This is a genomic window from Streptomyces sp. NPDC051907, from assembly GCF_040681075.1.
Lineage (GTDB): Bacteria > Actinomycetota > Actinomycetes > Streptomycetales > Streptomycetaceae > Streptomyces.
On the sequence record NZ_JBFAYB010000013.1, the window covers coordinates 1 to 57,671 of the forward strand.

Here is a 57,671-nt window from a genome sequence, read left to right on the forward strand (position 1 = left end):
CTCGACCGGCGGATGGGGATCGGCGCCGAGTGGGAGAGACAGCTCAAACAGGCCCTGGCGACCTGCCAGGTCTTCGTGCCCGTCTACACCAAGCGAGCCTTACCTAAGTTCGAAGTCATCGAGCACGGCTTTCACCTGTTTGTCAGTCACCGGTCCGGAGGGATGCGTGAGCAAGGCGGACCCGCCCGGTCGGAGGGTGCTCTGGCGCGCCGTGCGCGGACAGCGCCGTGACGTCGTCCTCGGCGCGGTACTGGGCATGGGCCATCAGACGGGCGAGGCCCTCGTGCCGGTCCTCATCGGCCTGGCCATCGACGAGGGCGTCGTGGACGGCGACGTCCCCGGGCTGCTGCTGTGGCTCGGCGTCCTCGCGGCCCTCTACGTAGGCCTCTCCTTCAGCTTCCGCGCCAGCGCGCGGGCCGGCGAACGCGCCTCCCTGACCGCGGCGCACCGCCTGCGAACCGAGGTGGTCGGCCGTGTGCTGGCCCCCGAAGGCGGGGCGGAGGACGGCCGGTTGCCCGGCGAGCTGGCCAACATCGCGACGGAGGACGCCAAACGCGTCGGCGCCGTCACCATGGCCCTCGTCGTCGGCATCGCCGCCGCGACCGGACTGGTCGTCGGCGCCGTCGTGCTGCTGCGCGTCTCGCTGCCCCTCGGCCTCCTCGTCCTGCTGGGCGCCCCGCTGCTGCTGTGGCTCGTCCACCTGCTCAGCAAGCCCCTGGAGCGGCGCAGCGAAGCCGAGCAGGAACAGGCGGCGCGGGCCTCGGGCGTGGCGGCGGACCTCGTGGCGGGACTGCGCGTGCTCAAGGGCATCGGCGCCGAGCCCGCAGCCGTCTCCCGCTACCGGAGCATCAGCCGCCAGTCGTTGACGGCCACCCTGCGCGCGGCTCGGGCCGAGGCCTGGCAGAGCGCGGTGGTGACCGTCTTGACCGGCACGTTCCTGGCGCTGGTCGCCTTCGTGGGCGGTCGGCTCGCGACGAGCGGCGACATCGGCATCGGCGAGCTCGTCTCGTCCGTCGCGCTCGCGCTCTTCCTCATCGGCCCGCTCTCCGAGTTCTCCTGGGTCAACGCCGAGCTGGCCCAGGGCCGCGCCTCCGCCGCCCGTATCGCCGGCGTGCTCGACGCCGCCCGTGCCGTGTCCGCCGGAGCGTCGTCCCCACGGGCCGTGCCGCTGCGGGCGGACGGCCGGCCAGGGCTGTCGCTGCGGCTGCGCGGCCTGTCGTACGGGACCCTGCGCGGCTTCGATCTCGACGTCGCCGCCGGCGAGACGGTGGGCGTCGTCGCCACCGACCCCGCCGACGCGCAGGCGCTGCTGCGCTGCCTCGGCCGCCGCTGCGACCCCGAGGCCGGGGCCGTCGAGCTGGAGGGGGTCGAGCTCGCCGCGCTGGACGTGGCGGCGCTGCGGGCCGCGCTCCTCGTCGCCGAGCACGACGCGGACCTGTTCGAGGGCACCCTCCTGGAGAACGTCACCGCCGCGGCGCCCGCCAAGGCCGGGGCCGGGCAGGCCGAGCACTCCGCGCGCGTCGCCGCCGTCCTCACCGCCTCCGCGACGGACGAGGTGGTGCGCACCCTGCCCGACGGCGCCGACACGGCCGTCACCGCGCGCGGCTACTCGCTCTCCGGCGGCCAGCGCCAGCGGGTCGCCCTGGCGAGGGCGCTCGCCGCCGACGCGCCGGTCCTCGTCCTCCAGGAGCCGACCACGGCGGTCGACGCCGTCACGGAGGTCCGTATCGCCGCCGGGATCAAGGGCGTTCGCGAGGGCCGCACCACACTCCTGCTGACCACCAGCCCCGCGCTCCTCGCCGTCACCGACCGGGTCGTCCTCCTCGACGGCGGCCGGCTCGCCGCGACCGGCGGCCACGAGCAGCTCGTCCACGAATGCGCCGCCTACCGGACGGCGGTCCTGTCATGACCGAGGCCCAGGCCACTCCCCCGGACGACTCCGACGCCGGGTCCCAGAAGCAGTCCCCGAGCGTGCCACCGGCCGGGTCGCCCGAGCCGTCCGCGACCGAGCCACCCGCCGGGACCCAGAAGCCGTCCCCGGCCGAGCCACCCGCCGGGGCCCAGAAGCCGTCTCCCGCCGGGTCCCAGACGCCGTCCCCGGCCGAGCCACCCGCCGGGGCCCAGAAGCCGTCTCCCGCCGGGTCCCAGACGCCGTCCCCGGCCGGCGCCGACACCAGGGGCGCGCCCACGCTGCTGCCCGTCGCCACCCCCGCCAGAACCCGTGCCGCCGTCGCCGAACTGCTGCGCCCGCAGCGGCGGCTGGCCCTGGTCGCGTTCGCCGTCATGGTCGGATCCACCGCCGTCGGGCTGCTGGTGCAGCCGCTGCTCGGCCGGATCGTCGACCTGGCCGCCGACCGCGGGTCCGCCGACGCCGTCGGCGTCACGGCCGCGCTGCTGGCGGCCGTCGCCGTCGTGCAGGGCCTCACCTCCGGGATCGGCCTGTCGCTGATATCCCGGCTCGGCGAGACGACGCTGGCCCGGCTGCGCGAGAAGTTCGTCGAGCGGGCGCTCGGCCTGCCCCTGGAGCGGGTCGAGAAGGCCGGCGCCGGGGACCTCACCGCCCGCGTCACCGCCGACGTGTCCCTCATCGCGGACGCCGTGCGCAGCGCCCTGCCCGAACTGGCCCGGTCGCTGCTGACGATAGTCCTCACCCTGGGCGCGCTGGCCCTGCTCGACTGGCGGTTCCTGCTGGCCGCGCTCCTCGCGGCGCCCGTGCAGGTCCTGACCGCTCGCTGGTACGTCGCCCATGCCGTGCCGCTCTACGCCCTGCAGCGGGTGGCGGGCAGCGCCCAGCAGCAGCAGCTGCTCGACACCGTCGGGGGCAGCTCGACCGTACGGGCGTTCCGGCTGGAGCACGAGCACACCGAGCGGGTCGCCGAGCGGTCCCAGTCCCTGGTGGCGCTGATGATGCGGGGCGTCCGGCTGGTGCTGGGCTTCTACAGCCGGCTGCACGTCGCCGAGTACATCGGGCTCGCGGCCGTCCTGGGCGCCGGCTGCTGGCTGGTGAGCCGGGACGCGGCGTCCGTCGGCACGGCGACCGCGGCGGCCCTGTACTTCCACAGCCTGTTCGGACCGGTCAACTCGGCTCTGGTCCTGCTGGACGACGCCCAGTCGGCCACGGCGGGCCTGGCGCGGCTCGTCGGCGTCACCGACCAGCCGCCGCCCGCGCAGCCGGCCCGCCCGGCCGCGACCGGCGACGTGGAGGTCGTCGTCCGCGGGCTCGGCCACTCCTACTGGCCCGGCCACCCCGTGCTGCGGGACGTGGACCTGACGATCCGGCACGGGGAGCGGGTGGCGCTGGTGGGCGCCAGCGGGGCCGGGAAGACCACCCTGGCCCGGCTCGTCGCGGGCATCCATCAGCCCACGGAGGGCTCCGTCCTGGTCGGCGGGGCGCCCCCGGCCGAGCTCGGAGGGGCCGCCGCGGGCCGGACGATCGCCCTGCTCACCCAGGAGACCCATGTCTTCGCGGGCCCTCTGGCGGACGACCTGCGGCTCGCCCGGCCCGACGCTGCCGAGGGCGAGCTGCGCGCGGCCCTCGCCCGGGTGGACGCGCTCGACTGGGCCGAGGCGCTGCCCGACGGCCTGGACACCGTGGTCGGCGACGGCGGCCACCGGCTCAGCGGCGCCCAGGCGCAGGCGCTCGCGCTGGCCAGGCTGGTCCTGGCCGATCCGCCCCTGGTGATCCTCGACGAGGCGACCGCCGAGGCGGGCAGCGTGGGCGCCCGCGAGCTGGAGAAGGCCGTCGCCCGTGCCGTGGACGGCCGGACCGCGCTGATCGTCGCCCACCGGCTCAGCCAGGCCGCGACGGCCGACCGGATCGTCGTCATGGACTGCGGCCGCGTCGTGGAGACCGGCACGCACGACGAGCTGCGGGCCGCCCAAGGGCCGTACGCGGCCCTGTGGGAGGCGTGGTCCGACACCCGCGACACCGGCTCCTAGTCCCCGCCCCGCGACACCGGCTCCCAGTCCCCACCCCCCACCACCGCAAGGCTCCACAGGAAACCCGAACCGAAGGACCGCCGATGCCCCGCTTCCGCAGAACGTCCCGGACGGCTGCCGCCCTCGCCTCCGCCCTCGTCGTCCTCGCCACCGCCTCGGCCTGCGGCGGTAACGACAAGGACGCCGGCTCCTCGAACGCCGGCTCGAAGTCGAACTCCTCCGGGAAGTCCGCCTTCCCGGTCACGATCGACCACAAGTACGGCGCCACGACGATCAAGTCCGAGCCGAAGCGGATCGTCACCGTCGGCCTCACCGACCAGGACTCGGTCCTCGCCCTCGGCGAGGTGCCGGTGGGCACGACCGAGTGGGTGGGCGGCTACAAGGGCGCCGTCGGCCCCTGGGCGGCCGACAAGCTGGGCGGCGGGAAGGCGCCGACCGTCCTCAAGGACACCGGCACCGGACCCCAGGTGGAGAAGATCGCCGCGCTCCAGCCGGACCTGATCCTCGCGGTGTACGGCGGGCTCACCAAGGAGCAGTACGCGTCGCTGTCCAAGTTCGCTCCCGTGGTCGCCCAGCCCAAGGCGTACAACGACTTCGGCGTGCCGTGGAAGGAGCAGACGACGACGATCGGCAAGGCCCTCGGCAAGCCGGAGGAGGCGGCCGCGGCCGTCAAGGCGACCGAGGGGAAGATCGCGGCGGCCGTCGAGAAGCACCCCGAGTTCAAGGGGAAGACCAGTGTGATGGCCACGCCGTACGAGGGCATGTTCGTGTTCGGCAGCCAGGACTCCCGCTCGCGGCTCCTGACCGACCTCGGGTTCGGCCTGCCCAAGGACCTGGACAAGGCGATCGGGGACCAGTTCGGCGCGAACATCAGCAAGGAGCGCACCGACCTGCTCGACCAGGGCGCGATCGTGTGGATCGTCGGCGACGTCGCCAAGGACGCCGACAAGCTCCACAAGGACGCGTCGTACAAGGACCTGAAGGTGGTCTCCGAGGGGCGCGAGGTCTATCTGAACGAGACCAGCGACTACGGCCACGCCACGTCCTTCGGCACGGTCCTGAGCCTGCCGTACGTGGTGGAGCGGCTGGCGCCGCAGCTGGCGGCGGCCGTGGACGGCAAGCCCGCCACGAAGGTGGAGCAGCCCGCGTCCTGACCCGAGCGCGGGCAGCGAGAAGGGGGCCGACGGCGTCGGCCCCCTTCTTCGTGTCCCGGTCTGTCTCGCTGTGTCTGTCTCCCTCTGCGCGTCGTCGCGGTCAGCCGTCCATCGACTCGGCCAGGCTGCGGGGCCGCATGTCGCTCCAGTGCGTCTCGACGTGGTCCAGGCACGACTGGCGGGACTCGGGCCCGTGGACGACCCGCCAGCCGGCCGGCACGTCCACGAAGTCCGGCCACAGGCTGTGCTGGTTCTCGTCGTTGACGAGCACCAGGTAGACGCCCTCGGGGTCCTCGAACGGGTTGCTCATACCATTCCTCTCCTCGCGGCCTCGGCCGCTGCCGCGGCCCTCACCGCTCTCGCTTCCTCTCCGCACACGCGACGAGGCCCTCCAGTGCCCGGAACCACGTCTCTGCGAGGTCCTGGACCGTCTCCTTGGGCAACAGCCCTTCCAGATAGGACCAGTGGGCGGCCAGCACCGGCCCGTCCGCCCGGTCCTCGGTCACCACGTTGACGCTCAGCGCGTGGCCCTCCCGCATCGCCGCCTCCGGGCCGATGTCGGCCGCGTCCTCCTCGGGGGCGTACGACCAGTCGGTCTCCTCCGGGATCCCGAACCGGCCCAGGTAGTTGAACTCCACATGGGCCTGTTCGCGGCTCGCCAGGGCCTCGCGGGTACGGGGGTTCAGATGCCGCAGCAGGCCGTAGCCGACGCCGTTCGCGGGCAGCGACGCCAGATGCTCCCGGACCCTGCGGACGCTCTCCTCGGCGGCCGGGCCGCCCGAGAACGCCTCGGCCGGGTCGACGGGTCCGGTGTCCAGGCGGACGGGGAAGACGCTGGTGAACCAGCCGACCGTCCGGGACAGGTCCACGCCGTCGCCGCCCAAATCCTCCTCGCGGCCATGGCCTTCGAGGTCGACGAGGACCGAGGTGTCCGAACCGCCGGACCGGCGCCGCCAGTCGGCGAAGGCCAGCGCGAGCCCGGCCAGCAGCACGTCGTTGACGCCCGCGCCGAACGCGGCGGGCACCGCCGACAGCAGCGGTCCGGTGCGCTCGGCGGGCAGCCGCAGCACGACCTCGCGCTGGGTGGCGGTGGTGTCGCGGTCCGGGTCCCGTTCCCGGGCGAGCGGGAGCGGTTCCGTGCCGCCGTCGAGGACGTCGGTCCACACGGAGAGCTCGGCCTCCCGCTCCGGCGCCTGCGCGAGCTCGGTGAGCAGCCGCGACCAGCGGGCGAAGGAGGTCTCGACGGGGACGAGGCCGACCGGCCGGCCGGCGCGGACGTCCTGCCAGGCCGCCGCGAGGTCCGGCAGCACCACCCGCCAGGACACGCCGTCCACGACGAGGTGGTGGGCCATCAGCATCAGCCGGCCCGGGGCGTCGCCCGCGTCGAACCACACCGCCCTGACCATCGCGCCGGCGTCCGGGTCGAGCAGCGCCCGCGCCGCGTGCGTGTGCTCCCGTACGGACTCGGCCAGGTGCGCGGCGTCCAGTCCGGCGACGTCGACCCGTTCGATCCACCCCGCCGCGTCGACCGCGCCGACGGGCGGCACGTGCAGCGACCAGTCCTCGACGTCCTCGCGGGAGGGCCGTACCAGGGTGGCGCGGAGCAGGTCGTGCCGGTCGGCGAGGGCCTGGAGCACGGCGGTCAGGCCGGGCAGGTCCAGCTCCGCGGGGGTGCGGACGAGGGCCGCCTGGTGGTAGGTCGCGAACGGGCCGCCCAGTTCGCGCAGCCAGTGCATCACCGGGGTGAGGGGCACGGCGCCGGTGCCGTCGTCCTCGCGGCGCGGCGCGGCGGCGTCGGCCGCCTCGGCGACCGTGGCCAGCGCGGCCGCCGTGCGGTGGCGGAACACCAGCCGCGGGGTGATCCGCAGGCCCGCCGCGCGGGCCCGGCCCACGAGCTGCATGGCGACGATGCTGTCCCCGCCGAGGGCGAAGAAGTCGTCGTCCACGCCGACCCGTTCGAGCCCCAGCACGTCGGCGAAGACCGTGCAGAGGAGCTCCTCCACGGGGGTGGCGGGCGCCCGTCCGCAGGACAGGGCGGAGAAGTCGGGCGCGGGCAGGGCCGCGCGGTCCAGCTTGCCGTTGGCCAGCTGCGGGAACCGCTCCAGGGCGACGACGGCCGCCGGGACCATGTGGTCCGGGAGCCGGGCGGCGACATGAGCGCGCAGCAGGGCGGGATCGAGCGCCGACTTCGCGGCCGGATCGTCGGGTGCGGTCCGGTCGGGTGCGCTCTCCTGGGCCGGGACGACGTATGCCACGAGCTGCTTGCGCGCACCTTCTTGATGGACCGTCACCAGTGCCTGGCCGACCGCTGGATGGGCGGTGAGCGCGGCCTCGATCTCGGCGGGCTCGATGCGGAAGCCGCGGATCTTGACCTGGTCGTCGGCGCGGCCCAGATAGTCGAGGCGTCCGTCGGCGGTCCAGCGGGCCAGGTCGCCGGTGCGGTACAGCCGTGAGCCGGGCGGGCCGAACGGGTCGGCCGTGAACCGTTCGGCGGTCAGTCCTGGGCTGCCCAGATAGCCGCGGGCGAGGCCGCCGCCCGCGAGGTAGAGCTCGCCCAGGACGCCGGGCGGGGCCGGCTGGAGCCGGTCGTCGAGGACGTACGCCCGGGTGCCGGCCACCGGCCGTCCCACCAGGGGCCGTTCGCTGTCGCGGACGCGTCCCACGAGGGCGTCCACGGTCGACTCGGTCGGCCCGTACAGATTGAACGCCTCGGTGCCCGGCAGCTCGGACAGCCGCTTCCAGAGGGCTACGGGGACGGCCTCGCCGCCCACGCCGACGACCGCGAGCGGGCAGTCGCCGCCGCGCAGGAGTCCGCTGTCGGCCATCTGCGCGAAGAACGACGGGGTGACCTCCAGGAAGTCGAAGCGGTGCCGGAGCACGGCGTCGGCGACGAGCTCGGGGTCGCGCCGCGCCTCTTCGGACAGCACATGGACGCAGTGCCCGTCCAGCAGCCACAGCTGGGGCTGCCAGGAGGCGTCGAAGAAGAACGACCAGGCGTGGCCGACGCGCAGATACCGGCGCCCGGCGGCCTCGACCGCCGGGAGGTAGAGGGTCTCGCGGTGGCTGTGGAAGAGGTTGCCGAGGGTCTCGTGGGTGATCACCACGCCCTTGGGACGGCCGGTGGAGCCCGAGGTGTAGATGACGTACGCCGGGTGCCGGGGCGTCAGCGGCGCGGTGCGGTCGGCGTCGACGAGGTCCGCCGGGTCCTGGGCGGCGATCCGCTCCGCCGTGGCCGGGTCGTCCAGCAGCAGGGGCGCCGTACCGGGCGGCAGAGCGGCGGCGAGGTCGCGGGTGGCGAGGGTGAGGACGGGTCCCGCGTCGGCGAGGACGTCGGCGGTGCGCTCCACGGGTGCGTCCGGGTCGAGCGGCAGATAGCCGGCACCCGCCTTGTGGACCGCGAGGACGGCCGTCAGGAAGCCCGCGGTGCGCGGCAGCGCGAGCGCCACGAACCGCTCGGGTCCGGCGCCCGCCTCGACCAGCAGCCGGGCCAGCCGGTTGGCGTCCGCGTTGAGCTCGGCGAAGGTCAGCTCGACGCCGTCGGAGGCCGCGGCGGGCCGCTCGGCGTTCGTGCGCGCCTGCTCCTCGAAGAGGGCGGGCACGGTGGTCGGCTCGCCGGCCGGCGGCCTGCTGTGCCAGCCGCCGGCGAGCAGGGCCCGCTCGTCCGCGTCGAGGACGTCGATGCGGCCCACCGTGGTGTCCGGGTCGGCGGCCACGGCGCGCAGGACGCGTCGCAGGCGGTCGGCGAAGGACTGCGCGGTGGCGTGGTCGAACAGGTCGGCGCTGTACTCCAGCACGCCGTCCACGCCGCTGCCGTCGCCGCGCTCCACGAAGTCGAAGGAGAGGTCGAACTTGGCGGTCGTCTGCGCCACGTCGTCCCGGCGGGCGTTCAGTCCGGGCAGTGCCGTGTCGTCCCCGCCGGAGGCCAGGTACACCACCATCACCTGGAACAGCGGGTGACGGGCGAGCGACCGGGCCGGGTTGAGCGTGTCCACCAGCCGCTCGAAGGGCACGTCCTGGTGGTCGAAGGCGGCCAGATCGGATGCGCGGACGCGCGAGAGCAGCTCCCGGAACGTCGGATCGCCGGACGTGTCGGTGCGCAGCACCAGCGTGTTGAGGAAGAATCCGACGAGGTCGTCCAGGCCCGCGTCGGTGCGGCCGGAGATCGGGCTGCCGATCGGGATGTCGTGGCCGGCGCCGAGCCGGCTGAGGAGTGTGGCGACGGCGGCCTGGAGCACCATGAACACGCTGACGCCGTTGTCGCGCGCCAATCGGTGCAGTCCGGCGGCCAGTTCGGCGTCGAGCGAGAGGTCGGCGGCGCCGCCGCGGTAGGTCGCCTCCAGCGGGCGGGCCCGGTCCACGGGCAGCGCCAGCTCCTCGGGCAGCCCGGCCAGCGCCTGCTTCCAGTAGGCGATCTGCCGTGCCGCGAGGCTCGCGGGGTCCTTCTCGTCGCCGAGCACCTCGCGCTGCCACAGCGTGTAGTCGGCGTACTGGACCGCCAGCGGCTCCCACTCGGGCGCCCGCCCGGCGGTGCGGGCGGCGTACGCGAGCGCGAGGTCCCGGTGGAGCGGGCCCTCCGACCACTCGTCGCCGGCGATGTGGTGCAGGAGCAGCAGCAGGGTCCACTCCTGCTCGCCGGTGCGGAACAGGTGGACGCGGAGCGGGGCCTCGCGGTCCAGCTCGAACCCGTACGCGCCGGCCTCCGCCAGGAGTTCGGGCAGCAGGTCCTCGTCCGTGTCGGTCAGCTCGAAGGGGACGCGGGCCTCGTCGGGCGCCAGCACGAGCTGGCGGGCCCGGCCCTCGTCGTCGGGGAAGACCGTGCGCAGCGTCTCGTGCCGTACGACGACGTCGTGCACCGCGGCCCGCAGCGCGTCGACGTCCAGCGCGCCCGTCAGCCGCCAGGCCGAGGGGATGTTGTACGTCGCGCTGGGGCCATCGACCTGGTAGAGCACCCAGAGGCGCTGCTGGGCGGAGGACAGCGGCAGCAGGTCGGGGCGCGGCCGGACGGCGAGGGCCGGGCGGTCCGCGGCCGTCCCGTCGGCCTGCTCGGCGAGGCGCCGGGCGAGCCGGGCCGGCGTCGGGGCCTCGAAGATCGTGCGGAGGGACGCCTCGGCGCCGAGCGCGGCCCGGATCCGGGCGGTCAGCCGCATGGCCAGCAGGGAGTGCCCGCCGAGCGCGAAGAAGTCGTCGTCGACGCCCACTTCGGGCACGTCGAGGACGGCGGCGAAGGCCTCGCACAGGAGGTCCTCGCGCGGGGTGCGCGGCCGGCGTCCGGAGGCGAGCGCGGTGAGGTCGGGCGCGGGCAGCGCCTTCGCGTCGAGCTTGCCCGCGACCGTGCGCGGCAGGGCCGCCAGGGCGACGAACGCCGTCGGCACCATGTGGGCGGGCAGGGCCGCGGCCGCGTGGCGGCGCAGCTGGGCGGGGTCCGGGGTGCGGCCGCCGGCCGGGAGGACGTACGCGACGAGCCTGCGCGCGCCGGGGGTGTCCTCGCGCACCACCACGGCGGCCGTGGCCACGTCGGGGTGGGCGGCGAGCAGCGCCTCGATCTCGCCGAGCTCGATGCGGAAGCCGCGGAGCTTGACCTGCCCGTCGGCCCGGCCGAGGAACTCCAGGGACCCGTCCCGGCGGCGCCGGACGAGGTCGCCCGTGCGGTACATCCGGGCGCCGGGCGCGCCGAACGGGTCGGCCGTGAACCGCTCGGCGGTCAGCCCGGGCCGGTTCAGATAGCCGCGGGCCAGGCCCTCGCCGGCGAGGTACAGCTCGCCGGCGACGCCCGCCGGGACGGGCCGCAGCCGCTCGTCCAGGACGTGGGCGCGGATGTTGTCGAGCGGCGCGGCCCAGCGGCCGGAGGCGCCGCTGTGCCAGCCGTAGGCGTCGACCGCGCTCTCGGTCGGCCCGTACAGGTCGTGGACCTCGGCGCCGGGCAGGGCGCACAGCCGCTCCCACAGCGGGGCGGGGGTCGCCTCGCCGCCCACGACGATGACGCCGGGGAGGTGGGCGCCGGGCGCCAGGAAGCCGTGGTGGATCATCTCGCGGAGGTAGGTCGGGGTGACGTCGAGCATGTCGATCCGCTCGCGGCCCAGGTAGGCGAAGAGCGCGGCCGGGTCGGCCAGGGCGGCCTCGTCGGCGATGTGCAGCTCGTGCCCGGCGAGCAGCCAGACGAGCGGCCCCCAGGAGCCGTCGAAGCTGAACGAGGCCGCGTGCACGGCCCGCAGCCGGCTGCGGCCGAGGGATCGCTCGGCGGGCTGGACGAGGTCGTCGCGGTGGGCGGCGACGAGGTTGCTCAGTCCGCGGTGGGCGCCGACGACGCCCTTGGGGGCGCCGGTGGACCCGGAGGTGAAGATGACGTATGCAGCGCCGGAGGGGGCGGGAGGCACCGCGGCCGGAGCCTCGTCGGCGGCCTCCTCGCGCAGCGCGTCCTCCAGCAGGACCACCGGGTACCCGTCCGGCAGGCTCGGCGCCAGCTCCGCCGTGGTGAGGACGCACAGCGGCGCCGTGTCGCGGAGCATGAACTCCAGCCGGTCGGCCGGGTACTCGGGGTCGAGCGGCAGATAGGCGGCGCCGGACTTCAGGACGCCGAACAGGGCCGGGACCATCTGCGCGCGGGGCAGGGCGAGGGCGACGACCTGCTCGGCGCGGGCGCCTCGGCGCAGCAGGAGCCGGGCCACGGCGTCCACCCGCTCGCCCAGCTCCCGGAAGGCGAGCCGGTCCGCGCCGGCGGCGAGGGCGGGCGCGTCGGGCCGGGCGCGGACGACGTCGTCGAGGATCTCGGTGACGGACCGGGTCTCCACGGGGCGTGCGGTGTCGTTCCAGCCGGTCGCCGCGGCCGTCGTCTCCGCGTCGGTGAGGACGTCCAGGGACCGCACCGGACGGGCCGGGTCCTGGGCGATCTGCTCCAGGAGGCTCAGCAGCCGCTCGAGGAGCCCGGCGGCTGTCTCCTGGTCGGCGAGGTCCCTCGCGTACTCCAGCAGCAGGGCCATGTCCTTGCCGGGGCCGTGGTCGACGACGGTGAAGTCCAGGTCGAACTTGGCCATGCCGGTGTCCATGTCGAACCACTCGGTGGGCAGGCCGAACAGCTCGGGGTCGCCGTCGGGGCGGTGGTGGTAGCCGAGCATCACCTGGAAGAGCGGGTTGCGGTCGGCGGCCCGGGCCGGGTTGACCGCCTCGACGACCCGGTCGAACGGCACGTCCTGGTGCTCGAACGCGGCCAGCGCCGCCTCCCGCACCCGCCCGAGGAGCCCCTCGAAGGACGGGGCGCCGGACAGGTCGGTGCGCAGGACGAGGGTGTTGACGAAGAAGCCGACCAAGTCGTCCGCGGCGCTGTCGGTGCGGCCCGCGATGGGCGCCCCGAGCGGGATGTCGTCCCCGGCGCCGAGCCGGTGCAGCAGGGCGGCGGCAGCGGCCTGGAACAGCATGAACATGCTGACCTGGTGGGCGCCGGCCAGGTCCCTCAGCGCGGCCGCGGTCGCGTCCGGGAGGGCAGCGCGGACGACGGCGCCGCGTCCGGTGGCGCGGGTCGCGCCCGGGCGGTCCAGGGGCAGCGGGATCTCCTCCGGAAGCCCGCCGAGGGCGCGCGTCCAGTAGGCGAGCTGCTCCTGGCCGACCTCGGCGAGGAGGCGGTCCTGCCAGAGGGTGTAGTCGGCGTACTGCACCGGCAGCGGGGCCGCCCACTGCGGCGCCCGGCCCGCGGTGCGGGCCGCGTACGCGTGGTGCAGGTCGGCGAGGAAGGGGCGGTCGGACCACTCGTCGGTGGTGATGTGGTGCAGGACGACGGCCACGACGTGGTCGTCCGCGGCCAGGCGCAGCACCTCGGCGCGCACCGGGAGCTCGGCGCCCAGGTCGAACGGGCGGCGCTGGGCCTCCTCGATCCGCGCCGCCAGGGCGGTCTCGGCGCAGTCCTCCAAGCGGAAGTCCGGCTCGGCCTCCCCGGGGGCCGCGATCCACTGGTACGGCTCGCCGTCGGCCTCCACGAAGCGGGTCCGCAGCGCCTCATGACGGTCGGCGAGGTCGCCCAGCGCGGCGCGCAGGGCGTCGACGTCCAGGGCGCCGCGGAGCCGGAACACCAGCGGGAAGTTGTACGCGACGCCGTCCCCGGTGATCCGCTCCACCAGCCACAGCCGGCGCTGGGCGGCCGACAGGGGGATGCGGGCGGGCCGTTCGGCGGGCTCCAGCACCGGGCGGGCCGGGCGTCCGACCGCCGCCCGCAGCGCCAGCTTCTCGGGGGTGGGCGCCTCGAACAGGTCGCGGATCGCCAGCTCCGCGCCCAGCTCGGTGCGGGCCCGGCTGACCAGCCGGGTCGCCAGCAGCGAGTGGCCGCCCAGGTCGAAGAAGTCGTCCTCCGCGCCGGTCCGGGGCAGTCCCAGCACCTCGGCGAAGAGCCGGCACAGCACCTCCTCGACCTCGGTCCGCGGACCGCGCCCCGCCGACAGGGCGACGGCGGGCTCCGCGTCGGGCAGCGCGCGCACGTCGAGCTTGCCGTTGTCGTTCATCGGCAGGCCCGGCAGCACGACGAAGGCGGCGGGCACCATGTAGCCGGGCAGCCGCTGCCCCAGGCCGTCGCGCAGCCGCCTGATCAGCGCGGTGTGGCCGCGTCCCGCGGCCGGGGTGTTGGCGTACGGGGCGTCGCCGCGGTCGGGGCGCGGCCGGTACAGGCCGGCCGTGCGCTGCGCCTCGGCGCCGGGGACGAACACGGCGTCGTAGCGGCCGATCTCGTCGGACCAGGTGGTCAGCAGCCGGCAGCCGTGCGCCTCGGCCGTCTCCCGCAGGTCCTCCGGCTCCACGCCCGGCGCGGCCGCGCCGAGAGGGCGGGCGGCGTCCAGGGCGCGCAGGGCGGCGAGGTCGCCGGCGGTGCGGGGGTCGGGAATGCCGCGCACCCGGAGCGGTCCGGCGCCGTCCAGCCGGGTGCGGAGCGCGTCCGGCCCGCTCCAGTCGAGGACCGGGGCGCCGTCCAGGGCGAGCGCGTCCCCCTCGTACAGCACCACGTCGTACCGGTAGCGCGTCAGCTCGTTGTGGCCCCTGCCCGCCTTGGTGCGCAGCTCCACGCCGACGCCGAGGGCGGTGAACCAGTCCGGGTCGACGAGGAGTTCCTTCTCCAGGGCCAGGCCCCGGTCGACGGCCCGGCGCAGCGCCTCGGGCTCCGCGTCCGTCTCGGCGCGGGCGGCCTGGATGCCGGCCTGGAACACGCGCGCCTGGCGCAGGTCCCGCACATCGCCGAGGAACAGGGCGCCGCCGGGCGCGAGCAGGCCCAGCGCGCCGCGGATCACCTGGTGCAGATGGTCCAGGCTCGGGAAGTACTGGACGACGGAGTTGACGACGACGGTGTCGAAGAAGCCGACGGGCAGACCGTCCGTCGACTCGGCGGCCTGGCAGCGCAGTTCGACCTTCCGGGCCAGCTCCGGGTCGGCCTTCAGCTCCTCGCCGAGCTTGCGGATGACGGGGGCGGCGAAGTCGGTCGCCCAGTAGGCCTCGGCGTCCGGGGCGAGCTGGGAGAGCAGCAGGCCGGAGCCCACGCCGATCTCCAGGACGCGCCGGGGCCGCAGCTCCCGGATGCGGGCCACGGTGGCCTCGCGCCACTCGCGCATATGGTCCACGGGGATCGGGGCGCCGTCGTAGGAGCTGTCCCAGCCGGCGAAGTCCTCGGTGAACAGGGCCGTGCCGATCTCGCTGTACTCGGCGGAGTAGATCTCCTGCCACTCCCCGATCTGCTCGCGCTCGGCCGACGCGCGGGCCTGGGCGTCGAGTTCGGCCGGGACGACGTAGCCGACGAGCCGCTTGGAGCCGGGGGCGCCGGCGTCGTCGCGGGCGACGACGGCCGCCTGGGAGACCTCGGGGTGCTGGGCGAGGGCGGTCTCGATCTCGCCCAGCTCCACGCGGTAGCCGCGGACCTTGACCTGGTCGTCGGTGCGGCCGAGAAAGTCCAGGTTGCCGTCGGCGCGCCGCCGGACCAGGTCGCCGGTGCGGTACACGCGCTCGCCGGGCAGGCCGTACGGGTCGGCCACGAAGCGCTCGGCGGTCAGACCGGGACGGTCGAGGTAGCCGCGGGCCAGACCCCCGCCCGCGATGTACAGCTCGCCCGCCACGCCGTCCGGAACGGGCCGCAGCCAGGTGTCGAGGATGCGGGCGCGGGTGGCGCGGATGGGCTTGCCGACGGTCGGCGTAGCACTGTCGTGCGTGCCGCCGCCGAGGGTGTTGATGGTGTACTCGGTGGGCCCGTACAGGTTGTAGCCGTAGGTGCCCTCGGTGTCCCGCAGGGTGTTCCACACGGCCTCGGTGACCGCCTCGCCGCCGAGCAGCACCAGCGGCGGCCGGTGGCCCTGGAGCAGCCCCTCCTCGATGAGGAGATGGGCGTACGTCGGGGTCACGTTGACCACGTCGACGCGGTGCTCCTCGCAGTACGCCACCAGCGCGATGGCGTCCCTGCGCAGCTCCTCGTCGCAGATGTGCACCTCGTGGCCCTCGACGAGCCAGAGCAGCTCCTCCCACGACATGTCGAAGGCGAACGACACGGTGTGCGCGATCCGCAGCCGCCGCCCGCCGGCCGAGGCGATGGCCGGGGCGAAGATCTCCTTCTGGTGGTTGAGCTGCATATTGGTCAGACCGGCGTACGGGGTGACGACGCCCTTGGGGCGGCCGGTGGAGCCGGATGTGTAGATGACGTACGCCGGGTGGTCCAGGCTGAAGGACGTCTCGACGGCGGCGTCGGGCAGGGCGGCGAGCTCGGCGGCCGTGTCCGGGTCGTCGAGCAGCAGCCGGGGGACGTCTGCCGTGAGGGTGCGCGAGACCGCCCGCGTCGACAGCAGGAGCAGCGGGCGGGCGTCGGCCAGCATCAGGGACAGCCGCTCGGCCGGGTGGTCGAGCTCGAGCGGCAGATAGGCGGCGCCGGTGCGCAGCACGGCGAACAGGGCCACGACCGTGTCGATCGAGCGGGGCAGGCCGAGCGCGACCACCCGCTCGGGTCCGGCGCCGCGGGCGATCAGCAGCCGGGCCATGCGGTTGCAGCGCGCATCGAGCTCGGCGTAGGTGAGCGTGGCGGCGCCGAAGACGAGGGCGGTGTCGTCGGGGGTGCGGGCTGCCTGCGCGGCCAGCATGTCGGCGACGGTCTCGTGGGGCACGGGCTGGCGGTTGCCGGCGTCCTCGCGGGCCAGCAGGGCGGCCTCGTCGGGCAGCGCGGAGTCGAGCGAGCCGACGGGGGCGGCCGGATCGGCGACCAGCCGGTCGACCAGGAGCACGAACCGGTCCAGCAGGCGGCGCGCGTATCCGCCGTCCAGCAGGTCGGGCCGGTAGGCGAGGGTCACGCGGACGCGCTCGCCCGGGGTGACGACCAGGTTGGCCGGGTAGTGGGTGGCGTCCACGTTGGCGACGGCGGTGGCGCCGTGCCGGTCGCGCAGCTCGGCGAGCCGCTCGTCGGTGTCGGCGTTGCGCAGCACGAACAGCGTGTCGAACAGCCGGCGGTGGCCGGTCTCGGCCTGGAGCACGCCCAGGCCCAGATACTCGTACGGCATCAGCGCCAGCCGCTCGCCCTGGATACGGCGGAGCAGGTCGAGGACCGGCTCGCGCGGGTCGAAGGCGATACGGGCGGGGACGGTGTTGAGGAACATGCCGATGACGTTCTCGACGTCCGGCACCTCGCTGGGGCGTCCGGCGACGGTCGTGCCGAACGCGATGTCGGTCCGGCCGGTCGCCGCCGCGAGGGCCAGGCCCCAGGCCGCGTTGAGCACGGTGTTCAGCGTGAGGCCGTGCCGGCGGGCGGTGTCGCGCAGCCGCTCGCCGACCTCGGGGGCGAGCTGGGCGTCGAGCTGCTCGGGGATCACCGGCTCCAGACCGCGGTCCGAGACGGCGGGCGCCAGCAGCGTGGGCTCGTCGAAGCCGGCCAGGGCGGTGCGCCAGGCGCGGGTGGCCTCCGTGTCGTCCTGGCGCTCCAGCCAGGTCAGATAGTCGCGGTAGGAGCCGGTCCTGGCGAGGCCCTCGGCCTCTCCCCCGCTCTCGTACAGCGCGAACAGCTGGTCCAGGAACAGCCAGGCCGACCAGCCGTCCCACAGGATCAGATGGCGCCCGAACACCAGGCGGTCGCCGCGCTCGTCGCCGAGCCGCACGAGCAGCATCCGGAACAGCAGCGGGCAGGTCAGGTCGAAGCGGCGGGAGCGCTCCTCGTCCATCAGCTCCCGCATCCGCGCGTCCTGTTCGGCCGCCGTCAGGGCGGACAGGTCGACCTCGGTCAGCGGGATCTCGGCGTCGCGCACGATGAACTGCACCGGCTGGCGCAGCCCTTCGCTGGTGAACCCGGCGCGCAGGCTGGGATTGCGGGCGAGCAGGGCGCCGGCGGCGGCCAGCAGCCGCTCGGCGTCGACGCGTTCGGCGAAGTCGAAGGACTCGTGGACGGTGTAGACGTCGAGGGTGCCGTCGTCGTACGTGGAGTGGAAGAACAGGCCCTCCTGGAGGGGGGCGAGCGGCCACACGTCCTCGATGCGGCCGGGGGCCAGCCGCTCGACGCGCTCGCGCTCCTCCTCGGTGAGGGCGAAGGCGGCCGCCGAGCCGTCCTGCGCCGGCGCCGCGGGCTCGTCGACGGTCGCCGCGGCGGCGAGGGCCGCCGGGGTGCGGTGCTCGAAGACGTCGCGCGGGTCGAGGGCCAGGCCCGCGCGGCGCGCGCGGCTGCAGACGCCGATGGACGTGATGCTGTCGCCGCCGAGCAGGAAGAAGTCGTCGTCCACGCCGACGTCGGGGAGCTTCAGCACGGCGGCGAAGATCTCGGTGAGGAGCTGTTCGCGGGGGCCGCGCGGGGCACGGGCCTCGGCCCGGACGGCCTGCGGGGCGGGCAGCGCGGCCCGGTCCAGCTTGCCGCTGGGGGTGAGCGGCACGGCGTCCAGGACCACCCAGGCGCTGGGGACCAGGGCGGCGGGCAGCGAGGCGGCGAGGGCCTCGCGCAGGGCGGCGACGTCGGCCGGGGGCGCGGCCGGCACGACGTACGCGACGAGCCCGCCGTCCCGTACCGTCACGGCGGACTGTGCCACCTCGGGCAGGGCCGTCAACGCGGCCTCGATCTCGCCGAGTTCGATGCGGTTGCCGCGCAGCTTGACCTGGCGGTCGGTGCGGCCGAGGTACTCGATCACCCCGTCCTCGCGGCGGCGGACCAGGTCGCCGGTGCGGTACATACGGCTGCCGGGCGGGCCGTAGGGGTCGGCCGTGAACCGCTCGGCGGTGAGCGCCGGGCGGGCGTGGTAGCCGCGGGCGAGCTGCACGCCGGTCAGATACAGCTCGCCGGGCACGTCGTCGGGCGCCGGGCGCAGGCAGGGGTCGAGGACGCGCAGGCCGGTGTTCCAGACCGGGCGCCCGATGGGCACCGAGGCGCCCTCGCCGGCGCCGTCGCAGGCGTGGTGGGTGACGTCGACGGCCGCCTCGGTCGGCCCGTACAGGTTGTGCAGGGGGACGCCGGTCAGGGCGTGCCAGCGGGCGGCCGCGGCGGCCGGGAGGGCCTCGCCGCTGCTCAGCACGCGCCGCAGCGACGCGGCCCAGCCGGGGTCGCCGGCGACCTCGTCGGACTGGAGGAACGCCTCCAGCATGGACGGCACGAAGTGCATCGTGGTGACGCGCTCGGCGCGGACGAGGGCGGCCAGGTAGGCGGGGTCGCGGTGGCCGTCGGGGCGGGCGAGGACCACGGCGGCGCCTTCGCGGAGCGGCCAGAAGAACTCCCAGACCGACACGTCGAAGCTGGACGGGGTCTTCTGGAGCACCCGGTCGTCGGCGCGCAGTCCGTAGGCGCCCTGCATCCAGGCGAGCCGGTTGACGATGGCGCGGTGGGAGACGACGACGCCCTTGGGGCGGCCGGTGGAGCCGGAGGTGTAGATGAGGTAGGCGGGGTCGTCGGGGCGGGCGGGGCGCGGCGCGGGGCCGGCCTCGGTCGCGGAGGTCTCGGCCGCCGGGGATTCGGTCGCCGGGGTGTCGGTCGCCGGGGTCTCCTCCTCGGCGTCGAGGAGCAGTACCCGGGTGCGGCCGCTCTGCGGCAGGCGCCCCGCCGTGGCGGAGAGCGCGAGGACCGTCCTGGCCCCGGAGTCGGCGAGCATATGGGCCACGCGGTCGGCCGGGTAGTCCAGGTCGACCGGCAGATAGGCCGCCCCTGACTTCAGCACGCCGAGCAGCGCTGTCATCAGCTCCGTCGAGCGGGGCACGGCGACCGCCACGAACTCTCCGGGGCGGGCCCCGCGGGCGCGCAGCCGGGCGGCCAGCGCCTCGGCGCGGGCGTCGAGTTCGGCGTATGTGAGCGTGGCGGCGCCGAAGACGACGGCCGTCGCGTCCGGGGTGCGGCGCACCTGCTCCGCGAACGCCTCGGCGAGGGTGGTCTCGGGGACCTCCCGTTCCTCGCCCTGGGGGTGGGCGCGCAGCGCCTCGTCGGGCGAGAGCAGGTCGAGGGAGGCGGCGGTCCTGGCCGGGTCCTCGGCGATCGCCTCCAGGATCCGGACCAGCCGGCCGCCGAGCGCGCGGACCCGGTCGGCGTCGAGGCGTTCGGCGTGGTGCTTGAGCCGCAGGTCGAGGCGGGCGCCGGGCTTGACGACGAGGGCCAGCGGATAGTGGACGGCGTCGTTGAAGGCGTCGGCGGTGATGCGCACGGCGCCGGAGGCGTCGCGCAGGTCGGCCTCGGCGGGGTAGTTCTCGAAGACCACGAGGGTGTCGAAGAGCTCGCCCTCGCCCGCGTGCCCGGCCAGCCGCTGGATCTCCGCCAGCCCGAGGTGCTGGTGGTCCAGCAGCCGTGCCTGCTCGTCCTGGAGTCGGGTCAGAAGGTCCCCGAGGGTCTCCCGGGGCGCCCAGCAAAAGCGCGTGGGCAGGGTGTTGATGAACAGGCCCACCATCGAGGCGATGCCGTCGACCTCGCCGTCGCGGCCGGAGACCGTGGTGCCGAACACCACGTCGTCGCGGCCGGTGAGCCTGCCGAGCAGCAGGCCCCAGGCGGCCTGTACGACGGTGCCGAGGGTGACGCCGTGCCGGCGGGCGCGGTCGGCGAGGAGCGCTGTGGTCCGCTCGGACAGCTCCACCCGGATGTGCGCGGGCCGCACGGGCCCGGCGCCGGCCGGGGCGGCGACCAGGCGGGTGGGCTCGTCCAGGCCCGCGAGGGCGGTGCGCCAGGCGTCGCGGGCCGCGTCGCGGTCCTGCTCGGCGAGCCGGCGCAGGAAGGCGCGGTAGGGGGCGACCTCGGCGAGGGGCGGCGCGTCGGCGCCGTAGAACGCCATGAGCTCGCGGTGGAGCACGGGCAGCGACCAGCCGTCGGCCACGATGTGGTGGAACGTCAGGACGAGGCGGCTGCGCTGTGCGCCGAGCCGGATCAGGGCGCAGCGCAGCAGCGGCGGCGCGCCCAGGTCGAAGCCGGCGGCGCGCTCGTCCTCGGCCACCGTCTCGCCGAGGGCCTCGCGGACCGCGCCGTCCTGGGCCGTGAGGTCGATCTCGCGCCAGGGCAGTTCGGCGTCCCGGACGACGATCTGCACGGGGGCGCCGTCGGGGCGCTGGCGGAAGGCGGCCCGCAGCGGCGCGTGGCGGTCCAGGAGCCGTTGGGCGGCGCGGCGCAGGGTGGGCCCGTCGACCGGTCCTGCGAGGTCGAGGACCTGCTGGACCACATAGGTGTCGCCGTCGGCGCCGCCGGTCAGGGCGTGGAAGAAGAAGCCCTGCTGGAGGGGGGTGAGGGGCAGCAGCTCCTCGACGGCGAGGGGGTGCGCGCCCTGGATCTCGGCCAGTTCGGCCGCGTCCACGTCGATCAGGGGGGTGTCGGCGGCCGTGCCGTCGGCGGTGCGGGCGACGGCGGCCTGCGCGAGCGCTTCGACCGTACGGTGGCGGAACACCTCGCGGGTGGTGAGCCGAAGGCCCGCCTGACGGGCCCGGACGAGCAGCTGGATGGCGGTGATGCTGTCGCCGCCCAGGGCGAGGAAGTCGTCCTCGGCGGTGACCGAGTCCAGGCCCAGCACCTCGGCGTACAGGGCGCAGAGCAGCTTCTCGCGCGGGGTCTGCGGGGGCCGTCCGGAGCTCATCGCCGCGTAGTCGGGGGCGGGCAGCGCCTGCGCGTCGATCTTGCCGCTGGGGGTGACCGGCAGGGCGTGCAGGGGCACGAAGGCGGACGGGACCATGTAGTCGGGCAGCCACTCGGCGGCGTGCCCTCGCAGGGTCCGCATCAGCGCCGTCACATCGCGGAAGGGCGCGGGGCGGTTGGCGTGGGCGTATCCCCCGGCGGTCCGGTACAGGCCGGCGAGGCGGCCGTTGCCGTCGTGGGCGAGGCGGTCGTCATCCTCGCGGGTGAGGACGGCGTCGAACGCGCCGTCGTCGGCGGCGCCGTTCCAGGTGGCCGCCGCGCGGTAGCCGTGCTCGGCGGCGAGGGCGTGCAGGTGCTCGGGGTCGACGCCGGGGGCGGCCGCGCCGCCGCTACCGTCGAGGGCGCGCAGGTCGGCGAGGTCGTCGGCGAGCCGGGCGTTGGGCACACCGGTGACGCGCAGCCGGGCCGGCCGCCTGGCCAGCAGTGCGGCGAGCCCGGTGAGGCCGCCCGCCTCGCTCCAGGGGACCTCGTGCTCGCCCGGTGCGGCGCCCGCGGGCGCTCCGGGGTACAGGACGACGTCGTAGCGGTAGCGGCTCAGCTCGTTGTGGTGGACGGCGCGCTTGATGCGGACGTCGGCGTCGAAGCCGTCGAGGGAGGCGAAGAAGTCCGGGTCCAGAAGGAGTTCGCCCTCCCAGCGCACCGACCGCTCGACGGCCTCGCGCAGCGCGCTCTTGTCGACCGTGTCCGCGGCGGTCCCGGCGTCCGAGGCGCCCGCGGCGTCGGCGCCGGTCGCGCGCCGCCGCTCCACGGCGGCGCGCAGGGTGCGCAGCAGCCGCAGGTTGCGGACGTCTCCGACGAGGATGCGCCCGCCGGGCGCGAGGAGCGCGGCGGCCTTGCGCAGGACGTCGGCGAGGTAGTCGGCGCTCGGGAAGTACTGGGCTACGGAGTTGACGACGATCGTGTCGAAGAAGCCGGCGGGCAGGCCGTCGGTGTCGTGCGCGGGCCGGGCGCTCAGCTCGACCTTCGCGGCGAGGTCCTCGGACGCCTCGACCTGGGCGCGCAGGGCGGCGATCGCCTCGCCCGAGAGGTCGGTGCCCCAGTAGGCCTCGCAGCCGGGCGCGACGGCGGACAGGATCAGACCGCTGCCGACGCCGATCTCCAGCACCCGGCGGACGTCGCCGAGTTCGCGTATGCGCTCGACGGTCGCCGTGCGCCACTCGCGCATCTCCTCGACGGGGAGGGGCCGGCCGTCGTACATGCTGTTCCAGCCCGCGAAGTTCTCGCGGAAGCCGTCGGCGCTCTCCGGCCGGCCCTCGGACCCGGCCGCGCGGTAGAGGAGCTCGTGCAGCTCCCGCCACTCCTCGACCTGCCCGTCCGGGTCCTCGCCGCCGCTCGGGGCGTCGAGCGCCGGGACGACGTAGGCCGCGAGCCGCCGGTCTCCGGGCCGGTCCTCGCGGGCGACCACGGTGACCTGGTCGACGGCCGGGTGGGCGCGGAGCACGGACTCGATCTCGCCCGGCTCGATGCGGAAGCCGCGGATCTTGATCTGGGCGTCGGCGCGGCCGAGGAACTCCAGCCGTCCGTCGGCCCGCCAGCGGACCAGGTCTCCGGTGCGGTAGAGCCGCTCGCCGGGAGCGCCGAACGGGTCGGCGACGAAGCGCTCGGCGGTCAGGTCCGGGCGGCCGACGTAGCCGCGGGCGAGGCCCGCGCCGCCGAGGTAGAGCTCTCCCGTGACGCCCGCGGGGACGGGCCGCAGGCAGGCGTCGAGGACGTACGCCCGGGTGCCCGGGTCGGGCACGCCGATCGGGACGACGGAGCCGGCCGGTATGTCCGGGTCGCACAGGCCGAGCGTGGAGTTGGTGGTCGCCTCGGTGGGGCCGTAGGCGTTGAACATCATCCGGCCGCGGGCGTAGCGGCCCACCAGCTCCGGGGAGACGCGCTCGGTTCCGGCCAGCAGGGTGGCTGCGGGCGGCAGTTCGACGTCGTCGGGCATCGCGGCGAGCAGGGCGGGCGGCAGGATCATGAACGTGATGCCGTTGCGCCTCGCGTAGTCGGCGAGCGGCGCGGCGGGCACGCGCAGCTCCGCCGGCACGACGACGAGCCGGCCGCCGGACAGCAGGCCGAGGCACAGGTCCCAGAAGGCGACGTCGAAGCTGGGCGAGGCGAACTGCAGGACCCGGCTGTGCGGGCCGATGCCGAACCGCTCGCTCTGGGTGGCGACGAGCTTGGCCACTCCGCTGTGCGCGAGGACGACGCCCTTGGGGCGCCCGGTGGAGCCCGAGGTGTAGATGACGTAGGCGGCGTTGAGGACGGTCAGCGGCGCGCCCCGGTCCGCGTCGTCGGGGTCGCGGACCGGGCGGCCGGCCAGCTCCCGCGCCGTGTCCGGCGCGTCCAGCGCCAGGGTGGTCATGCCGGGCCGGCCGGGCAGCTCCCGCGCGGTCTCCTGGTCGGTGACCAGGCAGACGGGCGCCGCGTCGCCGAGCATGTAGGCGATGCGGTCGGCGGGGTAGTCGTGGTCGATCGGCAGATAGGCCGCGCCGGACTTGAGGACGGCGACCTCGGCGACGATCAGCTCGGCGGAGCGGGGCAGCGCCAGCGCGACGATGCGCTCGGGGCCGGCGCCCCGGGCGATCAGCGCGTGGGCGAGCCGGTTGGCGCGCTCGTCGAGCTCCGCGTACGTCAGCCGCTCGTCCTCGAAGACGAGGGCGACCTCGTCGGGGCGGCTGCGGACCTGCTCGGCGAAGAGGGCGGGCCAGGTGCCGGCGGGGACCGTGTGCTCGGTGGCGTTCCAGTCGAGGACGACCTGCCGGTACTCGTCCGGGGCCATCAGCTCGAGCCGGACCACGGGCGCGCCGGGCCGCTCCAGCGCGTCGGCCAGCAGGGTCCGGTAGTGGCCGAGGAGCCGCTCCACGGTCGTCCCGTCGAAGAGACCCGCGGGGTACGTCGCCCGCACGGCGCCCTCGGCGACTTCCAGCGACAGGTCGACCGGTCCTGGCGTCTCGCCGCTGGGCCTGTGGACGGTGCCGAACGCCACGTTGGCGAACAGGGCGCCGCCCCGGGTCGGCCGGGGGGCCAGCTCGTCGACGAGGAGCCCGACGGGCACCCGGTGGACGGCGGCGTCCTCCTGGGCCTGCGTCACCCGCCGCACCAGCTCCTGGAAGGCGGGCTCGTGGTCGACGGACACCCGTACCGGCAGCCCGTCGTGCACCACGGTGAGGTCCACGGCGCCGCTGTAGCGGTGCAGCAGCGCGACGAAGGCGGCGAGCAGCACGGCGTCGCTCGCGTCGGGCAGACCGGCCAGGACACGGCTCTCGCGTGCGGGGTCCGGCTCCGGCGGATGCGGCCGGTCGACGGGAAGGGCGGTCTCGGGCGGAAGGGGGATGAGCGTTCGGCGCCAATAGGCCAGGAGTTCTTCAGACCCGCACACAGCTACGTGCCTCCCCAGGCTTCGTCCCGGCCCGGAGCCGGGGGATCGGCGCCATACTAAGGTAAGGGTTACCTAATTTGTATAGCCCTGGCAGGACGGCCGCCCAGAGGGCGGGACAGCGGGCGAGCTCCCGCCCTACAGTTAAGGCAAGCCTGACCAAAGGAAGTTGACGTGGGGACCTCGACGGTCCGGGCGGCCGCGGGCCCCCGCGCAGTACTGCTGCTCGCGCTGGCGTGCGCGGCGCTCTTCGGGCTGTGCGCCCTCTCGATGGCGTACGGCGCGCTCGCCGTGCCCCTCGACCAGGTCTGGGACACGCTTTTCGGCCATGCGCCCAACTCCCGCGTGGACAACGTGATCTGGTCGGTGCGGCTGCCGCGCACCGCGCTCGCCCTGGCCACCGGGGCCGCGCTCGGCCTGTCCGGCGCGCTGATGCAGGCGCTGACCCGCAACCCGCTGGCGGACCCCGGCATCCTGGGGGTCAGCGCGGGCGCGGCCTTCGCCGTCGTCCTGTCGGTCGGCGTCCTCGGCATCGCCTCCGTGTACGGCTACATCTGGTTCGCCTTCGGCGGCGCGCTGGCCGCGAGCGTGCTGGTCTACTTCCTGGGCGGGGTCGGCCGCTCCGGCTCCACGCCGGTCAAGCTCGCCCTCGCCGGAGTCGCGGTGACCTCGGTGCTGTTCTCGCTGACCAGCGCGATCGCCCTGACCGACCCCGACGCCTTGAACCGGTACCGCTTCTGGTCGGCGGGCTCGCTCGCCAACCAGGACACCGAGGTCCTGCTGCGGGTGCTGCCGTTCCTCGCCGTCGGCGCCGTGCTCGCACTGGCCTGCGCCCCGTCCCTCAACAGCCTCGCGCTGGGCGACGACGTCGCCACCTCGCTCGGGCTGAAGCTCGGGCTGGTGCGCATCCAGGGCGTGGCGGCCGTCACCCTGCTGACCGGCGGGGCCGTCGCCGTGATCGGCCCGGTGGTCTTCGTCGGCCTGGTCGTGCCGCATATCGCGCGCGTCCTCGCCCAGTCCGCGGGCATCGGCCCCGACCACCGCTGGCTGCTGCCCCTGTCGGCCGTGCTCGCCCCCTGTCTGCTGCTGGCGGCCGACATCGCGGGCCGGCTGATCGAGCGCCCGATCGAGATCCAGGCCGGCGTCCTGGTCGCCTTCATCGGCGGCCCGTTCTTCATCGCGATGGTCCGCCGCCGTCGCCTCGCGGAGCTGTGAGCATGGCGACCGCGCACGCCGGGCGGCGAGCCGTACGGGAGGGGGCGCCCGCCGACACAGCGGTGCCGACGCCGTCCCGGCCCGCGCCGCCGATCCCCCAGCCCTGCCGACCGACCCAGGGGAGCCGCACGCCATGACGACCGAGCTCACACCGGCGGCGGGCCGAAAGGGCCGCACGGACCCCGAGGGCCGCGACGACCGCGACGGCCGCGACGGCCGCGAGAAGTCCAACGGCGGCAAGGACCCCACGCGCCGTGCACCGGTCCGGCGCACCGCCGGGCGGGCCGCCTTCCGCCTCGCCTTCCCGCCCGTGTCCGGGCTGCTGCGGCCCCGGCTGCTGGCCGTGTCGCTGGTCCTCGCGGCCGCCGCGTTCCTGGCGTTCTGCGCGGAGACCGCGATCGGGGACCTCTCCCTGTCCCTCGCCGACGTGACCCGGGCCCTGGTGGGCGGGGGCGATCCCGGCACCCGGCTCATCGTCCAGGAGCTGCGCCTGCCGCGCTCCCTGGCGGGGCTGCTGGTCGGCGTCGCCTTCGGGGTGTCGGGCGCCCTGCTCCAGGCCATGACGCACAACCCGCTCGCCAGCCCCGACATGATGGGCATCACGCAGGGCGCGGGCGTGGCCGTGGTCGCCGGCATCGTCCTCGGCTGGGACGGCGGCCTCAGCACGCAGGCGCTCGGCCTGTTCGGCGCGCTGACCGCGGCGCTGGTGGTGTACGCGCTCGCCTGGAAGCGCGGCGCCACCGGCTACCGGATCGTCCTGGTCGGCGTCGGGGTGGCGTGGATCTGCACCAGCGCCACCGACTATCTGATGGCCCGCGGCCAGCAGTTCCAGGCGCAGGCCGCGCTCGGCTGGCTCGTCGGCAACCTCAACGGCCGCACCTGGAGCCAGATCGGCCCCCTCGCCGTAGCCCTGGCCGTCCTGCTGCCGACGGCGCTGCTGCTCGGGCGGCTGATGCGCACCCTGGAGCTCGGGGACGACGTCGCGCGCGGTCTCGGCACCCGGGTGCAGACGGTGCGGGTGGCGACCCTGCTGGTCGCGGTCGGCCTGGTGGCGTTCGGGACGGCGACCGCGGGACCGGTCGCGTTCGTGGCGCTCGCCGCCCCGCAGGTCGCCCAGCGCCTGGCGGGCACGGCGTTCCCCCCGCCCGTCGCGGCGGGGCTGACGGGCGCCGTGATGGTGCTCGGGTCCGACCTCGTCGCCCGGAAGCTCATCGCGGACACCGAGCTTCCGGTCGGGATCGTGACGGGCGTGCTCGGCGCGCCCGTCCTGCTGTGGCTGCTCGTCCGCGCCAACCGCGCAGGTTCAGGAGGCTGAAGACGTGACATCGACGTACGAAGAGCTCGCCGACGGCCCCGATCTGCGGGCGCGCGGACTGCGCCTGGCGTACGACGACCGGGTGGTCGTCGACGATCTGGACCTCGCGGTCCCCTCGGGGCGGATCACGGCGATCGTCGGGGCGAACGCCTGCGGCAAGTCGACGCTGCTGCGCGCGCTGGCCCGGCTGCTCGCCCCCAAGTCGGGGGCCGTCCACCTCGACGGGCGCGCCGTGCACTCCATACCGACCAGGGCCCTCGCCCAGAAGCTCGGCATCCTGCCGCAGACGCCGGTCGCCCCCGAGGGGCTGACCGTCGTCGACCTGGTGGGCCGGGGCCGTGCGCCGCACCAGACGTGGTGGCGGCAGTGGTCGGCCGCCGACGAGGACGCCGTGCACGAGGCGCTGCGGGCCACGGCGATGAGCGACCTCGCGCACCGGGCGGTCGACGAGCTCTCCGGCGGCCAGCGGCAACGGGCCTGGATCGCGATGGCGGTCGCCCAGGGCACGCCGGTGATGCTCCTAGACGAGCCGACCACGTACCTCGACCTGGCGCACCAGATAGACGTCCTCGATCTGATCACCGACCTGAACCGGCAGCAGGGCCGTACGGTCGTCATGGTGCTCCACGACCTCAACCAGGCGTGCCGCTACGCCGACCACATCGTCGCCATGAAGGCGGGCCGCATCGTCGCGGAGGGCGCCCCGTCCGAGGTGATCACCGCCGCGGTCGTCGAGGACGTCTTCGGGCTGCGCTGCGTGGTCGGCGAGGACCCGGTCAGCCGTACTCCGATGGTCATCCCGATGGGCCGGCACCACGAGGGGGACGACGCGGCGGTGTCGGACGCGGCGCCCGCCGGGGTCACGGGCGCGTAGGACGGGCACACGGCGGTGACCCCGGGGCCTCAGGCTCCCGGGGTCTGCCAGCGCTCTGATCTACGGATGGGGCGTCAGATAGCCGCCCATCGTGCGGAAGTAGTCGGTCGCGGCGTGCTCGGCTCCGTCCTCGGTGCGCACCCGCTTCACCACGAAACCGGGCAGCTTCCCCGAACGCGCCCCGGGGCCGGCCACGATGACGATCCCCTCGCCCTCCTTGATGAAGATCCGTCCGGGGGTGCCGCCGTACCGTCCCTCGGACACGGCCGCCGAGACGATCCGGATGCGCTCGCCCCGGTGGTGGGTGAAGGCGTTGGGGTACGGGTCGGACTGGGCCCGGACGAACCGCTCCAGGTCCTCGGCGGGCCAGGTCCAGTCGATGCGGCTGTCCTCCAGCGCCCGCTTGTGGAAGAAGCTCGAGCGGGAGCGGTCCTGCGGCTTCCACACGGCCTGTCCGGAGGCGATGAGGTCGAGCGACTCGGTGACGAGCGGGCCGATCAGATCGACCGTGCGGTGGAACAGGTCGGTCGCGGTGTCCTGCGGACCGACCGCCACGGAGCGCTGCAACAGCACGTCGCCCATGTCGAGTTCGGCGTCCATGCGGTGCGCGGTGACGCCGACCTCCGGCTCGCCGTTGATGAGGGCCCAGATCAGCGGGGAGAAGCCGGCGTAGGTGGGCAGCAGCGAGTCGTGGACGTTCAGCGTGCCGTGCGGCGGCAGGTCGAAGATCTCGGGCGGCAGCCAGGTGCGCCAGTTGTTCGCGACGATGATGTCGGGCTCGGCGTCCTTGAGCGCGCGCAGCAGCTCCTCGTCGCCCGGGCGGTTGCGCAACAGCACTGGTACGGCGTGCTTTTCGGCCAGATCGGCGACGGAGTCGCTCCAGATCTTCTCGTACACATGGTCGCTTTTGGGATGGGTGACGACGAGAACCACTTCATGCTCGGAATCCAGCAGAGCCTGCAGCGTCCGGTGTCCCCAGGTCTGGTACCCGAACATGACGACTCGCATGTGAGCCCTCCTCAACCATTGCTAGGTAAGGCTAACCTTATCTAACATGTGCCTGCTTAGGGGAGCCTGTGTGCGTTCTTGGCCAAACACTGAGCCCCCTCTACGGAAGGCGATGACGCGGTGACGACAGTGCACAGTGGGGCGGATCTTCCCCTGTACGACGTTCTCGGTATCGGTTTCGGCCCGTCCAACCTCGCCCTCGCAATCGCACTGCACGAGCACAACTCTGCTGCTCCGCAAGGCGAACGACTGCGGGCGGCCTTCCTGGAGAAGCAGCCGCGGTTCGGCTGGCACCGAGGCATGCTCATCGACGACGCCACCATGCAGGTCTCGTTCCTCAAGGACCTGGTGACCATGCGCGACCCCACCAGCGACTTCAGCTTCCTGTGCTACCTGAGCGCACAGGGCAGGCTGGTCGACTTCCTGAACCAGAAGACCCTGTTCCCCCTGCGCATCGAGTTCCACGACTACTTCGAGTGGGCGGCCTCGCGCGTCGACCACCTCGTCGAGTACTCCTCCGAGGTCGTCGCCGTACGACCCGTCACCGAGGACGGCGAGGTCCGCTGGTACGACGTCGCCACCCGCGACCCCGCGGCCCCCGGCCGCCTGACCGTCCGCCGCACCCGCACCCTCTGCGTGGCGACCGGCCTGGAGCCGCACCTCCCGCCCGACGCCGCCCTGTCCGAACGCGTCTGGCACAACAGCGAGCTGCTGCCGCGCGTCGACAGCCTCCTGAGCACCGGCGGCCAGGTGCGCCGCGCCGTGGTCCTGGGCGCGGGCCAGAGCGCCGCGGAGGCCGTCGACTATCTGCACCGCAGCTTCCCCGACGCGGAGATCTGCTCGGTCTTCAGCAAGTACGGCTACACGCCCGCCGACGACAGCCCGTTCGCCAACCGGATCTTCGACCCGGAGGCCGTGGACGTGTTCTTCGAGGCGCCGACCGCGGTGAAGCAGTCCCTGCACGACTACCACCGCAGCACCAACTACTCCGTCGTCGACATGGACTTGATCGAGTCCCTGTCCCGCACGATGTACCAGGAGAAGGTCCAGGGCAGGCAGCGGCTGCGGATGCTCAACGTGTCCCGCATCCGCGAGGTCGCGGCCGGCGCGGACGAGGTGGCGGTGACGGTCGAGTTCCTGCCGACGGGCGAGCGTGCGGTCCTCGCCTCCGACCTGCTGGTGTACGCGACCGGCTACCAGCCCCGCAGGATCGGGGGCAATCTGGGCGACATCGCCAAACTCTGCCTGCGCGACGAGGAGGACGCGCTGCGCGTGGGCCGCGACCACCGCGTGGAGACCGCGCCGAACGTCGCCGCCGACATATACCTCCAAGGCGGCACCGAGCACACCCACGGCCTCACCTCGACCCTGCTGTCCACGACCGCCGTGCGGGCGGGAGAGATCTGCGCGTCCCTCCTCGCCCGCCACACCTCCGAGATGCGCCAGCCCGACCACGCGGTCGGGTAGGGAGGCCGCGTGACGCACCTCGGGCAGCAGGCTGAGGGGCGTCGCGTACGACCTGCCGACGTCGCCCTCAGGCCCCCCTCGCGCCCGACCGACCGACCACGTCCGGGCGCGAAGCGCGGCGGGGCATGACAAAGCGCAGCTGGGCATACGGCATACGGCGTCCGGCCGGACCGCGTCACTCGAACAGCCGCATGGCTCCCGCCAGGCCGCGCTCCTTAGACGCCCGCCCGGCGGCGCTCCCCTGGGACGTCCGGCCGAGGGGCGGGCGCCCGTGTCCGGTGTCAGGCTGAGGTCACCAGTGATCCGCGAAAGGGAACGGCCATGATCACCACTGACTTCGTCCCCGGCTCCCCCTGCTGGCTCGACCTCGGCACTCCCGACGTCCGCGCCGCCGCCGTCTTCTACGGCGACGTGCTCGGGTGGGACTACGAGTCCATGGACGAGGGAGACATGGAAGGGGGCATGTTCCGGAAGAACGGCAAGATCGTCGCCGGGCTCGGCAAGCTGACCGAGGCGGGCGCGCGCTCGGCATGGATGATCTACTTCAGCGTCGCCGACGCGGACGCCACGACCCAGGCCGTCGAGCGCGCCGGCGGCTCGGTCAGAGTCCCGCCGAGGGACCTCGACGAGTGGGGCCGGATGGCCCAGTACAACGACCCGGCGGGCGGCCAGTTCGCCGTCTGGCAGCCGGGGACGAGCAAGGGCGTCGAGATGGTGGACGACCCGGGCTCGATGTCCTGGGTCGAGCTGTACACGACCGACGCGGCGGCCGCCAAGGAGTTCTACGGCGGCGTCCTCGGCTGGCGGTTCAACGATATGCCGCTGCCGGGCGGCGGAGGCACGTACCACCTCATCACCCCCGAGGAGCTCCCCGAGGACCGCATGCACGGCGGCCTCATGGAGATGCCCAAGGAGTACCTCGCCCTGACGGAGGGGCGGCCGTACTGGCACCCCGTCTTCGCCGTGACCGACTGCGACGCCGCGGTCGCCAAGGTCATCGAGAAGGGCGGCACGATCCAGATGGGCCCGGAGGACTCCGAGGGCGTCGGCCGTCTGGCCGTCTGCGTCGACCCCTCGAACGCGGACTTCGTGGTGCTGAAGCCGGAGCAGAGCTGAGCGCACCTCGTCCGCCGAGGATGCGGCCGCCATGCGGCGCCGCAAGGTCGAGGTACGCGAGAAGCGGACCCTCGGCTCCGACGGCTGGGGCCGGGGACCGACACGGTGTTCGCCGGGGCGGGCGCCGGCCGGTCCTTCAGCGACGGTTATATGCCGGTTGTTCTCTCCGCCCTTGCCGACGGCGCCCCCCGCGTGTACGTAGGCATGCGCGCCGCACCGAGGACCGTCTGAGTCGCGTCAAGGGCCTGGCCCCCGAAAGGGGGCGGCGACGGGTCGATCCGGGGTCGGGGAACCGCCAAGCCTGCTTCCATTCGTGAAGTCGCGCGCCTCGTCGTCCGGGTCGATCGCCCCGCCCCTCGGGCGCCCCCGGCACCACGCCGTAGTGCAGGAACAGCGGGAAGCCGTCGCCGAAGCGGGCGCCGTGGAAAGCCCGCCGCGGCCTGCGGATTACTACCGCAAAGACGCCGCGCAGGGGGTCGGGCGAACTCCCGGAGCGCGCGGCGGAGTCACAGCATCCGCAGGCGGTCGCCGGTCGGTGGATCCAGTCAAAAAGCTTGAACACAAATTACACACATCCCCTCTCCACACCGGCCCCCGATGGTCTAGATTGACCGTGCTTCAGCCGTTCGGGGCATCAGATGTTCTGAGCGCCAGATGTTCTGAGTTCAGCCGTTCCAAGGTTCATCTGTTCGAGCATGAGCGACCATTGACGATCTAAAGATCCGGCGCTACTGAAAGCCAGCAGTCACGTCCCCGGCAACAGACGTGGGGATGATCAATTCCTGGAGCCCGAGAGGGGCGCCTTGGGTGCGGGGAGCACCCGGGGTTTCGACGGGCTCCTGGGCGCCTCGAGAGTCTGGCAGGGCAGGCGAGTCCGCTGCCGCCAGGGCGAGTCGTTCACGTAGCTCTGCACGAGCGGGGATGTGCGCGGGAGGCGGGGGCCTCCCGGCAGGGGGAACAGCGCGGCGCGGGAGGCGGGGGCCTCACGCGGGGAGGAACGCGCGGGGGGCTGAGCCTCCCGGGGGGAGGAACAGTGTTAGGCGAGCACGTCGAACCACTGGGGACCTGGGGGGTTCTGTGCGGCAAGGGGGATTAGTCAGCCCGTTTCCGTCAGCGCGCGGGCGTCTGACGAACGGGGCGATCACACAGCCCGCGATCGACTGGGAGCACCGGTACCGCCGTACCGTGATCACCAGCGATACCGTGGCCACCGCCTTCGTAGTAGCGGCGATCGGCAATTTCTTCGGGGCCCGGGACGCGGCCAACTGGCATGAGAAGTGGGGAATTCTCGCATTCGGCACCGAGCTGCTGGTATTAGGGGCGCTCGCGGTGACCCGGTCGTGGGCTCCGGCCGTTCTCGGCCAGGGCGCCGAGGAATTCCGCCGGCTCGGACGCTCGCTGTTCACGGCGACCGTCGTGCTGGCGCTCGGCGGGATCGCCCTGACCTCGCGCAATATCAAGTTATGGATCTTCGTCGCGATCCCGGCGATCGCGATCGTCACCATGACCGCGCGGTATCTGCTCCGCCTCTGGCTGCATAAGCAGCGGAAGGAAGGGCGGTGCCTGAGACCGGTGCTCGCCGCCGGGAGCCCGGCCACCGTGCGCGACCTGATCACCCGGACCCGCAAGTTCCCGCACCTCGGCTGGCGCGTGGACGCGGTGTGCACGACGGACGGTCTCGGGCTCGACGGCGATCAACTGGACGGAGTGCCGGTCGTCGGCCAACTGGCGGACGTCGCGGGCCATGTCTGCCGCGACGGCTACCGTGTCGTCGCGGTCACACCGGACCCGCACTGGTCTCCGGACCGGCTGCAGCGGCTGGCCTGGAACCTCGAAGGCAGCGACGCCGAGATGATCGTGGCCCCGGTGCTGATGGAGGTGGCCGGCCCGCGGCTGCACGTCGACGCGGTGCTCGGGATCCCGCTGCTGCGGGTCAGCATGCCGACCTTCACCGGCGGCCGCCGGGCGGTCAAAGGGGTCGTCGACCGGATGGGCGCGGCGATCCTGCTGATGCTGTTCGCGCCGCTGATGGTGCTCGTCGGCCTGATCGTGCTGGTGGACAGCCGGGGTGGGGCGTTCTACCGCCAGCGCAGAGTCGGCAAGGACGGCCGCGAGTTCACGATCCTCAAGTTCCGCACCATGGTCGTCGGGGCGGACTTGGCACGTGCCGAGCTGGCCGACCGCAACGAAGGCGCCGGCCTGCTGTTCAAGCTCCGCCGGGATCCGCGGGTGACCCGGGTGGGAGCGGTGCTGCGCCGGTACTCGCTCGACGAGCTCCCACAGCTCTTCAACGTGCTCGCCGGCTCGATGTCGCTCGTCGGTCCGCGGCCTCCGCTGCCGGAGGAGTCCGCCGCGTACGGCCCGGACATCCGGCGGCGGCTGCTGGTCAAGCCCGGACTCACCGGTCTGTGGCAGATCAGCGGACGCAGCGACCTGTCGTGGGAGGAGGCGGTCCGGCTGGACCTGCGGTACGTGGAGGACTGGTCGCTCGCCCTGGACACAGTGATCTTGTGGAAGACGCTGCGTGCGGTGCTGTACGGGCAGGGGGCCTACTGATGTGCGGGGGGCGGCGGCTCGACGAGCCGGCCGGGGCGCGGACCGCAGGCCACAAGGGCCTGCCTGGGGGGAGGAACGAGTCATGAGAGTCAGCGTTTTCGGGCTCGGCTACGTGGGCTGTGTGTCGGCCGCGTGCCTGGCCAGCATGGGCCACGAGGTCATCGGGGTGGACGTGAACCAGGTCAAGGTCGACCTGGTCAACGACGGCAAGGCCCCGGTGGTCGAGGAGCGGATCGGCGAGCTCACGGCGGAGGTCGTGCGGAGCGGGGCGTTACGCGCCACCACCGACGTCCGCGAGGCGGTCATGGGCAGCGAGGTGTCGCTGATCTGCGTGGGCACCCCGTCGGAGCCCAACGGCAGCCTGTGCACCACGTACTTGGAGCGGGTCACCGAGCAGATCGGCGCCGCTCTGGCGGAGGGGGCCGAGCAGGGGGGCCGGCACACCGTCGTGTTCCGCAGCACCATGCTCCCGGGCACCTGCCTCAACCTGCTGGTGCCGATCCTGGAGAAGTACGTCGGCGGCACCGCCGGGGTGGACGTCGGCGTCGCGGTCAACCCGGAGTTCCTGCGCGAGGGCACCAGCGTGCGGGACTTCTTCGACCCGCCCAAGACCGTCGTCGGCGAGCTCGACGCGGCGAGCGGCGATGTGGTGGCGGCGCTGTACGAGGGCCTGCCCGGCGAGGTGTTCCGGGTGCCGGTCCCGACGGCCGAGGCGATCAAGTACGCGGACAACGCGTTCCACGGCCTCAAGATCGGCTTCGCGAACGAGCTGGGCGCGGTGTGCCAGGCGCTCGGGGTGGACTCGCACCAGGTGATGGACGTGTTCCTCGCCGACCGCAAGCTGAACATCAGCCCCGCCTATCTGCGGCCCGGCTTCGCCTTCGGCGGCTCCTGCCTGCCCAAGGACTTGCGCAGCCTGGTCCACGCGGCGCAGCGGGCCGACATCTCGGTGCCGATCCTCGCCCATGTGCTGCCCTCGAACTCCGACCATCTGCAGCGCGCGGTGGATTTGGTGGAGCGCACCGGCAGGCGCCGGGTGGGAATGTTCGGGCTGTCCTTCAAGCCCGGCACCGACGACCTGCGCGAGAGCCCGCTCGTCGAACTGGCGGAGAGGCTCTTCGGCAAGGGGTACGACCTGAAGATCTACGACGCCAATGTGAGCCTCTCCCGGCTGATCGGCGCGAACCGCGAGTACATCGAGACCCGGCTGCCGCACCTCGCGCAGCTGCTCGCGGACTCCGTCGAGGAGGTGCTCGAGCACGCCGAGGTGTGCCTGGTGGGGACCAGGGATCCGGCTGTGCTGTCGGCGCTGCCCCATGGCACCACGCCCGGCAGCCCGGCGATCGTCGATCTCGTCCGCCTTCCCGACGCCGAGGCGCGCCGGGCCGAACCGGGGTACGTGGGCCTTGCTTGGTGACAGGTCGTTCAGTGAGACGTCGTTCGGTGGGACAGCCGGCGGCGACCGGTCGGGCCGGCGCGCGCTGATCCTGGTGGAGAACCTGTCGGTGCCGTTCGACCGGCGGGTGTGGCAGGAGTGCACGACGCTGCGCGACGCGGGCTGGGAGGTGCACGTCATCTGCCCCCAGGGAAGCAAGCGGGACACGGAGGCGGAGGCGGTGATCGACGGGGTGCGGATCCACCGCTACCCGTTGCGCGCGGCCACCGGAGGGCCGGCCGGCTATCTGCGGGAGTACGGATCGGCGCTGTGGCATACGGTCCGGCTCGCCCGCACGGTCGGCCCGGTCGACGTGGTCCACGCCTGCAACCCGCCCGACCTGCTGTTCCTGCCCGCCCTGTGGATGAAGAGGCACGGCGCGCGGTTCGTCTTCGACCAGCACGACCTGGTGCCCGAGCTGTACCTCTCCCGGTTCGACCGCGGCGAAGACCTGCTCTACCGCGCCGTGTGCGCGCTGGAGAGGCGGACCTACCGGGCTGCGGACATCGTGCTCGCCACGAACGAGAGCTACCGGGACGTCGCGGTGCGCCGTGGCGGAAAGCGGCCGGGGGACGTGTTCGTGGTGCGCAGCGCGCCCGCGATCGAACGGTTCCAACCGGTGCCTCCCGAGCCGGAGTTGAAGCGCGGCAAGCCCCATCTGCTGTGCTATCTCGGCGTCATGGGCCCGCAGGACGGGGTCGACTACGCCTTGCGGGCTCTCGCGAAGCTGCGCGACGAGCAGGGGCGGACCGACTGGCACGCGGTGTTCGTCGGCGCCGGCGACGCCTTCGAGGCGATGGTGGAGCTGTCGCGGCGGCTCGGGCTCTCGGAGCAGGTGGAGTTCACCGGGCGCATCCCGGACGCCGACCTGGTGCGCTATCTGTCCACCGCGGACGTGTGCCTCTCCCCCGACCCGCGCAATCCGCTCAACGACGTGTCGACCATGAACAAGGTCCTGGAGTACATGGCGATGGGCCGGCCGATCGTCTCGTTCGACCTCCGGGAGGCGCGCGTCTCCGCCGGCGACGCCGCCCTCTACGCGCCCGCCAACGACGAGGCCGAGTTCGCCAGGCTCGTCGCGCTGCTGCTGGACGACCCGGAGCAGCGGGCCCGGATGGGCAAGATCGGCCAGGAGCGGGTCAGCGGGCCGCTCTCCTGGCGGAACTCGCAGGCGTCGCTGCTCGCCGCCTACGCCGCTGCCTGCCGCGACCACGCTCCGGTGTCGAGAGCGCCCCGCACAAGGAAGGGAAGAGGCAGCACCGTTGAGCGATGAAACAATACGTCTGGCCACGATCGGGCGGATCATCCGTCGGCGCGGGCGGCTGCTCACCGTCCTCGCCGTGGTGGGCGCGCTCGTCGGCTACGGCGCCTCTCTGCTGTTCCCTCCGCACTACACGACGTCCGCGTCGGTGCTGCTGCCGGGGGCGTGGGAGGAGCGCGAGCTGGTGACGCAGGCGGAGATCGCCGGCAGTTCGGTGGTGGTCGACCGCGCGGCCGCCACGCTCGGCTGGAAGGACGTCGGCAACAGCGAGCTGCGGGACCGGGTGACCGCGGCGACCGCCGACGGGAACATCATCGAGATCTCGGGCACGGCCGAGACCCCGGAGCGCGCGCAGCGGCTCGCCGACCAGGTGGCCCAGCAGTTCGTCGCGTTCGCCGCGCGGATCTCGGGCGACAGCGACGCCGAGGCGGCGGCGGGGCCCGAGGCACTGCGGCAGATGGTGGTGCAGACCAGCCGCCGTATCACCGAGCTGGCCGACGCGGCCGATCCGGGGCAGACCGTGGAGAGCGTGCAGACCCGCACCGAGCTGGCGAAGCTGCGCACCGCGCTGCACGAGGCCGTCAACAAGCTGGAGGAGGCAGGCCCGGCCGCCGACAAGGCCCACATGGTCGTCATGGGGCCGGCGGCCCGGCCGACCGGCGAGGCGCCGCCGACGAGGGTGCAGCTCATCGTCGCCGGGGCGCTGCTGTTCTTCCTGCTCGCGGTCGTCGGCCATCTCGCCGCCGCGCGGATGAGCCGCCGGCTGCGCACCGAGCCGGAGATCGCCGCGGCGCTGGGCTCGGAGCTGCTGGGCTCCGTCGACGTACCCGGTGAACAGCCCGCCGGCCGGCCGGAGGACAGCAGCCGGCGGGCCCGGATCCGCCGGCTGCTGGGCCTCGACGTCCGGTGGGACCTACCGAGTCCGCAGACGTCCGGCGACGAGACCGGCAGGCAGATCCGCTACCGGCGGGTGTGCGCCCGCCTCCGGGACCAGCTGGCGGCCCCCGGGCGGCTGCTGGTCGTCGTCCCGGACGGCGACGAGACCGCGCTCCGGGCCGCCGGGCGGCTCGCCGCCGAGGCCGAGAGCGATCTCCCCCCGAGCTCGTCGAGCGGGGGCCCCCTGCTGCGCGTGGTGGAGGTCGCGGTGGACCGGCCGATGGTGCCGGACCGCGACGACGAGTCCGGCGCCCTGGTCGTGCTCAGCGCGGGCAGCTGGACCGCGGGCGAGCTCGCGGGCATCGCCGAGGCGTGTGCGGACGCCGAGCACGAGGTCGTCGGCATCGTCCTCGCCGACACGGCGTGGGCCCGTCCGACGCGGTCCGCCGGCCGTCGGGATGCCGCCACTGCGGCGCTCGCGGGCGGCGGCGCGAGGGGAGGCTCAGGATGACGACGACGAGTACGACGTCAGGGCCGTCGGCCGGCGGTCCGCTGCTGGACCTGCACGCGCTGGTGGTGGCGGTGCGCAGACGGCGCCGCCTCTGGTGCTCCATGGCGCTGCTGGGGCTGCTCGTCGGCGCGGCGGTGGCCGTCCTGCTGCCGCCGCAGCCGAGCGCGGTGACCAAGGTGCTGGTCGCGCACAAGGAGGACCAGCCGAACGACCCAGGAACGCTGATCCGCACCGACGTCGAGCTGCTGCGCACCACGCGGATCGCCGACAAGGCCCTGCAGGCCCTGAAGTCCCCGGAGAAACCGGAGGACTTCATGCAGGACTACGGGGGTGTCGGCCTGACCAACAACCTGCTGCAGATCAATGCGACAGGCGACAGCGACGCCCAGGCGGTGGCCCGCGCCAAGGCGCTGGCAGACGCGTTCGTCGCGGACCATGTCAAGCGGATACAGCAGGCCGCGGACGCCGAGGCCAAGACCCTGCTCGCCCAGCGCGACCGTATGCGGGACGAACTCGCCCAGGTCAACAAGGCGATCGGAGAGGGACCGCCGAAGAGCGGGCCGAAGGCGTCGGCGAGCATGGAGTCGCTCTTCGCCCGCCGGGCAGAGCTCACCTCGCGGATCGCCGACTTCGGCCAGCGCGCCGCGGAGGCGCGCATCGGCACGCCCCAGCTCGTCGCCGGCACCCAGATCGTGGACGCCCCGCGCGCGGTGCGGCACTCCCTGCCCAAGACCGCTGTCACCAACGCCGCGATCGGGCTCGTCCTCGGGCTCGTCCTCGGGCTCGCGGTGGCCGCGGTCGGCACATTGGTCGCGGACCGCCCCGTGCTGCGCCGGGAGATCGCGGCGAACCTCGGCGCCTCGGTCATCGCGGAGCTGCCCCGCCGGTCGCCCCTGCTGTGGCGGCGCCGACGGATCCGGGCGGCACGTGCGAGGCTCACCACGTCCCTGGCCCGTACCGTGCGCGGCTCCGCGGAAGGGGTGTCGCTCCTCGAGCTGGGCTCTGCGCGCAGTACCGGCGAGATCGCCCTGGACCTCGCCGGGGAACTGGCGGCGGACGGGCCCGTGTCCGTCGTCGACGCTCTGCCCGGCTCGCAGCTCGCAGGCCGCCGCCACAAACCTGGAGACCCGACCGTGGTCAGCGGCGAGCGCGCCGCGGCCCTGTCGCCTCAGGAGCGCCGGCTCGGCGTCGGCTCGGTGGCGCCCGGCACGGCGTGGACCGACCTTCAGTACCTCGGCGCCCAGACCGTGCTCGTCGTACGCGCCGGGCACGGCAGCGCCGCATGGCTGCACACCGTGGCACGGCAGCTCGCGGACCAGCGCATCGCGGTGATCGGCGTGGTGCTGATCGACCCCGATCCGCGCGACCGGACCGACGGCACGCTGTGGGACGGGCTGAACACCGCGCTGCGCGGCCAGAACGAGCGGCTGGCCCGGCAGAACGGTGGGGGTACCTCCCACGCCGTTCAGGCAGTGGGGGACGGACGGCCGCGGACCGAGCGGCTGCCGATATCGGCGGCACGGGTCCCGGACAGCGACCAGGAGGCACGGTAGGACATGTGTGGCATCGCAGGCACTTACCGATGGCCGGACGGGAAGGTCGTGACCGACCGGCTCACCGATACCCTCGCCCACCGCGGTCCGGACGGGGCGGGCCGCTACAGCCACTCAGTCGGCGACGGCGAGGTACACCTCGGGCACCGCAGGCTGGCCATCGTCGACCTGTCCGAGACCGGCGCCCAGCCGATGGTCTCGGGCGGCCTCGCCCTGACGTACAACGGCGAGCTGTACAACGCGCCCGAGCTGCGCGCCGAGCTGGCGGCCGCCGGGGTGCGCTTCCGCGGCACCTCCGACACCGAGGTGCTGCTGGAGGCGTGGCGCCGCTGGGGCACGGACTGCCTGACCCGGCTGCGCGGCATGTTCGCGTTCGGGATCTTCGACGAGCGAACCGGCGACCTGGTGCTCGCCCGCGACCAGCTCGGCATCAAGCCGCTGTTCCTGCTCCGGCGCGGCGAGGGTCTGGTGTTCGCCTCCGAGCTGAAGGCGCTCGCCGCCGCAACCGGCGGATCGCTGGAGGTGGACCATGGGGCGCTGGTGGCCTCGCTGCTGTACTACTGGGTGCCGGACTCGCGCTGCGCGTTCCGCGAGGCGGAGAAGCTGCCGCCGGGGAGCTGGCTGCGGTGCCGGCCCGACGGCCGGGTGGAGCGCGGCCGCTACTGGCATCTCAAGGACGTCGCCGCCGAGGGCCAGGAGCGGGCCCGCAGCGGCGAGCTGCCGGACCTGGCGGCCGTCGTCGAGGAGTCGACCCGGCGCCACCTGCTCTCCGACGTGCCCGTGGCGACCTTCCTCTCCGGCGGTCTCGACTCCAGCTATCTGACCGCGCTGGCGGCCCGCGACCAGCCGGGGATCTCCGCGTACACGATCGGTTTCCGCGCCGAGGACGCCAAGTTCGAGGCGATGCCGGACGATCTGCGCTATGCCCGGCAGGTGGCCGAGCGGTTCGGCGTCGACCTGCACGAGATCGAGATCGCTCCGAACGTGCTCGACCTGCTGCCGCAGATGACGTACCACCTGGACGAGCCGATCGGCGACCCCGCCGCGATCAACACGTTCCTGATCTGCTCGGCCGCCCGGGAGGCCGGGGTCAAGGTGATGCTGTCGGGGATGGGCGCCGACGAGCTGTTCGCCGGCTACCGCAAGCATCTGGCCAACCTGATCGCGCTGCGCTACCAGCGCGTCCCGCGGCCCCTGCGGCGCGGCCTGTCCAGTGCCGTGGACCGGCTGCCGGTCGCATCGGCCCGCCGCGGCTACCGGTCGGTGCGCTTCGCCAAGCGGTTCCTCTCCTTCGCCGATCTGCCGGAGGAGACCGCGTTCCGGCGCAGCTACACCATGTACGACCAGGACGAGCTGCTCGCCCTGGTCGATCCGGACCTGGCGGGGACGGTCGACGACGTGCTGACCGAGCACGCGGACGTCTACCGGGACAACGAACTCGACGACTTCGTCAACCGCATGTGCCTGGGCGACGCCCGGATGTTCCTGCCGGGTCTGAACCTCGCGTACACGGACCGCTCCAGCATGGCCGCGTCGACCGAGGTGCGGGTGCCGTATGTGGACGTCGAGGTGGTGAAGGCGGCGTTCGCGGTGCCCGGCGATCGCAAGATCGTCGGACGGCAGGGCAAGGCCGTCCTCAAGGAGGCGGCCACATCGATCCTGCCCAAGGAGATCGTGTACCGGCCCAAGGGCCTGTTCAGCGCCCCGCTGCGGGCCTGGATGAGCCGGGATCTGGCGCCGCTGGTGCGCGAGGTGGTCAACGACGGCGTGCTCGTCGAATCGGGGCTCCTGCGCCGTGACGCGCTGGCGCGCATGGTCGCCGAGGACGCCGCCGGGCAGCGGGACTTCTCCAAGCATCTGTGGCATGTGCTGACCCTCGAGTACTGGTATCGCGACGCGACCTCTGGGTCCGGTCAGAGCACTCGGTTAACGGCTTAGGAACTAAGAGGAGTTCGGGTGAAGCAGGTTGTTCAGAACTACAAGAGCGGCGAGCTGGCGGTGCTCGACGTGCCGGCGCCGGGGTGCAAGCCGGGCGGTGTGCTGGTCCGCACCGCGTACTCGCTGATCTCCACCGGGACCGAGCTGATGAAGGTCTCCGAGGCCGGCATGTCGATGCTGGGCAAGGCCCGCTCCCGGCCGGACCAGGTGGCGAAGGTCATGCAGAGCGTGGCGGTCAACGGGGTGCCCGCCACCTACCGCAAGGTGATGGGCAAGCTGGACTCGTACACGCCGCTGGGCTACTCGCTGTGCGGGGTGGTCGAGCAGGTCGGCGCCGGGATCGACGATGTGAAGGTCGGCGACCTCGTGGCCTGCGCCGGCAACGAGCACGCCCTGCACGCCGAGCTGAACTGGGTGCCGAAGAACCTCTACACCCCGGTGCCGGACGGCCTCGCGCCGCGGCACGCGGCCTTCGGCACCGTCGGGTCGATCGCGTTGCAGGGCGTCCGCCGGGGCGAGCCGCAGCTCGGCGAGGCGGCACTGGTCATCGGCCTGGGGCTGATCGGGCAGCTGGTGGTGCAGCTGCTCGCCGCCTCGGGAGTGCGCGTCGTCGGGGTCGACCCCGACCCGGCGCGCTGCGAGCTCGCCGAAAGCCTGGGCGCGGTGGCCTGCGGCGATCCCGCCTCCGCGGCCGTGGAGAACGCCGTCGCCGAGCTCACCGGCGGCCACGGCGTGGACCACGTGTATCTGGCCGCCGGCGGCGACAGCAACCAGCCCGTCGAGCTGGCCGCCCGGCTGAGCCGGGACCGCGGCCGGGTCGTCGACATCGGCAAGTGCCGACTGGACCTGCCGTGGAACGCGTACTACGAGAAGGAGCTCGACGTCCGCTTCTCCCGCAGCTACGGCCCCGGTCGCTACGACCCGGAGTACGAGCTCGAGGGGCGCGACTACCCGATCGGCTATGTGCGCTGGACCGAGCGCCGCAACCTCGCGTGCTTCCTCGATCTCGTCGCCCGCGGCCGCGTCGACGTGGACCCCCTGGTCTCCCGTATCGCCGACTTCGACGACGCCGTCGAGACGTACCAGAGCCTCAAAGACGGCGAACTGAAGGCCGTGGCCGTGCTGTTCCGCTACCCGGAGCACAAGGAGGAGGCCGCGCAGGCCCCGGCGGTGACCGTGCCCGCGGTGCGGCGCGGCGACAAGGCCTCCGCCCGGGCCCGGTCCGTCCACGCGCCGGTGCGCCTCGCGTTCGTCGGCGCGGGAAACTACGCGACGTCGATGCTGCTGCCGCACCTGGCGCAGCGCGACGGCGTCACGCTGTCGACGGTCGTCACCACGACGGCGCTGTCCGCGGCCAACGCGAAGCGGAAGTTCGGCTTCGCCGAGGCGACCACCGATCTCGACGCCGTGCTCGGCGACCCGTCCATCGACGCGGTGTTCGTGGTCACCCGGCACAGCTCGCACGCCGACCTGACCCAGAAGGCACTGCTCGCCGGCAAGACGGTGTTCGTGGAGAAGCCCCTGGCCCTGACCGAGGACGAGCTGGCCGACGTGCTCGCGACGGTGGAGAAGTCCGGCAACGACCGGCTGCAGGTGGGCTTCAACCGCCGGTTCGCGCCGCTGCTCCAGGAGGCCAGGAAGCGGCTCGGCGCCCGGACCGGGCCGGCGAGCCTGCGCTATCTGGTCAACGCGGGCCGTCTGCAGCACGGCAGCTGGTACCTCCGGCAAGGCGTCGAGGGCTCGCGGTTCGCCGGCGAGGGCGGGCACTTCATCGACACGGCGAGCTGGCTGCTCGGGGCCGACCCGGTCTCGGTGTACGCGGTCGCCGCGTCCGACAACGAGGACCTCCAGATCGTGCTGCGCTACCCGGACGGGTCCACCGCCACTGTCAGCTATGTCACCACCGGCTCCCCCAGCTTCCCTAAAGAGACGCTGGACCTGGTCGCGGACGGCAAGGTGCTGCGGCTCGACGACTTCGTCCGCGCCTCCGTCTACGACGGCCGAGGCAAGCGGTGGGTCAGTTCGCGGCTGCCCAAGGCCCGGGACAAGGGCCAGTCCGCCGAATTGGCCGCGTTCGTCAAGGCCGTGCGGACCGGCGGGCCGATGCCAGTGCCGCTGGAGTCGCTGGCCGCCACCACGGCGGCCACCCTCGCCGTGCAGGCCAGCCTGGCCGGCGGCGCGCCGGTGACGTTGGCGAGGGCGCGATGACGGTGAGCTCGGGGAGTCCGGGCTGGTACCTGCGGCGGCTGTCCCGGATGGGGCCGCGGGAGGTCGGCGGCCGGGCGGCCGACGCGGTGCGCAGGCGGCGGTGGCGCTCGGCGCGGCCCGAAAGCCCGAGCGTGACCGGCGCCCGGTTCACCTCGGTGCTGCCCGCCGGGACGGTCGCCGCGGTGCCGCCGGACGCCGCGAAGCGTCTGATCGCCGAGGCGGACCGGCTGATGGCCGGGCACGTCGAGTATTTCGGGGTGGTCCGCGACGACCTGGCCGACCCGGACTGGTGGTACGACCCGAAGACCGGGCGCCGGGCGCCGTGGGGCTACGCCTTCGACGTGCCGTACCGGGACGAGGACGCGTCCGGGGACGTCAAGCAGATCTGGGAGCTGTCCCGGCACCAGTACCTCACCGTGCTCGCCGCCGCCTACGCGATCACCGGGGACGACCGGTACGCCGAGCGCGTGGCCGAGCATCTGCGGCTGTGGTGGGCGGCCAACGCGCCGCTGCGCGGAGTGCACTGGATCAGCGGCATCGAGCTGGGGATCCGGCTGCTGTCCTGGGTGTGGATCCGCCGGCTGCTCGACGGCTGGCATGGCGCGGCCGGGCTGTTCGAGGACAACCCGGTGGCGCTGAACCAGATCTGGCACCACCAGCGCTGGCTGGCCGCCTTCCCCAGCCGGGGCTCTTCGGCGAACAACCACATCATCGCCGAGGCCGCCGGGCAGTTCGCCGCGGCCTGCGCGTTCGGGTGGTTCCCCTCCTCGGCGCGTTGGCGAGCCGACGCGCTGCGGTCGCTGGAGCGGCATCTGCGCGGCAACACCTTCGCCTCCGGCCTCAACCGCGAGCTGGCCACCGAGTACCACGGGCTGGTGCTGGAGCTCGCCCTGGCCGCGGTGGCCGAGGCGGACGCGGCCGGCGTGCCGGTCCCCGCGTCGATCCGGCTGGTGCTGCTGCGGATGACCGACGCGCTCGCGGCCGTCGTGGACAGCCGTCTGCGGCCGCCGCGCCAGGGGGACGCGGACGACGGGCACGGTCTGGTCGTGGACGGCGCGGGCGCCGACCGCTGGGCCTCGCTGCTGGCCACCGGGGACGCCGTGTTCGGCCGGCTCGCCTGGTGGCCCGAGGCGCCCTGCGCCGATGTGCGCACCCCGCTGCTGGCCGCGCTCATCCAGCCGTACGCGAAGAGGGAGACCGTGCCGGCCGTGTCCCGCCCGGCGAGTCGGCCGGCCCACTTCGCCGACGCCGGTATGACCATCCTGCGCGGTCAGGGAGAGACCGGAGAGATCTGGTGCCGCTGCGACGGCGGTCCGCACGGCTTCCTGTCCATCGCCGCGCACGCCCACGCGGACGCGCTGTCCGTGGAGGTCCGGCACGACGGGGTGGACGTGCTCGCCGACCCGGGGACGTTCTGCTACCACGGGCAGCCCGAGTGGCGGCAGTACTTCCGGTCGACCCTCGGCCACAACACCCTGCAACTGGACGGCGGCGACCAGTCCGTCTCCGGCGGCCCGTTCCTGTGGACCCGGCATGCCCGCACCCGCGTCCTGGTCGCGGACCCGTCCGACGCCTCCGGCCGGGGCACGGCCCGCTGGTGCGCCGAGCACGACGGCTACCAGCCCTCCGTGCACCGCCGCCGGGTGGAGCTGACGGCCGCGGACAAGGAGCTGAGGGTGGTCGACGAGGTGCGCGGCCCGCGCCGGGCCGTGCGCCTGGCGTTCCACCTCGGCCCGGCGATCGCCGCGGACCTGGTGGGGAGCCGGGCGCGGCTCGCCTGGACCGTGGACGGCGAGGACCGCTCCGCGGAGCTCGACCTGCCCGGGCAGCTGTCCTGGCAGGCGCATCGCGGCGAGAGCGACCCTCCGCTGGGCTGGTACTCCGCCGGCTTCGGGCGCAAGGAGCCCGCCACCACGCTGGTCGGCACCGGCTTCGCCGACGGCGCCGCGCCGTCAGGGGAGTTCACCACCGTACTCAGGTTCCACGGCTAGGGAGGACGTGTGGGGATCAAGTGGCGGCACCGGGCGTTGCCGGCGGCACCGCTGGCGCTGGCCCTGCTGGCGGCGACCGGCTGCGACAGCACGCCCGCCGCGCGGCCGACGCCGACCGCCGAGCCGTCGACGTCCGTGGCCCGGGTGTGCGCCAAGCCCGCGGCCGGGCCGGCGACGGCGCCGGCGGGCGCGGTGAGCGTCGACCCCGCGGTGGCCGGGGACCTGGCCGCGAAGACCAAGAGCAGCCCGCCGAACACCACGTTCTGGCTTCGGCCGGGCAGGCACAGGCTCGAGCCGGACCGCTACGCCCAGGTCATCCCCAAGGAGGGGAACCGCTACCTCGGCGCGCCGGGCGCGGTGCTCGACGGCCACAAGACCAACCAGTACGCGTTCGGCGGCGCCGCCCGCAAGGTCACCATCTCCCATCTGACCGTGCAGGGTTTCGTCGCGCCGCACAACGAGGGCGTGGTCAACCACGACTCGGCCGACGGGTGGGTGATCGAGCACGCGACGATCCAGAACAACTCCGGCGCCGGGCTGATGGCCGGCGTCCGCCAGCAGGTCCGCGCCAGCTGCCTGCGCGACAACGGCCAGTACGGCATGAACGCGTACAAGACCGGCGGACGTGTCAGCGGCCTGGTGGTCGAGGGCAACGAGATCACGGGCAACAACAGGGACGACTGGGAGCGGCGGCGGCCGGGCTGCGGCTGCACGGGAGGCGTCAAGTTCTGGGCCGTCGACGGCGCTGACATACGCGGCAACTGGGTGCACGACAACCGCGGCGCCGGGTTATGGGCGGACACCAACAACAACGACTTCCTCATCGAGGACAACGTGCTGGAGGCCAACGACGGCGCCGCGCTGATCTACGAGACCAGCTACAACGCGGTCATCCGGAAGAACACGATCCGGCGGAACAACTGGGTCGAGGGCCGCAAGCACGCCGACCGAGGCGACAACTTCCCGTTCGCGACCGTCTATCTGTCCGAGTCCGGCGGCGAACCACGGGTCCCGGCCCGCACGGACAAGATCGAGATCTCCCGGAACGTGCTGGAGAACAACTGGTCCGGGATCACCCTGTGGGAGAACGCCGACCGGTTCTGCAACAGCCCGGCCAACACCTCCTCCGGCGACTGCACGCTGCTGGTGAAGGACACCGACCGCTGCGCACAGCCGAGGATCGCCACCGCGCCGCTGTACGCGGACTGCCGGTGGAAGACCCAGCGGGTGGACATCCACGGCAACCGCTTCGTGCTGGACAAGTCCGTCGTCCACTGCACGGTGCAGTGCGACCGCATGGCGCTGCTGGCCAACTACGGCACCTATCCGGACTGGTCGCCGTACCAGGGCGAGCGGGTGGCCAAGGCGATCACCCGCGAGCAGCACAACCGCTGGCACGACAACGTCTACCTCGGACCGTGGACGTTCGTCGCCCACGACCCGAGCCGGGTCCTCGACTCCGGGCAGTGGCAGGGCACGCCGTACGAGCAGGACGAGGGCAGCACCTTCCGCGCACGGGACGGTGGTTGAGATGCGCCCAGACCACACGGACGACACGGACGACACAGACCGCACGGGCCGCACGGACCACACCTCGAAGATCGTCGGGACGGCCTGGGGGCTGCTGATCCTCAACACGCTCGGCTCCACCGGGGCGCAGACCATCGTCCCGCTGCCCCGCTCCCTCATCCAGATGGTCACCATGGGCGCGCTGGTCGCCGCGTTCACCCTGGCGCTCGCGGTCAACCTCCGGCTGCGCATCCGGGCCAGCGCCTACGTACTCCTGCTGACGCTGCTCCTGGTGCCCAGCGTGATCTCCAGCGCGAACCTGGAGTCCGGGTTCGGCGCGCTGTTCCGCTGCGCCCGGCTGGCTCTGTTCGTCGGCACGCTGTGGCTGCTCAGCCGCTGGTGGGACGGCAGCCTGACGTTCGTCCGGCGCCATATCCGGATGTACTTCGCGGTCCTCGCCTCGGTGGCCGCCGGCGCGGTCATCTCACCGGGCGCCGCCCTGCCCGAGCTCTACGGCGGGCGGCTGGTCGGCGCGCTGTGGCCGCTCACCCCGCCGCAGATCGGACAGTACGCCGCGGTGATCATCGGGCTCACCGTGCTGCTCGTACTGGGCCGCCGGACCGACAGGGGCAGCGCGGCGGCGGTCATCGTGCCGGCGCTCGTCCTGCTCGCGCTGACCCATACCCGCACGGCCACGCTCGGCCTGCTCATCGGGCTGATGCTGGCGATCGGCTCGCTCGCCCTGACCAGCGCCGCCGCCCGCCGGTTCTTCGCCTGGACGGTGCTGTGCGCCACGGTGGCCGCGGTGGGCTTCGGCTCCCTGCTGCAGGCGTGGTTCCTGCGCGGACAGAGCCAGGAGAACTTCTCCAACCTCACCGGCCGGGCCAAGGTCTGGGACGCCCTGCTGGCAGCGCCCCGGACCACCTCGGAGTATCTGTTCGGCGCGGGCCTGGGCGACAAGTCGTTCGGCGGGCTGCCGATCGACAACAGCTGGCTGGCCGTCTACCACGAGCAGGGCATGACCGGCGTCGCCCTGGTGGCCGCGATCATCATCGTCCTGGGCGGCGTCGCGCTGCTGCGGCCGCCGTCGCTGCAGCGGGCCTGCGCGATCTTCCTGATCAGCTACTGCGCGATCGCGTCGTACACCGAGGCCGGTCTGGGCGACGCCTCGCCGTATCTGCTGCATCTGGCCGTGGCCGCCTCGCTGCTGGCGGCGCCCGCCGCGGCTGCTCCCCCGGCGAAGCCCGAAGTCCCTCAACGAAGCGTCCAGCGATGGGCCCAGAGATCGGAGGCGACCTGACCATGCACGTTCTCGTGGTGCACAACCGCTACGCCTCGGCGCAGCCGAGCGGGGAGAACAAGGTCGTCGACCAGGAGGCGGCGCTGCTGCGCGAGGCCGGCCACCGGGTCGAGGTGTTCGAGCGGCGCAGCGACGACATCGGCGCCCGGTCCCTGCTGGGCAAGGCCGCGGTGCCGCTGCTCGTGCCATGGAACCCGGCGGTCCGCAAGGAGCTCGCCGCCCGGCTGCGCACCGAGCGGCCGGACGTGGTGCACGTCCACAACGTCTTCCCGCTCCTGTCGCCGGCGGTGCTGGCCGCCTGCGCCGACGCCGGCGTGCCCGCCGTCGCCACGCTGCACAACTACGCCCAGGTCTGCCCGCCCGGCACGCTGCAGCGGGACGGCCGGCCGTGCACCGAGTGCGTCGGGACCGCGCCGCTGCCCGCCGTCCGGCACGGCTGCTACCGGGGCTCCCGGCTGGCGACGGTGCCGCTCGCGGTCAGTCTGTCGGTCAACCGGCGGCGGTGGTGGTCCGGCGTGGAGCGGTTCTTCTGCATCTCCGCGGCGCAGCGCGACGTCCTGGTGGGGGCCGGTCTGCCGGCCGAACGGCTGGCGGTGAAGCACAACTTCGTGCCCGAGCCGGGCGTCCGCCGCACGGGCGCCGGCGAGCATCTGCTCTATCTCGGCCGCCTCGCGGAGGCCAAGGGCCTGCGGCTGCTCATGGCCGCGTGGGACGAGCTCGCCGCGGCAGGCGGTGTGGGCGTGCCGCTGATGATCGCCGGCGCGGGACCGCTGGAGCCGGAGGTGGCCGCCTGGGCGGCGGGCCGGGACGACGTGCGGTTCGTCGGTCTGTACGACGTGGCCGAGTGTCGGCAGGCCGTCGCGCGGTCGGTCGCCGTGGTGGCGCCCTCCACGTGGCTGGAGACGTTCGGCCTGGTGGTCGTGGAGGCGATGGCGGCGGGGGTCCCGGCCGTCGCCGCCGGTCACGGCGCGTTCGTCGAGCTGATCGAGGACGGGGTGACCGGGCTGCTGCACCGGCCGGGCGAGCATGCCTCGCTCGCCCACTGCCTGCGCCGCGTCGCGGCCGATCACGGCCGCAACCAGGAGATGGGCCAGGCGGCCCGGCGCCGTTACGAGCAGGGTTTCAGCCCGGCCGTCGGGCTGGAGCGCCTGGTGGAGGGGTACCGCTCCGCGATCGCGGGTCGGTCAGGCGGCGGGGACAGCCCGCCGCCGCAACAGACGCACACACTGGCTCGCCGCGGGGACACCCGCGCGAGCAGGAATGGGGGGAACGGATGATCGGATGCCGACTCTGCGGCTCGGCGGCGCTGGAGAGCGTCGTCGACCTGGGGGCGACCCCGCCGTGCGAGAGCTTTCTCGCCGCGGACCAACTGGACCAGCCTGAGCCGGCGTACCCGCTGCACCTGCGGGTCTGCACCGACTGCTGGCTCGCGCAGATCCCTCCGCTGATCACGCCGGAGGAGACGTTCAAGGAGTACGCGTACTTCTCCTCCTACTCGACCTCCTGGGTGGAGCACGCGCGCACGTTCGTCGCCGACGCCGTAGAGCGCCTCGGTCTCGGCGTGGACGCCTTCGTGGTCGAGGTCGCGAGCAACGACGGGTATCTGCTGCGGCACATGGTGGACCGGGGGATCCGGTGCCTCGGCGTCGAGCCGTCGGTGAACGTCGGCGCCGCGGCGCGGGACGCGGGCGTGCCCACGCTCACGGAGTTCCTGAGCCCGGACACCGGCTCGGCCGTCCGCGCCGAGCACGGCCCGGCGAACCTGGTCGTGGCCAACAACGTGTACGCGCACATCCCCGACGTGGTCGGGTTCACCCAGGGGCTGCGCGCCCTGGTCGCCGACGACGGGTGGGTCTCCATCGAGGTGCAGCACCTGCTGACCCTGATCGAGGAGAACCAGTACGACACGATCTACCACGAGCACTTCCAGTACTACACGGTCGCCTCCGCCGTCCGGGCACTGGCCAGCGGCGGACTCACGCTCGTGGACGTCGAGCTGCTGCCCACGCACGGCGGCTCGATCCGGCTGTGGGCCCGGCCGGCCGAGGTCGCCGGCGAGCCGAGCAGCCGGGTGGCCGACGTGCTGGCCCGGGAGAAGGCCGCCGGGCTGCAGGAGCTGTCCGGGTACACCGAGTTCTCCGCCCGGGTGGCCAAGGTGCGCCGGGATCTGCTGCGGTTCCTGATCGAGGCGGCCGAGCGCGGCGAGACGGTCGTCGGCTACGGCGCCCCGGGCAAGGGCAACACCCTGCTCAACCACTGCGGGATCCGGCCCGACCTGCTCCCGTACACCGTCGACCGCAACCCCTACAAGCACGGCCGGTTCACCCCGGGCACCCGCGTCCCGATCCTGCCGCCCGAGCAGATAGAGCTCGACAAGCCGGACTACGTCCTCGTCCTCCCGTGGAACCTGCGGGCCGAGCTGGTCGAGCAGCTGTCCTTCGTGCACGAGTGGGGCGGCCGGCTGGTCTTTCCCATCCCGGAACTGAGCATTGTCGAGGTCAAGCGATGAAGGTCGTACTGTTCTGCGGCGGTTACGGGATGCGGATGCGCAGCGGCGCCGCGGACGACGTGCCCAAGCCGATGGCGATGGTCGGCCCGCGGCCGCTGATCTGGCACGTCATGCGCTACTACGCGCACTACGGGCACAAGGAGTTCGTCCTGTGCCTCGGGTACGGGGCCCACCACATCAAGGACTTCTTCCTCAACTACGAGGAGACGACGTCCAACGACTTCGTGCTGCGCGGCGGGCAGACCGAGCTGCTGTCCACGGACATAGCCGACTGGACGATCACGTTCGCGCAGACCGGCATCGAGTCGCCGATCGGGGAGCGCCTTCGCCGGGTGCGGCACCACCTGGACGGCGACGAGATGTTCCTCGCCAACTACGCCGACGTGCTCACCGACGCCCCGCTGCCGGAGATGATCGACTCCTTCGCCCGGCGCGACGCCGGCGCGTCGATGATGGTGGTGCCGCCGCAGTCGTCGTTCCACTGCGTGGAGCTGGGCTCGGACGGCCTGGTGGGCGGCATCACCGCGGTGAGCGACATGCCCCTGTGGGAGAACGGCGGCTACTTCGTGCTCCGCCAGGAGGTCTTCGACCACATACCGGAGAACGGGGACCTGGTCGCCGACGGATGCGGCCAGCTCGCCAAGTCCGGCCGGCTGGTGGCGCATCAGCACCGCGGCTTCTGGAAGCCGACCGACACCGTGAAGGAGCGGGCCGCGCTCGACGACGCGTACGCCCGGGGCGACCGGCCGTGGGCCGTGTGGGAGCGGGACACCGTCGGAGCGAGGGCGTGATCCGGCTCGGGGCCGGGCGCCTGGACCGGATCGTCGCGGTGGGCGCGCACTGCGACGACATCGCCATCGGCGCCGGCGGCACGCTGCTGACGCTGTGCCTGGCGCGGCCGGGCATCCGCGTCGACGCGCTGGTGCTCTGCGGCGGCGGCAGCGAGCGGGAGCAGGAGGAGCAGGCCGCGCTCGCCGCCTTCTGCCCGGGCGCCGACCTGCGGCTGACCGTGCTCAAGCTGCCGGACGGCCGGATGCCCGCGCACTGGGAGGAGGCCAAGGCCGCGGTCGAGGAGCTGCGCGAGCGGACCGAGCCGGATCTCGTGCTGGCCCCGCGCACCGAGGACGCGCACCAGGACCACCGCGGCCTGGCGCAGCTGCTGCCCACCGCGTTCCGCGACCACCTCGTACTCGGCTACGAGATCGTCAAGTGGGACGGCGACCTCGGCCGTCCGACGGCGTACCAGCCGCTGACGCCGGAGATCGCCGAACAGAAGGTGCGGCTGCTGCAGGAGCACTACCCCTCGCAGCGGCACCGGCCCTGGTACGACCGGGAGGCCTTCCTCGGGCTGGCCCGGATCCGCGGCATCGAATGCCACGCCCGCTACGCCGAGGCGTTCGCCGTCGCCAAACTCACGCTCGATCTGAGCACTTTCGAACTGGGGGAATGAACCTTGCGCGTACTGCTGACCGGACACCAGGGCTACCTGGGCACCGTGATGGCCCCCGTCCTCGCGGCGGCCGGGCACGAGGTCGTCGGTCTCGACTCCGGCCTGTTCGCCGACTGCGTGCTGGGCCCGCAGCCCGCAGACCCTCGCGGGCCTCGGGTGGACCTGCGCGACGTCACGGCCGACCATGTGGCCGGGGTGGACGCCGTGATCCATCTCGCGGCGCTCTCCAACGACCCGCTGGGATCGCTGGCGCCGGAGCTCACCTACGACATCAACCACCACGCGTCCGTACACCTGGCCCGGCTGGCGCGCGACGCCGGCGTGCGGCGCTTTCTCTACGCGTCGACCTGCTCCGTCTACGGCGCCGCCGGCGGAGACGACCTGGTGGCCGAGGACGCCCCGCTGCGCCCGGTGACGCCGTACGCGGAGTCCAAGGTGCGGGTGGAGGACGATCTGCGCGCGCTGGCCGACGGCGACTTCAGCCCGGTGTACATGCGCAACGCCACCGCCTTCGGTTACTCGCCCCGGCTGCGCGCCGACATCGTGCTGAACAACCTGGTGGGCCACGCGCTCCTGTCCGGCGAGGTGCTGGTGCTCTCCGACGGCACCCCCTGGCGCCCGCTGGTGCACGCAGCCGACATCGCACGCGCCTTCACGGCCGCGCTGAGCGCCCCGCGGGAGGCGGTGCACGACCAGGCGTTCAACATCGGCAGCGAGACCAACAACGTCACGGTCGCCGAGATCGCCGAGCAGGTCGCCGAGGCGGTGTCCGGCGCGAAGGTGGTGATCACCGGGGAGAACGGCGCCGACCCGCGGTCGTACCGGGTGGACTTCTCCCGGTTCCGCGCCGCGATCCCCGGCTTCGACTGCGAGTGGACGGTGAAGCAGGGCGCGCTCGAACTCGCCGACGCCTACCGCGAGCACGGGCTGACCCGGGAGGACTTCGAGCAGCGCTTCACCCGTCTCGCCGTGCTGCGCGCGGCGTCCGACGCCGGTCTCGTCGACGACACTCTGCGGTGGCGCCGATGACGACGGCCGGCGAGCAGATGCACGCCCTGGTGGAGCGGCTGTACCCGCTGTGCCGGAGCATCACGGGCGACGGTGTGCGCGCCACTTTGGAGATCGTCGGCGAGTACGTCCCGCTCCAGGTGCACGAGGTGCCGACCGGGACGCAGGTGCTCGACTGGACGGTGCCGCAGGAGTGGAACATCCGGGACGCGTACATCGCCGACGCCGCAGGCAACCGGGTCGTCGACTTCGCCGCGTCCAGCCTGCATGTGCTCGGCTACAGCGTGCCGGTGTCGCGGACGATGCCGCTGTCCGAGCTGCGCGCGCACCTGCACACCCTGCCGGACCACCCGAGCTGGGTGCCGTACCGCACCAGCTACTACCAGCCGGAGTGGGGGTTCTGCCTGGCGCAGGACACCTTGGACGCGCTGCCGGACGGCGAGTACGAGGTGTGCGTCGACTCCACGCTCGCGGACGGCCACCTCACCTACGCCGAGCATGTGGTCCCCGGGCAGGTCCCCGACGAGGTGATCGTCTCCTGCCATGTCTGCCACCCGTCGCTGGCCAACGACAACCTGGCCGGCATCGCGGTGGCGACGTTCCTGGCCCGCGCGCTGGCGGAGCAGACGCCGTACTACACCTACCGGTTCGTCTACGCGCCCGGCACCATCGGGGCGATCACCTGGCTGGCCCGCAACGCGGAGCGGATCGAGCGCGTCAAGCACGGCCTGGTGCTGGCCTGCGCGGGCGACTCGGGCCGACTGACGTACAAGCAGAGCCGGCGCGGCGACGCGGAGATCGACCGGGTGATGCGGCATGTGCTGGCCGCCTCCGAACGCCCGCACAGCGTCGACGAGTTCACTCCGTACGGCTATGACGAGCGGCAGTACTGCTCGCCCGGGTTCGACCTCGGCGTGGGCTCGCTCAGCCGGACCCCGTACGCGGGCTACCCCGAGTACCACACCTCGGCGGACAACCCGGACTTCGTCTCCCCGGAGGCGATGGCGGACACCCTCGCCGTCTGCCGCGAGGCGTTCGCGATGCTGGACCGCAACCGGAGGTACGTCAACCTCAGCCCGTACGGCGAGCCACAGCTGGGCCGGCGGGGGCTGTACGACTCGCTCGGCGGCCGCAGCGACGCCAAGCAGGCCCAGATGGCCATGCTCTGGGTGCTCAGCCTCTCCGAGGGCGAGCACAGCCTGCTGGACGTCGCCGAGCGGTCCGGTCTGCCGTTCGACGCGGTCGCCGGCGCGGCCGAGGCCCTGCACGGCGCCGGGCTGATCAAGGCGTGACGCCGATGACCACCGGGAGGGACGAGTCGACGGACGCCGCGGCCCGGCCGAGCGCCAGGCGGGCCATCGCCGGACGGCTGTCCTGGGGACTGGCCGACCAGGCGGTCTGCAGCATGACCAACTTCGCGGTGGGCGTCTATGTGGCCCGCTCGCTGGGCCTTGCCGCGTTCGGCGTGTTCAGCCTGGCCTGGGTGACCTACGGCGTGGTGCTCAGCGTCTCCCGGGGCCTGGCCACCGACCCGCTCGTGGTGCGCTTCAGCGGCGTGCCCGACGCGTCCTGGCGCGCGGCGGCGGCCCGGTCCTCGGGCACCGCGCTCGGCGTCGGCGCCGCCGTCGGCGCGGTGTGCCTGGTGGCCGGGCTGAGCGTCGGCGGCCGTGTGGGGCCCGCGTTCGCCTGCCTCGGCGTGGTGTTGCCGGGGCTGCTGCTGCAGGACGCCTGGCGGTACTCGTTCTTCGCCGCGGGCACCGGACGCAAGGCGTTCGTCAACGACCTCCTGGGAGGCCTCGCACTTGTCCCGGCCCTGGTGGCGGCGGCTAGCGTGGGCAGCGTGGAGGCCTTCGTGCTCGCCTGGGGCGCGGCGGCCGCGGTGGCCGCGGGGTACGGCTGCCTCCAGTCCGGCATCCGGCCCCGGCCGACCGGAGCGCGCGCGTGGCTGCGCGAGCAGCGCGACCTCGGCTACCGGTACCTGGTCGAGAACGTCGGCGTCAGCGGCGCGTCCCAGCTGCGGGCGTACGGGCTCGGCGCGATCGTCGGGGTCAGCGCGGTGGGCGTGGTCCGGGGCGCCGAGCTGCTGCTCGGCCCGTTCCTCGCCGTGCTGATGGGTCTCTCGCTGGTCACGGTCCCGGAGGCGGCACGGGTGCTGCGGCAGGCCCCGCACCGCCTCGCCAGGTTCTGCCTCCTGCTGTCCGGCGCCCTCGCGGCCGCCGCGCTGCTCTGGGGCGGGGCGCTGCTCCTGGTGCCGGACCGGGCCGGCGAGCTCGTGCTCGGCGACGTCTGGCCTGCCGCCTCGGAGCTGATCGTGCCGGCCACGCTCGGCGTCGCGGGCGCCGGACTCGGCATCGGCTCGGCGGCCGGGCTGCGCGCGCTCGCCGCGGCCCGGCGCAGCCTGCGCGCCCAGCTGTTCGCCTCCGTCTGCTACGTCGGCGGCGGGCTCGGCGGGGCGGCCGCGGCCGGCGCCGTCGGCTCGGCCTGGGGCGTCGCCGCCGCGACCATCATCAGCTCGGCCGTGTGGTGGCTGCAGCTGCGCTCGGCCCTGCGCGAGCGCGACCAGAACCCCGTTCCCGAAGTGAGGACGTCATGACCGCGCAACCCCGGCTGAGCATCGGCCTGCCCGTGTACAACGGCGAGGAGTATCTCGCCGAGTCGCTCGACGCCCTGCTGGGCCAGACCTACGAGGACTTCGAGCTGGTCGTCTCGGACAACGCCTCGACCGACGGGACCCAGTACATCTGCCGCAAGTACGCGGCGCAGGACTCGCGCATCCGGTACCTCCGGCTGCCCCGGAACATCGGCGCCGCGCCGAACCACAACTACGTCTTCACCAAGTGCCGCGGCGAGCTGTTCAAGTGGGCCTCGCACGACGACCTGTACGCCCGGGACCTGCTGCGGCGCTGCGTGGAGGCACTGGACGAGCGGCCGGAGGCAATCCTCGCGCACAGCGACCAGGCGGTCATCGACGAGGACGGCAAGGTGAAGGTCCCGTACGACTACGGGCTGGCCACTGCCTCGCCGAGCGCGCCGGAGCGCTTCCGCAGCCTGCTGTTCGAGCCCGGCGGCGACGACTTCTACGGGGTGATGCGCGCCGACGTGCTGCGCCGGGTGAAGCCGCACGACAGCTACCACCACGCGGACCGCACGTTCGTCGCCGAGATCACCCTGCACGGGCCCTTCCACCAGGTGCCGGAGCTGCTGTACTTCCGCCGCGACCACCCCACCCGCGCCGAGCGGGCGAACCCCTCCAAGCGCTCCCGGTGCGTCAACCTGGACCCGCGCCGGGCGGGCCTGCTGCACCCGACGCCCCGGCTGCTCGCCGAGTACGTCTGGGGCTTCGCCTCGGCGGTCCAGCGGGCGCCGTTGTCCTCGGCCGACCGGCGCGCGTGCCACCGGCATCTGCTCGAATGGGCGACCAGCCGGGTCAGGCCGGGCGCCGGCGAGCGGGTCGAGGACCGCGCCCCGGTCGACCCGGGCCGGCACAGCGTCTCCGTCGACGCCCTCGTCGCCGGACGCGAGGGGCGGCAGACATGAGAACTCCCGTACGCGTGGGGGTGTTCGGCCTGCTCGGCTCCGGCAACCTCGGCAACGACGGATCGCTCGAGGCGGTGCTCGGGTACCTCAGCGCCGCGCACCCGGACGCGGTCGTGGACGCGCTGTGCGGCGGGCCCGAGGTCGTCACGGCCCGGTACGGAATCCCCGCGACGCGGCTGCACTGGTACCGCGGGGAGTACCGGACCGCGTCGCGTGCGGGCGCGATCGCGGGCAAGGGCGTGGGCAAGCTCGTCGACGTCGTCCGCACCGCCGCCTGGGTGCGCCGGCACGATGTGGTGATCGTGCCGGGCATGGGCGTCCTGGAGGCCACGCTGCCGCTGCGGCCGTGGGGCTTCCCGTACTCGCTGTTCCTGCTCTGCGCGTCCGGCCGGCTGCTGGGCGCCCGGGTCGCGCTGGTCAGCGTCGGCGCCGCCGCGATCGGCAGCCGGCCGACCCGGGCCCTGGTGCGCTGGTCGGCGAAGCTCGCCACGTACCGCTCGTACCGGGACGGCCC

30 protein-coding genes and 1 pseudogene (1 of these 31 running past the window's edge) are annotated in these 57,671 nt (G+C 73.6%); 28 read left to right on the forward strand and 3 right to left on the reverse strand.

Translation table 11 applies throughout. The features are described 5' to 3' along the window. The 4 genes and pseudogenes from AB0M39_RS10700 to AB0M39_RS10715 all read left to right on the forward strand — a co-directional run. Positions 1–231 (forward strand): annotated as a pseudogene (locus tag AB0M39_RS10700) (hypothetical protein); the annotation flags it as partial. Continuing rightward, the gene (locus AB0M39_RS10705) at positions 167–1,909 is read left to right on the forward strand and encodes an ABC transporter ATP-binding protein (RefSeq protein WP_365362444.1); all 1,743 of its coding nucleotides are present in this window, start codon (positions 167–169) and stop codon (positions 1,907–1,909) included. The pseudogene AB0M39_RS10700 and the gene AB0M39_RS10705, both read left to right, overlap by 65 nt. After that, positions 1,906–3,939 (forward strand): ABC transporter transmembrane domain-containing protein, encoded by a 2,034-nt coding sequence (locus tag AB0M39_RS10710; RefSeq protein ID WP_365362446.1) that lies wholly within the window; start codon positions 1,906–1,908, stop codon positions 3,937–3,939. The genes AB0M39_RS10705 and AB0M39_RS10710 overlap by 4 nt, the downstream gene beginning before the upstream one ends. A gap of 83 nt (positions 3,940–4,022) precedes the next feature. Further along, positions 4,023–5,093, forward strand: coding sequence for an iron-siderophore ABC transporter substrate-binding protein (locus tag AB0M39_RS10715; RefSeq protein WP_365362448.1), 1,071 nt, complete (start codon positions 4,023–4,025; stop codon positions 5,091–5,093). 100 nt (positions 5,094–5,193) lie between these two features. Here AB0M39_RS10715 and AB0M39_RS10720 read toward each other — a convergent pair whose 3' ends face one another. Further along, positions 5,194–5,403 carry an MbtH family protein gene (locus tag AB0M39_RS10720; protein ID WP_365362450.1) on the reverse strand — a complete coding sequence of 70 codons (210 nt, stop codon included), beginning with the start codon at positions 5,401–5,403 and terminating at the stop codon, positions 5,194–5,196. A gap of 40 nt (positions 5,404–5,443) precedes the next feature. After that, positions 5,444–24,523: an amino acid adenylation domain-containing protein gene (locus AB0M39_RS10725; protein ID WP_365362453.1), complete on the reverse strand. Its 19,080-nt coding sequence runs from the start codon at positions 24,521–24,523 to the stop codon at positions 5,444–5,446. A 171-nt stretch (positions 24,524–24,694) separates the two neighbouring features. On the opposite strand from AB0M39_RS10725, the gene AB0M39_RS10730 reads away from it, so the two are divergent. From AB0M39_RS10730 to AB0M39_RS10740, 3 genes are all read left to right on the forward strand, one after another. Continuing rightward, a complete protein-coding gene (locus AB0M39_RS10730) occupies positions 24,695–25,735 on the forward strand; it encodes an iron chelate uptake ABC transporter family permease subunit (protein WP_365362455.1) in 1,041 nt (346 codons plus the stop codon). A 133-nt stretch (positions 25,736–25,868) separates the two neighbouring features. Then, positions 25,869–27,050 carry an iron ABC transporter permease gene (locus AB0M39_RS10735; protein ID WP_365362457.1) on the forward strand — a complete coding sequence of 394 codons (1,182 nt, stop codon included), beginning with the start codon at positions 25,869–25,871 and terminating at the stop codon, positions 27,048–27,050. Positions 27,051–27,054: 4 nt separating this feature from the next. Further along, on the forward strand, positions 27,055–27,924 hold the full coding sequence (locus AB0M39_RS10740; protein ID WP_365362459.1) for an ABC transporter ATP-binding protein: 870 nt from the start codon (positions 27,055–27,057) through the stop codon (positions 27,922–27,924). Between the two features lie 60 nt (positions 27,925–27,984). On the opposite strand, the gene AB0M39_RS10745 is transcribed toward AB0M39_RS10740, so the two are convergent. After that, positions 27,985–28,932 (reverse strand): methionyl-tRNA formyltransferase, encoded by a 948-nt coding sequence (locus AB0M39_RS10745; RefSeq protein ID WP_365362461.1) that lies wholly within the window; start codon positions 28,930–28,932, stop codon positions 27,985–27,987. Positions 28,933–29,052: 120 nt separating this feature from the next. Between AB0M39_RS10745 and AB0M39_RS10750 the strand changes: the two genes are divergently transcribed. The 21 genes from AB0M39_RS10750 to AB0M39_RS10850 form a co-directional block, all read left to right on the forward strand. After that, complete coding sequence (locus AB0M39_RS10750) at positions 29,053–30,399, forward strand: lysine N(6)-hydroxylase/L-ornithine N(5)-oxygenase family protein (protein WP_365362463.1); 1,347 nt, start codon at positions 29,053–29,055, stop codon at positions 30,397–30,399. Positions 30,400–30,720: 321 nt separating this feature from the next. Further along, a complete protein-coding gene (locus tag AB0M39_RS10755; RefSeq protein WP_365362465.1) occupies positions 30,721–31,515 on the forward strand; it encodes a VOC family protein in 795 nt (264 codons plus the stop codon). A gap of 1,077 nt (positions 31,516–32,592) precedes the next feature. Beyond that, positions 32,593–34,071, forward strand: coding sequence for a sugar transferase (locus tag AB0M39_RS10760; protein WP_365362467.1), 1,479 nt, complete (start codon positions 32,593–32,595; stop codon positions 34,069–34,071). Between the two features lie 82 nt (positions 34,072–34,153). Beyond that, positions 34,154–35,488 carry a nucleotide sugar dehydrogenase gene (locus AB0M39_RS10765; protein WP_365362469.1) on the forward strand — a complete coding sequence of 445 codons (1,335 nt, stop codon included), beginning with the start codon at positions 34,154–34,156 and terminating at the stop codon, positions 35,486–35,488. A gap of 73 nt (positions 35,489–35,561) precedes the next feature. Further along, positions 35,562–36,779, forward strand: a complete 1,218-nt coding sequence (locus AB0M39_RS10770) for a glycosyltransferase family 4 protein (RefSeq protein ID WP_365362471.1) — start codon at positions 35,562–35,564, stop codon at positions 36,777–36,779. Further along, on the forward strand, positions 36,769–38,154 hold the full coding sequence (locus AB0M39_RS10775) for a polysaccharide biosynthesis protein (RefSeq protein ID WP_365362473.1): 1,386 nt from the start codon (positions 36,769–36,771) through the stop codon (positions 38,152–38,154). The genes AB0M39_RS10770 and AB0M39_RS10775 overlap by 11 nt, the downstream gene beginning before the upstream one ends. Further along, positions 38,151–39,707, forward strand: a complete 1,557-nt coding sequence (locus AB0M39_RS10780) for a Wzz/FepE/Etk N-terminal domain-containing protein (protein ID WP_365362475.1) — start codon at positions 38,151–38,153, stop codon at positions 39,705–39,707. The genes AB0M39_RS10775 and AB0M39_RS10780 overlap by 4 nt, the downstream gene beginning before the upstream one ends. A 3-nt stretch (positions 39,708–39,710) precedes the next feature. Beyond that, positions 39,711–41,645 carry an asparagine synthase (glutamine-hydrolyzing) gene (gene asnB / locus AB0M39_RS10785; RefSeq protein ID WP_365362477.1) on the forward strand — a complete coding sequence of 645 codons (1,935 nt, stop codon included), beginning with the start codon at positions 39,711–39,713 and terminating at the stop codon, positions 41,643–41,645. Positions 41,646–41,663: 18 nt separating this feature from the next. After that, positions 41,664–43,853 (forward strand): bi-domain-containing oxidoreductase, encoded by a 2,190-nt coding sequence (locus tag AB0M39_RS10790; protein WP_365362479.1) that lies wholly within the window; start codon positions 41,664–41,666, stop codon positions 43,851–43,853. Next, entirely contained in the window at positions 43,850–45,844 is a 1,995-nt protein-coding gene (locus tag AB0M39_RS10795) for an alginate lyase family protein (RefSeq protein ID WP_365362481.1), read from the forward strand. The genes AB0M39_RS10790 and AB0M39_RS10795 overlap by 4 nt, the downstream gene beginning before the upstream one ends. 9 nt (positions 45,845–45,853) lie before the next feature. Further along, positions 45,854–47,374, forward strand: a complete 1,521-nt coding sequence (locus tag AB0M39_RS10800) for a right-handed parallel beta-helix repeat-containing protein (protein ID WP_365362483.1) — start codon at positions 45,854–45,856, stop codon at positions 47,372–47,374. 1 nt (position 47,375) lies between these two features. Next, a complete protein-coding gene (locus AB0M39_RS10805) occupies positions 47,376–48,653 on the forward strand; it encodes an O-antigen ligase domain-containing protein (RefSeq protein WP_365362485.1) in 1,278 nt (425 codons plus the stop codon). 2 nt (positions 48,654–48,655) lie between these two features. Next, the gene (locus AB0M39_RS10810) at positions 48,656–49,930 is read left to right on the forward strand and encodes a glycosyltransferase (RefSeq protein ID WP_365362582.1); all 1,275 of its coding nucleotides are present in this window, start codon (positions 48,656–48,658) and stop codon (positions 49,928–49,930) included. Then, complete coding sequence (locus tag AB0M39_RS10815; protein WP_365362487.1) at positions 49,927–51,162, forward strand: class I SAM-dependent methyltransferase; 1,236 nt, start codon at positions 49,927–49,929, stop codon at positions 51,160–51,162. The genes AB0M39_RS10810 and AB0M39_RS10815 overlap by 4 nt, the downstream gene beginning before the upstream one ends. Continuing rightward, entirely contained in the window at positions 51,159–51,953 is a 795-nt protein-coding gene (locus AB0M39_RS10820) for a glucose-1-phosphate cytidylyltransferase (protein ID WP_365362489.1), read from the forward strand. The genes AB0M39_RS10815 and AB0M39_RS10820 overlap by 4 nt, the downstream gene beginning before the upstream one ends. After that, a complete protein-coding gene (locus tag AB0M39_RS10825; protein ID WP_365362491.1) occupies positions 51,950–52,612 on the forward strand; it encodes a PIG-L deacetylase family protein in 663 nt (220 codons plus the stop codon). Before AB0M39_RS10820 ends, AB0M39_RS10825 begins: the two co-directional genes overlap by 4 nt. Positions 52,613–52,615: 3 nt before the next feature. After that, positions 52,616–53,641, forward strand: coding sequence for an SDR family oxidoreductase (locus AB0M39_RS10830; protein WP_365362493.1), 1,026 nt, complete (start codon positions 52,616–52,618; stop codon positions 53,639–53,641). After that, positions 53,629–54,912, forward strand: a complete 1,284-nt coding sequence (locus tag AB0M39_RS10835; RefSeq protein ID WP_365362495.1) for a DUF4910 domain-containing protein — start codon at positions 53,629–53,631, stop codon at positions 54,910–54,912. Before AB0M39_RS10830 ends, AB0M39_RS10835 begins: the two co-directional genes overlap by 13 nt. A gap of 5 nt (positions 54,913–54,917) precedes the next feature. Further along, positions 54,918–56,213: a hypothetical protein gene (locus AB0M39_RS10840; RefSeq protein ID WP_365362497.1), complete on the forward strand. Its 1,296-nt coding sequence runs from the start codon at positions 54,918–54,920 to the stop codon at positions 56,211–56,213. Beyond that, the gene (locus tag AB0M39_RS10845) at positions 56,210–57,157 is read left to right on the forward strand and encodes a glycosyltransferase family 2 protein (protein WP_365362499.1); all 948 of its coding nucleotides are present in this window, start codon (positions 56,210–56,212) and stop codon (positions 57,155–57,157) included. Before AB0M39_RS10840 ends, AB0M39_RS10845 begins: the two co-directional genes overlap by 4 nt. Beyond that, on the forward strand, positions 57,154–57,671 hold the start of the coding sequence (locus AB0M39_RS10850; protein WP_365362501.1) for a polysaccharide pyruvyl transferase family protein. 703 nt of this gene lie beyond the right edge of the window; the window shows 518 of its 1,221 coding nt (coding positions 1–518); its start codon is at positions 57,154–57,156; its stop codon lies beyond the right edge, outside the window. Before AB0M39_RS10845 ends, AB0M39_RS10850 begins: the two co-directional genes overlap by 4 nt.

What these genes read in the sequence shown, in the direction of transcription:
- AB0M39_RS10715 (WP_365362448.1), top strand. Translation starts at nt 4,023, where the DNA reads ATGCCCCGCTTCCGCAGAACGTCCCGGACGGCTGCCGCCCTCGCCTCC.
- AB0M39_RS10820 (WP_365362489.1), top strand. Translation starts at nt 51,159, where the DNA reads ATGAAGGTCGTACTGTTCTGCGGCGGTTACGGGATGCGGATGCGCAGC.
- AB0M39_RS10720 (WP_365362450.1), bottom strand. Translation starts at nt 5,403, where the DNA reads ATGAGCAACCCGTTCGAGGACCCCGAGGGCGTCTACCTGGTGCTCGTC.
- asnB (WP_365362477.1), top strand. Translation starts at nt 39,711, where the DNA reads ATGTGTGGCATCGCAGGCACTTACCGATGGCCGGACGGGAAGGTCGTG.
- AB0M39_RS10815 (WP_365362487.1), top strand. Translation starts at nt 49,927, where the DNA reads ATGATCGGATGCCGACTCTGCGGCTCGGCGGCGCTGGAGAGCGTCGTC.
- AB0M39_RS10810 (WP_365362582.1), top strand. Translation starts at nt 48,656, where the DNA reads ATGCACGTTCTCGTGGTGCACAACCGCTACGCCTCGGCGCAGCCGAGC.
- AB0M39_RS10840 (WP_365362497.1), top strand. Translation starts at nt 54,918, where the DNA reads ATGACCACCGGGAGGGACGAGTCGACGGACGCCGCGGCCCGGCCGAGC.
- AB0M39_RS10845 (WP_365362499.1), top strand. Translation starts at nt 56,210, where the DNA reads ATGACCGCGCAACCCCGGCTGAGCATCGGCCTGCCCGTGTACAACGGC.
- AB0M39_RS10755 (WP_365362465.1), top strand. Translation starts at nt 30,721, where the DNA reads ATGATCACCACTGACTTCGTCCCCGGCTCCCCCTGCTGGCTCGACCTC.
- AB0M39_RS10745 (WP_365362461.1), bottom strand. Translation starts at nt 28,932, where the DNA reads ATGCGAGTCGTCATGTTCGGGTACCAGACCTGGGGACACCGGACGCTG.
- AB0M39_RS10710 (WP_365362446.1), top strand. Translation starts at nt 1,906, where the DNA reads ATGACCGAGGCCCAGGCCACTCCCCCGGACGACTCCGACGCCGGGTCC.
- AB0M39_RS10765 (WP_365362469.1), top strand. Translation starts at nt 34,154, where the DNA reads ATGAGAGTCAGCGTTTTCGGGCTCGGCTACGTGGGCTGTGTGTCGGCC.
- AB0M39_RS10795 (WP_365362481.1), top strand. Translation starts at nt 43,850, where the DNA reads ATGACGGTGAGCTCGGGGAGTCCGGGCTGGTACCTGCGGCGGCTGTCC.
- AB0M39_RS10780 (WP_365362475.1), top strand. Translation starts at nt 38,151, where the DNA reads ATGACGACGACGAGTACGACGTCAGGGCCGTCGGCCGGCGGTCCGCTG.
- AB0M39_RS10735 (WP_365362457.1), top strand. Translation starts at nt 25,869, where the DNA reads ATGACGACCGAGCTCACACCGGCGGCGGGCCGAAAGGGCCGCACGGAC.
- AB0M39_RS10805 (WP_365362485.1), top strand. Translation starts at nt 47,376, where the DNA reads ATGCGCCCAGACCACACGGACGACACGGACGACACAGACCGCACGGGC.